Raw genomic sequence first — 55,319 nt, forward strand, 5'->3', positions numbered from 1 at the left:
CCGCTGTCCAGGGTGCCGTCGGGGTTGTAGCGCACGATCGCGAAGTCGGGGCCGGTGCCCTCGCCGTAGAAGCTTCCGAGGACGACCAGCTTGCCGTCGTCCTGTACGGCGAGACCGTGCCCGTCCTCCGCGGCGGAGATGTCGAGGTTGACCACTTTGCCGTTGCCGCCGAACGAGGGATCGAGGTCGCCGGAGGCGGCGTGCGCGGGACCGGGCGAGGCGAGCAGGAGCGCCAGCGCCGCGGCGGCCGCGGCACCGGCCCGGGCGGGCAGCCGCCGAAGGCGCTGGAGACGGCCGCGAAGAGGGCCGTCAAAAGGGCCCTGGAGAGAACCGGGGAGGAGGGAGAACATGCCCGCACATGCTAGAAGCGACAAAACTGCCTGTATCAGGACACGCTGACCATACGGCCGTACGGGTGCTCTCTCACCCGACATGCCACGGCCAGGCGACCCCGCGCGGGAAATACGCTCATACTTCGGTCCGACTCGACCGCATCGCCGACGCGCGCGGGGTGTGACTACCGGCACCACGCCAAGCGCGGTGGCAACGTCTCGCGGAGGATGCACGGATCGAACGTGCGCGGGGTCGCCCCCGACCACGGTTGAGCAAACCGGTGCCTTACCACTCGGCCAATCCTCCGGGTGGGCGGTCCACGCGAGAGCGACATCGCGTGCTCGAAGCGACCGCCCCGGGCAGTCCCCGTGGCTCCACGGAGGGGTAGCGGATCACTCCGGAGCCGGCCTCGGGCTGCCCTGTCGGGAGCTGGGCGTACTGCCGTGCATGGACATCGCCCACCTCCACTCCCCGTCGGTGACGCCGGGACGATCCCGGCGGACGGTGCACAACCACTCTGCCCGGCCCCGGAGTTGGGCGCCACCGAATAAAGCGAACAGACGGACGACCGCCTCGTCCAGGACGACGTCGTCCCCCACGTCCTCGCCGGTCCGCTCCGGCCGGGGCGGGGCGAAGTCCCCGTCAGTCCGGGACCGTCACTCCTCGCCCGCGAGCGTCAGCGACCGCAGCTTCTGCCCGGCGTACCAGGTGGCCAGCACGGTGACCGCCACCAGCAGCACGGTGGCCGTCGGCAGCGCCACCTCCGAGGTGACCAGGTCCCCGCCGGCGACCTTGTGGGCGACGGCCAGCGACCACTGCTGGACGCTCAGCGTGCGCGCGCCCGGCACCAGGGAGCCGAACAGCGCCTCCCAGACCAGGGCGTAGACCAGCCCGAAGACCACCGCGTGCCGGGAGACGGTGCCCAGCAGCAGGAAGAGCGCCGAGTAGGCGATGGAGGAGACCAGCGCGGCGACCGTGTAGGCGACGGCGATCTGCTGGCCGTTGCCGTTCAGGACCAGACCCGCGATCAGGGTCGGCACCGCCGAGAAGACCATGGTCACGGCGATGGCGACGATCAGCTTGGTGAAGATGATCGTGGGCCGTTTGAGCGGCTTGGACAGCAGGTAGACGACGGAGCCGTCGTCGATCTCCGGGCCGATCGCGCCGGTGCCCGCGATGACACCGATGATCGGCACCATGGTGGCGAGCGCGAAGCCGCCGAGGACGTCCGAGGCGGTCTGGTCGTCGGCTCCGGTCAGGGCGCGGACGGCAACGGAGATCACGATCAGCAGCAGCGGCAGCGCGCCGAGGATGAGGGCCCGGCGGCGGCCGAGCAGGGCCCGGTAGGTGAGCCGGGCGACGGTGGGGTCGTACATCTTCGGCCTCCTACGCCGCGACCAGGTACGAGAAGACGGACTCCAGGGACTCGTCGGACGGCGAGACCGTGAGGAGCCGGATGCCGTGGTCCCTGGCGACCTTCGGCAGCAGGGCGGTGAAGCGGCCGAAGTCGACGGCCTGGATGCGCAGCGCGCCCTCGGTCACGTCGACCTCGATGCCGGCCGTGGACGGGTCGGCGATCAGCGCCGCCGCGAGGGTGCGGTCGTCGCTGGAGCGGACCAGATAGCGGTGCGGGCGGTCGGTCATCAGGCGGCGGATCCGGCGGAAGTCGCCGCTGGCCGCGTGCCGTCCGGCGACGACGACCTCGATGTGCCGGGCGAGCTGCTCGACCTCCTCCAGGATGTGCGAGGAGAACAGCACCGTGCGGCCCTCGTCGCCCATCCTGCGCAGCAGGTCCATCAGCTGCATGCGCTGGCGCGGGTCCATGCCGTTGAACGGCTCGTCGAGCAGGAGCAGTGACGGGTCGTGGACCAGGGCGCTCGCCATCTTCACGCGCTGCCGCATCCCCTTGGAGTACGTGGAGATCTTCCGGTCCTGCGCGTACTCCATCTCGACCGTGGCGAGGGCGCGCTGCGCGGCCTTGTCGCCGAGGCCGTGCAGTTCGGCGTTGGCGACGACGAACTCGCGGCCGGTGAGGAAGTCGTACATCGCCTCCCGCTCGGGGACGATGCCGATGTGCCGGTAGATGGCCTCGTTGCGCCAAACCGGCTGTCCGTCGAGGGTGACCGTGCCGGTGGAGGGGGCGAGGAAGCCGCCCATCATGTTGATCAGGGTGGACTTTCCGGCGCCGTTGGGGCCGAGCAGGCCGGTGACGCCGGGGCCGATGGTCATGGTGATGTCGTTGACGGCGACCACGTTGCCGAACCAGCGCGAGACGTGGTCGATGCTGAGCGTGGTCACAGTCCCACCTTCTTGTAGCGGCGGTTCAGCAGGCCGTAGCAGGCGGCGGTCAGGCCGAGGACGAACAGGACGTGGACGACGCCCTCGCCGCCCGACGGGCCGACCCCGCCGGGGAAGGCGGAGCTGCCGCCGAGGAACGCGGACTGCACGCCGTCGATCAGTGTGATCGGCGAGAACAGGCCGATCCACGGGATGGCGCCGGTGCTGTCCTGGGTGTAGGCGATGGCCTGGAGGGTGGAGACCGCGCCGTAGGAGATGGTGAGGACGGCGATCACGGCGGCGATGCCGAAGCCGCGGCGCGGGGTGAACGCGGCGATGACCAGGCCGATGCCGGCGAAGAGCAGCGAGAGCAGGGCCACGGAGACCAGTCCCTGAGCGAATTCCTTGGTCTGATGGGCGAAGCCCATCTTGGACAGCAGCGCGCCCACGTACATCACGAGCAGCGGGGCGGCGGTGAGGACGAACAGCGCCGAGGCGAGGGCCGCGAACTTGGCGCGGACGTAGTCGGCGGTCTCGATGGGCCGGGAGAAGTACAGCGGTACGGTCTTGAAGCGCAGGTCGCGGGAGACCGCCTGGGGTGCCTGCGAGGCGACGTACAGGCTGATCACGGCCTGCATGATGATCGCGTACCGGGTGTAGGACACCGGCAGTTCGTGGGCCTTGGTGGCGACGGCGACGGCCACCATGATGGCGGCGGGCACGCACATCACCGCGAACAGCAGCATGGGCAGCACCTTGGACTTCACCGAGCGGCCGAGGCCGTAGGCGCCGCGCAGGGACTGCGAGTACAGCGAGCGGCGGGCGTAGGCGCGGCCGAGGCGGGGGCCGTCGTAGCCGCGGTAGCCGATGTCGTGGATGCGGGACTGGTCGGCGCCGGCCACCGCCGGCGTGGGCTGGTCAACCGCCATGGCCGACGGCCTCCTTCCGCTGTTCGTCGTGGCTGGTGAACACCTCGGAGATGTGGTGCCGGCGCTGTTCCATGCGCACCAGGCCGAGGCCGAGGTCGGCGACCACGTCCCGGACGAGGTCGTAGGTCTCCTCGCCCGTGGCGGTCAGCAGCAGGATGTGTCCGGCGCCGGGCAGGCCGCCGGCCTCGGCGTGCGTGTCCACCCCGCGCGCGTGGAGCGCGTCACGGACCGCGCGGGTGCCGTCCGGGTGGGTGTCGCTGTCGGTGACCTCGATGGCGAGGGTGGTCGTGGTCTGGGTGAAGTCGGTGGTGGAGCTGGAGCGCAGGAGCTTGCCGCCGTCGATGACGACGACGTGGTCGCAGGTGCGTTCCAGTTCGCCCAGCAGGTGGGAGGTGACCAGGACCGAGATGCCGAAGTCGGTGTGGATGCGGCGGATCAGGCCGAGCATCTCGTCGCGGCCGACCGGGTCGAGGCCGTTGGTCGGCTCGTCGAGGAAGACCAGCTGGGGGTCGTGCACCAGCGCCTGGGCGAGCTTGACCCGCTGCTTCATGCCGGTCGAGTAACCGCCGATGGGGCGGTACCGCTCCTCGTACAGCCCGACATGGCGCAGGGTGTCGGCGGTGCGCTCGCGGGCGGCGGCGGGCGGCAGGCCGGACATGCGGGCCATGTGGACGACGAACTCGGTGGCCGAGACGTCCGGCGGCAGGCAGTCGTGCTCCGGCATGTACCCGACGCGCTCGCGGATGGCGGCGCCCTTGGTGGCGACGTCGAGGCCGAGCACCTCGGCGCGGCCCTCCGTGGCGGGGGACAGCCCCAGCAGGATCTTGATCAGGGTGGACTTGCCGGCGCCGTTGGCCCCGACGAGTCCGGTCACACCGGGTCCGATGTCCACGGACAGCCGGTCGAGGGCGGTCACCCGGGGGAACCGCTTGCTCAGGCTTTCGGTCGCGATCACAGTCACGCCTTCGAAGGTAGTGATCCGGACCACGTCCGTCGTCAGACCGGAGAGCCGTCTTCGGATCAGACTCCAGGTGTAGGGGTTCCGTGAGGGACGCCCTCCTTGAGAGGTACGGGCACCCCTATTGACGCTGGGTCTAACAAATGCGAGATTCGGCGGTGTCAAGTTACGGGCACGTACCGCGATGGTGGGGCGAGGTGGCATGGCGACGACGTCGACCAGGGAGCGCTCGGCGGAGCTGCGGGGTTTCCGGACCGTACAGCGCCTCGCCTACGAGTGCGCGGAGGCGGTCGCGGCCCGCCTGGAGCCGGGGGTGACCGAGCGCGAGGCGGCGCGGATGCAGCGGGAGTGGCTGCGCGAGCGCGGGGTGCGGGACTGGTTCCACCTCCCGTTCGCCTGGTTCGGGGACCGCACCGCGTTCGCCGGCTTCCGCATCCCGCTGCAGTTCTTCCCGACCGACCGCGCCCTGGAGCCCGGGATGCCGTTCATCCTGGACATGGCGCCGGTGTACGAGGGGTACACGGCGGACATCGGCTACTCGGGCTCGCTGGGCGTGAACCCGGTGCAGGACCGGCTGATGGCCGACCTGGAGGCGCACCGCGAGCTGATCCTGCGCGAGGTGCGCGAGCGGCGCCCGCTGCGGGAGATCTACCAGGACGTGGACCGGCTCATGGTCCGCCAGGGCTACGCCAACCGGCACCGCGCCTACCCCTTCGGGGTGATCGCCCACAAGGTGGACCGGGTGAAGCAGCGCCGCTGGTCACCGCACCTGTTCGGGTTCGGCACGCAGTCCCTGAAGGGCCTGGCCGCCGACGCGCTGCACGGCCACCGCGAGGGCTGGTCGCCGCTGTGGTCGCCGTACCGCTTCTCGGACCATCCGCCGCAGCCGGGCCTGTGGGCGGTCGAACCGCACCTCGGTTTCCGGGGGACGGGCGCGAAGTTCGAGGAGATCCTGGTGGTCACCGACTCCCGGGATCCCGAGGAGAGCGCGTTCTGGCTGGACGACGATCTGCCGCACGTGCGGCGCTGGGCGGAGGAGAAGTGACCTTGGAGGGTGCACGCGAGCGCTGGGTGCGCACGGGCGGGGTCGAGCTGTGCGTGGCCGAGCTGGGCGACCCGGAACAGCCGACGGTGGTACTGGTGCACGGCTACCCAGACAGCAAGGAGGTCTGGTCGGAGGTGGCCGTCCGGCTCGCCGACCGCTTCCACGTCGTCCTCTACGACGTCCGGGGCCACGGCCGCTCCACGGCGCCCCGGCCGCTGCGCGGCGGCTTCACCCTGGCCAAGCTCACGGACGACTTCCTGGCCGTGGTCGACGCGGTCAGCCCGGACCGGCCGGTGCACCTCGTCGGGCACGACTGGGGCTCGGTGCAGTCCTGGGAGTTCGTCACGGTGGCCCGCACGGAGGGCCGCATCGCCTCCTTCACCTCCATCTCCGGTCCGTCCCTCGACCACTTCGGGCACTGGATCAACGCGCGCGTGAAGCGTCCGACGCCCCGCCGGGTGGGCCAGCTCCTCGGCCAGGGCGCCAAGTCCTGGTACGTCTACCTGCTGCACACGCCGGTCCTGCCCGAGCTGGCCTGGCGCGGGCCGCTCGGCAAGCGCTGGCCGAAGATCCTGGAGCGGGCCGAGCGGGTCCCGGCCGGCGACTACCCGACCGCCTCGCTCGCCTCCGACGCGGCCCACGGCGCCTGGCTGTACCGGGACAACGTCCGCGCCCGGCTGCGCAGGCCGCGCCCGGACGCGTACGCACACGCGCCCGTGCAGCTCATCACGCCCCAGGGCGACGCGTTCCTCTCCGAGCGGCTCTACGACGACCTGGACCGCTGGGTGCCGCGGCTGACCCGCCGCACCCTCCCGGCGAAGCACTGGATCCCGCGCACCCGGCCCGACCAGGTCGCCGCGTGGATCGAGGAGTTCGTGACATCCGTGGCGGGCGGCCGTCCCGCACCGGCCGCCACCGGCCGCCATGCCGAGCGGTTCGGCGGGCAGCTGGTGCTGGTCACCGGCGCGGGCAGCGGCATCGGCCGGGCGACGGCGTTCGCCTTCGCCGAGGCCGGCGCGCGAGTGATCGCCGTCGACCGCGACGCCGAGGCCGCGGCCCGCACCGCCGAGCTGTCCCGGCTGACCGGCGCGGCCGAGGCCTGGGCCGAGCCGGCCGACGTCTCCGACGAGCAGGCCATGGAGAAGCTCGCGGAGAAGGTCCACCGCGAGTACGGCGTCCTGGACGTGCTGGTCAACAACGCGGGCATCGGTCTGTCGGGTTCCTTCTTCGCCACGACGACCGACGACTGGCGCACGGTGCTGGACGTCAACCTGTGGGGGGTCATCCACGGCTGCCGGCTCTTCGGGGCGCGCATGGCCGAGCGCGGCCAGGGCGGCCACATCGTCAACATCGCCTCGGCCGCCGCCTACCAGCCCTCGCGCGCGCTGCCCGCCTACAGCACCTCCAAGGCGGCCGTGCTGATGCTCTCCGAGTGCCTGCGCGCCGAACTGGCCGCCCAGGGCATCGGCGTCACGGCCGTCTGCCCGGGCTTCGTCAACACCAGCATCACCTCCACGGCCCGCTTCACCGGCGTCGACGAAGCGGAACAACGCCGCCGCCGGCAGCGCTCCGCCCGCCTGTACGGCCTGCGCAACTACCCGCCGGAGAAGGTGGCCGACGCCGTCCTGGACGCGGTGGCCCGCAACAGGGCGGTGGTGCCGGTGACTCCGGAGGCGAAGGGTGCACATCTGCTGTCCCGTTTCGCGCCGGGGCTGCTCAGGAGGATCGCACGGGTCGAGCCCAGGCTGTGAGCGTTGTCCACAACTTCGCCAATTCCCCTGTGGATAAACGCACTTGGTTGTGGATCAAACCTCCGAACGAAAACAACCTGCGTGATCCGCGTCTCTCCCGCACGCTGGACCCATGGACGAACGCCGCACCGTGAAGGTGTCCAAGTACCTCTCCAGACACCTGCGCCACCAGCCCGAGAGGATCGGGCTCACACTGGACCCGGGCGGCTGGGTGGAGATCGGCACACTGATCGCCGCGGCCGCCGCCCATGGGTTCCGGTTCACGCGCGAGGAGCTGGACCACGTGGTCGCCGCGAACGACAAGCAGCGTTTCGCCGTCGAGAACGGCAGGATCCGCGCCAGCCAGGGGCACAGCATCGAGGTCGACCTCGGCCTGCCCCCGGCGACCCCGCCGCCGTACCTCTACCACGGCACGGTCGCCCGCCACCTGGACGCCATCCGCGCGGAGGGCCTACGGCCCATGAACCGGCACGACGTGCACCTCTCCGCCGACCGGGAGACCGCCACCCGTGTCGGCGCCCGCCGGGGCCGGCCCGTGGTGCTGGCCGTGGACTCCGGCGCGATGCACCGTGACGGCCATGTGTTCCACGTCAGCGCCAACGGCGTCTGGCTGACCGCGGCCGTGCCTCCGCGCTACCTGCGCTTTCCCGGGCCGCACCGGGCGTCCCGCGGTCCGGCCGCCGCGCCGGGCGCTCCGTGCTCGGAGGGGCGCACACGGTGACCGTTTCGTACGTTGTCAGCGGGGCCGCTTACTCTCGGATCCATGAGTCTGCGTCTGAGCACCGTGATCCTGCCGTACCGCCGCTGGCACGAGGGCGGCCGCGCGGCCTGGGTACGCGCCGAGCAGCTCGGCTTCCACACCGCGTACACCTACGACCACCTGTCCTGGCGCAGCTTCCGTGACGGCCCCTGGTTCGGCGCGGTCCCCACGCTGACGGCGGCCGCGGCGGCCACCGACCGGCTCCGCCTCGGCACACTGGTCACCTCCCCGAACTTCCGCCACCCGGTGACCCTCGCCAAGGAACTGATCTCCCTGGACGACATCTCCGGCGGCCGGATCACCCTCGGCATCGGCGCGGGCGGCACCGGTTTCGACGCCACCGCCCTCGGCCAGGAGCCCTGGACCCCGCGCGAGCGCGCCGACCGGTTCGCCGAGTTCGTGCCCCTGCTCGACCGGCTGCTCACCGAGGACGCGGTGTCGTACGAGGGCCGCTTCTACTCGGCGCACGAGGCCCGGAACATACCCGGCTGTGCGCAGCGCCCCCGGCTGCCGTTCGCGGTGGCGGCCACCGGCCCGCGCGGCCTGAAGCTCGCCGCGCGCTACGGCCAGGCGTGGGTGACCACCGGCGACCCGAAGCTGTACGAGACCGGCACGCCCGAGCAGTCCGTCGCGGCCCTGCGCGGGCAGCTCGGCAAGCTGTCCGAGGCGTGCGAGGCCGCCGGGCGGGACGTGGCCGAGCTGGACAAGGTCCTGCTCACCGGCTTCACCCCGGACCGCGGCCGGCCGCTCGCCTCCCTGGACGCCTTCGTGGACTTCGCCGGCCGCCACCGGGAGCTGGGCTTCACCGAGATCGCGATCCACTGGCCCATCCCGGACTCCGACTTCGCCACGGACGAGAAGGTCTTCGAGCGAATCGCCATGGAGGCCCTCGCCCAGCTGGACTGACCGTCCCGGGCGTCACCCGGGCCGCAACGTCATCTGCGTCTCATCTGTGCGGAGTCCCGCACGGCCGTGCGGGCATATGCGCGAGAATGGCGCGGTGACCTCAGCGACCAGACAGCCCGGGCCCCCTGCCGCCGCCACACCCGCGCGGCTGATCGCCACCGACCTCGACGGAACCCTGCTGCGCGACGACAAGTCGGTCTCCCCGCGGACCGTCGCCGCGCTGGCCGCCGCCGAGGAGGCCGGGATCGAGGTCTTCTTCGTCACCGGCCGGCCGGCCCGCTGGATGGACGTGGTCAGCGACCACGTCCACGGCCACGGCCTGGCGATCTGCGGCAACGGTGCCGCCGTGGTCGACCTGCACGGCGGTCCGGGCGCCCACCGGTTCGTGAAGGTCCGCGAACTGGCCCGGGAGAACGCCCTGAACGCCGTACGGCTGCTGCGCGAGGCGGCACCCGGCACGGTGTTCGCGGTCGAGCAGACCTACGGCTTCCACCAGGAGCCGGACTATCCCAAGCTGCACATGGAGATACCCGACCACCTGCTGCCCGCCGAGGAGTTGCTCGCACCCGACGGCCCGGACGCCGACCAGCCCGTGCTGAAGATCCTCGCCTACCACCCCTCCCTCGACCCCGACGCCTTCCTCACCCTCGCCCGGCTGGCCGTCGGCGAGCACGCCAACGTCACCCGCTCCAGCCCCAGCGCCCTGCTGGAACTCAGCGGCCCCGGCGTCTCCAAGGCCAGCACCCTCGCCCTGTGCTGCGCCGAGCGCGGCATCTCGAACGAGGAGGTCGTGGCCTTCGGGGACATGCCCAACGACGTCGAGATGCTGACCTGGGCGGGTCGGTCCTACGCGATGGGCAACGCCCATCCGGACGTCATCGCCGCCGCGTCGGGCCGCACGGTCGCCAACAACGACGACGGTGTCGCGGTGGTGATCGAGCACCTGCTCGCCCAGCGCGCGGGCTAGCACCCGGTATCCGGCCCGGCGGGCGTCGCGCGCGGCGCCGGTATCCGGCCCGGCGGGCGTCGCGCGCGGCGGGAGGCTTCAGCCGACCGTCACCAGCGACTCCGCCTCGGCCTCCCGGCGCGCCATCTCCCGCAGCGGTCCGTCCTCGGCGATCAGCCGCTCGTACGGCCCCCGCTGGACCACCCGGCCCGCATCGAGCACGACCACCTCGTCCACCGCGTCGAGCCCCGCCATCCGGTGGGTGATCAGCAGCGTGGTACGACCCTCCGTGGCGGCCAGCAGATCGGCGGTCAGCGCGTCGGCCGTCGCCAGGTCCAGGTGCTCGGCGGGCTCGTCCAGGACCAGCACGGGGAAGCCGGCCAGCAGCGCGCGGGCCAGCGCCAGCCGCTGCCGCTGCCCGCCGGCCAGCCGCGCCCCGTGCTCGCCGACGAGCGTGTCCAGGCCGTCGGGCAGCGAATCCACCCAGTCCAGCAGCCGGGCCTCGGCCAGCACTCCGCGCAGCTCCGCCTCGGTGGCGTCCTTCCTGGCCAGCAGCAGGTTCTCGCGCACCGAGCTGTCGAAGAGATACGCGTCCTGCGCGCACAGCCCGACGAGCCGCCGTACGTCGTCACCGGCCAGCGCGCCCGCGTCCACACCGGCGAGCGTGTACGAGCCCCCCTCCGCGTCGAGGAACCGCAGCAGCACCTGTGCGAGCGTCGTCTTGCCGGAACCGGACGCCCCCACCACCGCGACCCGGCGGCCCCGCTCCAGCGTCAGATCCACACCGCCGAGCGCGTCCTGCCGCTGCCCCGGATACCGCACGACCAGGTCCTTGACGACCAGCGGGAACGGCGAGGCGGGTGCCTGTCGGGGCGAGGCCGGCTCGCGTACGGGCTCCGGGGCGTCCAGGACCTCGTACACCCGCTCGGCGCTGCGCCGCACCCGCTGCCGGTACCGCACGGCGAGCGGCAGGCCCAGTACGGCCTCGAAGGCGGCCAGCGGGGTCAGGACGACCACGGCCATCGCCACGCCGCTCAGCCGGCCGGACGCCACCGCCTGAGCCCCGAACACCGCGGTGGCCGTGACGGTCAGCCCGGAGACCAGCGCGGTCAGCCCGTCACCGAGCCCGGTGACGGCGGCGGCCCGCGCGGCGATCCGGGTGAGGGTGCCGTCGGCCCGCCGGGCAGCTTCCGTACGGGCCGGCAACGCACCGGCGACGGTCAGCTCGGCGGTGCCGGTGAGCAGGTCGGTCACCCGGGTCGCGAGCACTCCCCGGGCGGGCGCCAGCCGCCGCTCGGTCCGCCGGGCCACGGCCGCGGTCAGCGCGGGGACACCGACGCCGGCCGCGAGCAGTCCCACCGCGAGGGCGGCGCCGGCCTCGGGCAGCAGCCAGGCGGTGAAGCCGACGGAGGCGGCGGAGACGGTGAGGGCGACTCCGGCGGGCAGCAGCCAGCGCAGCCAGTAGTCCTGGAACGCGTCCACGTCCGCGACCAGCCGGGTCAGCAGATCACCGCGCCGGGCACCGCGCAGCCCCGCGGGAGCCAGCCGCTCCAGCCGCCGGTACACCGCCACCCGCGTATCGGCCAGCATCCGCAGCACGGCGTCATGCGACACCAGCCGCTCGGCATACCGGAACATGGCCCGCCCGATCCCGAAGGCCCGGGTCGCGGTCACGGCCACCATCAGATACAGCACCGGCGGCTGCTGTGAGGCCCGCGAGATGAGCCACCCGGAGGTCGCCATCAACCCGACAGCACACCCGAGCGCCAGACTCCCGAGCCCCAACGCCCCACCGAGCCGCCCCCACCAACGCCCACCATCTCCCCGAACCCTGCCCAGCACACCGCCCTTCGGCGCGACCGGGTCACCTTCCGACCCACCGAGTCGTGAAGCTGCCGCCTGACCGTCCAGCCCACCGAGCCTCGGCCCGGCAGGGTCACCTTCCAACCCACCGAGCCGGAGCCCAGCCGGGTCACCTTCCAGCCGACCGCGCCGTGAAGCTGCCGGCTCGCCTTCCAGCCGACCGAGTCGGGTGGCGGGTGGGCGAGGTCGGGGGTCCAGGGGGCGGAGCCCCCTGGACGGCCCACTGCACACCGGGTGCCCCACCAGCTCGGCCCCGCTCAGCCCGGCTCCACCCCCCTCGGCCCCACCCAGCCGTACCACCCTGTCCGCCACCCCCAACAACGCCGGCCGATGCACCACGAGCACCACGGTCCGCCCCACCGCAAGCCTCCGCACCGCAGCCACGACGTCCCCCTCCGTCGCCCCGTCCAACGCAGCCGTCGGCTCATCCAGCACCAGCACAGGCCGGTCCGCGAGAAACGCCCGAGCCAGCGCAAGCCGCTGCCGCTGCCCCGCCGAAAGCCCCGCCCCGTCCTCCCCGAGCACGGTGTCGACACCCTCCGGCAACGCCTCCACGAACTCCCACGCCCCCGCGTCCCGCAGAGCCCGGCGCACCGCACCGTCGTCGGCCTCGGGCCGGGCCAGCCGCACGTTCTCCGCGATGGTCCCGGCGTACAGATGCGGCCTCTGCGGCACCCACGCGACCCGCGACCGCCACTCCGCCAGGTCGAGCCCGGCGAGATCGGCACCCCCGATCCGCACCCGCCCCTCGGTGGGCCGGACGAACCCCAGCAACACGCCCAGCAGCGTCGACTTGCCCACCCCGCTCGGCCCGACCAGCGCCACGGTCTCCCCGGGCTCCACGGTGAACGACACACCGGACACCGCATCCGAAGACCGCCCCGGATACCGAACGCCGACCCCCTCGAACGCCACGGCTCCCGCAGGCACCGCACCAGTACCCGACCCCGGCAGCGGCGTCTCCAGCACGGTGAAGATCTCCTCCGCCGCGGCCAGCCCCTCCGCCGCCGCGTGGTACTGCGCCCCCACCTGCCGCAACGGCAGATACGCCTCGGGCGCCAGCACGAGGATCACCAACCCGTCGTACAGGTCCATCTCCCCGTGCACGAGCCGCATCCCGATCGTCACGGCGACCAGCGCCACGGACAGCGTGGCGAGCAGCTCCAGCGCGAAGGAGGAGAGGAAGGCGATCCGCAGCGTCCGCAGAGTGGCCTGCCGGTACTCGCCGGTGATCCGCCGGATGGACGCGGCCTGCGCCTTGGCCCGGCCGAACACCTTCAGCGTCGGCAGCCCCGCGACCACGTCCAGAAAGTGACCGGACAGCCGCGACAACAGCCGCCACTGACGGTCCATCCGGGACTGGGTCGCCCACCCGATCAGCATCATGAAGAGAGGAATCAGCGGCAGGGTGCCGACGATGATCGCCGCCGACACCCAGTCCTCGGTGACGATCCGCGCCAGCACCGCCACCGGCACGACCACGGCGAGCCCCAACTGCGGCAGGTAGCGCGAGAAGTAGTCGTCCAGGGCGTCCACCCCGCGCGTGGCCAGGGTGACCAGCGAGCCGGTCCGCTGCCCGCTCAGCCACCCAGGACCGAGCGCCCCCGCCCGGTCGAGGAGCCGCCCGCGCAGCTCCGACTTCACGGCCGCACTCGCGCGATGGGCCGCGAGTTCGGTGAGCCACGCGACAACCGACCGCCCGACCGCCACGGCGGCCAACAGCACTAGGGGAGTGCGCAGTTCACCGGCGGACTGCCCGTGCCGGAAGGCTCCGACGACGATCTCGGCGACGAGCATCGCCTGGGCGACGACCAGCCCCGCACCCACGGCGCCCAGCCCGACGACCGCCCCCAGGAAGAGGCGGGTGGCGCGGGCATACCGCAGAAGCCGTGGATCGATTGGTTTCACGTGAAACACGCCCTTCGGTCAAAGACGCCCTTGGGCCCAGAGGGTGTGTTTCACGTGAAACACGCCCTCTGCGGACTCAGTGCGCGGCGCCGGCAGCAGCGTCGGGAGCGAGGTGCTGCGTGCCGATCCGCTTACGGAACACCCAGTAGGTCCAGCCCTGGTAGAGCAGGACGATCGGGGTGGCGATCGCCGCCAACCACGTCATGATCTTCAGGGTGTACGGGCTCGACGAGGCGTTGGTGACCGTCAGGCTCCAGTCCTCGTTCAGGGTGGACGGCATGACGTTCGGGAAGAGCGTCAGGAAGAGCATCGCCACGGCGGCCACGATGGTGACCCCGGACAACGCGAACGCCCAGCCCTCCCGCCCGAACTGGTTGGCCACGAGAGCGGCCACCAGGGCGACGACGGCCACGATCAGGGCGACCAGGCTCTTGCCGTCCCCGCTGTCGGCCTGCGTCCACAGCAGGAAGGCGAGCGCCACGACAGCCGTGACCAGGCCGACCCACCGGGCCAGCTTCCGTGCCCGTACCCGGATGTCCCCGACGGTCTTGAGCGCGGCGAACACCGCCCCGTGGAAGGTGAACAGCGTGAGCGTCACCAGACCGCCGAGCAGGGCGTAGGGGTTGAGCAGGTCCCCGACACTGCCGACGTACTCGAAGTGCTGGTCGATCTTCACACCGCGCACGATGTTCCCGAAGGCCACGCCCCACAGGAACGCCGGGAGCAGCGAGGTCCAGAAGATCGCCGTCTCCCAGTTGCGCTGCCAGGCCTCCTCGGGCCGCTTGGCCCGGTACTCGAAGGCGACACCCCGGACGATCAGACAGACCAGGATGACCAGCAGCGGCAGGTAGAAGCCGGAGAAGAGGGTGGCGTACCACTCCGGGAACGCGGCGAAGGTCGCGCCGCCCGCGGTGAGCAGCCACACCTCGTTGCCGTCCCAGACCGGGCCGATGGTGTTGATCAGCACCCGGCGCTCGGGCCGGTCGCGGGCCAGCAGCTTGGTGAGGATGCCGACCCCGAAATCGAAGCCCTCCAGGAAGAAGTAGCCGGTCCACAGGACGGCGATCAGGACGAACCAGACGTCGTGAAGTTCCATGGCTGTTCCCTCGGCCTAGTAGGAGAAGGCCATCGGCTTGTCGGCGTCACGGGTGCCGCCGCCGATCTTCGTGGGCGGGTTGAGGTCGGCCTCGGTCAGCTCGGGCGGGCCGGCCTTGACGTACTTCACGAGCAGCTTGACCTCGACCACGGCGAGGATCGCGTACAGCGCGGTGAAGACGGCCATCGAGGTGAGCACCTCGCCCTGGGAGACACCGGGGGAGACCGCGTCCCGGGTCTGCAGCACGCCGTAGACGACCCAGGGCTGGCGGCCCATCTCGGTGAAGATCCAGCCCCAGGAGTTGGCGATCAGCGGGAAGGCCAGGGTCCAGGTCGCGATGCGCCAGTACCAGGGGGTGAGCTTCGGGCTGAGCGCCTTGTTCCTGAACAGCACCAGGTGCGGCACCTCGTCGTCGCCGACCCTGAGATGCTGCGCCAGCATGAACTTCTTCCGCGTCAGCCAGAGCCCGGCCAGCCCGATGGCGAAGGAGGCCATGCCGAAGCCGATCATCCAGCGGAAGCCCCAGAAGGTGACCGGGATGTTGGGCCGGTAATCTCCGGGCCCGAACTTCTCCTGCTCGGCCTTGTTGACGTCGTTGATGCCCGGCACGTACGAGGTGAAGCTGTCGTCGGCCAGGAAGGACAGCAGACCCGGGATCTCGACGGCCACGGTGTTGTGGCCCTTCTCCACGTCGCCGTAGGCGAAGATCGAGAACGGGGCCGGCTTCTGGCCGTCCCACAGCGCCTCGGCGGCGGCCATCTTCATCGGCTGCTGCTTGAACATCACCTTGCCGAGCACGTCACCGCTGACCGCGGTGAGCAGACCGGCGATGACCACGGTGACCAGACCGAGCCGCAGCGAGGTCTTCATCTCGCGGATGTGCTTCTTGCGTGCCAGGTGGTAGGCGGCGATGCCCACCATGAACGCACCGCCGGTCAGGAAGGCCGCGGAGAGGGTGTGGAAGGCCTGGGTGAGAGCGGTGTTCTGGGTCAGCACGGCCCAGAAGTCGGTCAGCTCGGCCCGCCCCTTCGCCTTGTCGATCCGGTAGCCGACAGGGTGCTGCATCCAGGAGTTCGCCGCGAGGATGAAGTACGCCGACAGGATCGTGCCGATCGAGACCATCCAGATGCAGGCCAGGTGGATCTTCTTGGGCAGCTTGTCCCAGCCGAAAATCCACAGGCCGATGAAGGTGGACTCGAAGAAGAACGCGATCAGCGCCTCGAAGGCGAGCGGGGCACCGAAGATGTCGCCGACGAAGCGCGAGTAGTCGGACCAGTTCATGCCGAACTGGAACTCCTGCACGATGCCGGTGACCACACCCATCGCGATGTTGATCAGGAAGAGCTTGCCCCAGAACTTCGTCGCCCTGAGGTACTTCTCCTTCTCCGTGCGCACCCAGGCCGTCTGCAGCCCGGCCGTGAGAGCGGCCAGGGAGATCGTCAGAGGGACGAACAGGAAGTGGTAGACGGTGGTGATGCCGAACTGCCAGCGCGCCAGTGTCTCCGGCGCCAAAGCCAGGTCCACGTCGTCACTCTCCTTACTACGCCGTGGTACAGCGGCGGTTTGCCCCCTTTGTTGCACGCATACAGGAGCAAACGGGACGCGCTTGTGAACGCGTTCACATTCACAAGCCATTATGACGCACTGATTTTCGACGGTGGAAGGGGGGTCCCCCCTTCGCCTTCGCGTCAAGACCTTGGCAGCGACTTCAACATCTTGTTGAATTGCGCGCCATGCAGATACGCATTTCCTGGCCCGCGGGCAACATCACCGCGACCCTCGACGCAAGCACCCCGACGACTCAGGCCCTCGCCAAGGCGCTGCCCCTCGCTTCGACCGCGCACACATGGGGTGAGGAGGTGTATTTCGACACAGGCGTCTCTGTTTCACGTGAAACGGACGCCCGGCAGGTGGTGGAACCGGGCACGGTGGCCTTCTGGACGGACGGCGACGCCCTCGCCCTCCCCTACGGCCCCACGCCGATCTCGCGAGGCGACGAGTGCCGCCTCGCAAGTCCGTGCAATGTCCTCGGCAGCCTGGACGGGGACGCCGGTCTCCTGGCGACCGTACGAGCCGGCGACCCCATCCGGGTGGAACTGATCGAGGAGTAGAGCTGCCGCCGAGCTAGATCTCCTTGCGGAAGGCCTCCGCCACCTTCAGGAAGATGTCGTTCGCCTCGGCCTCGCCGACCGTCACCCGCACACCCTCGCCCGGGAACGGCCGGACCACCACCCCGTGCTCCTCACAGGCCTGCGCGAACGGGACCGTACGCTCCCCCAGCCGCAGCCACACGAAGTTGGCCTGCGTCTCCGGCACCGTCCAGCCCTGGGCCCGCAGCGCGTCGACCACGCGCGTACGCTCGCACACCAGCGAGCCCACCCGGCCCAGCAGCTCGTCCTCGGCCCGCAGGGAGGCGACCGCCGCTTCCTGCGCGAGCTGGCTCACCCCGAACGGCACCGCCGTCTTGCGCAGCGCCGCCGCCACCGGCTCATGGGCGATCGCGAAACCGACGCGCAGCCCGGCCAGCCCGTACGCCTTGGAGAAGGTCCGCAGGACGCAGACGTTGGGCCGCTCCCGGTACAGCTCGACACCGTCGGGCACCTCGGGGTCGCGGATGAACTCCCGGTAGGCCTCGTCCAGCACGACCAGCACATCGCCGGGCACCCGGTCGAGGAACCGTTCCAGCTCGGCCCGCCGCACCACCGTGCCGGTCGGGTTGTTGGGGTTGCACACGAAGATCAGCCGCGTCCGGTCGGTGATCGCGTCCGCCATCGCGTCCAGGTCGTGCACGTCCCCCGGCGTCAGCGGCACCCGGACCGACGTGGCGCCGCTGATCTGCGTGATGATCGGGTACGCCTCGAACGACCGCCATGCGTAGATCACCTCGTCGCCGGGGCCGCTGGTGGCCTGGATCAGCTGCTGGGCGACGCCCACCGAGCCGGTGCCGGTGGCCAGGTGGGCAAGCGGCACACCGAAGCGCTCGGACAGCTCGTTCATCAGCCCGGTGCAGGCCATGTCCGGGTAGCGGTTGAAGTCGCAGGCCGCCGCGGTCACGCTCTCCAGCACGCCGGGCAGCGGCGGGTACGGGTTCTCGTTGGAGGACAGCTTGTAGGCGACCGGTCCGCCGGCCGCGGCCGGCTTGCCCGGCTTGTAGGTGGGGATCCCCTCCAGCTCGGCGCGCAGCTTGGGGCTCGTCTCGCTCACCGCAGTCCTCCTCGCGACCACCGGCGGCCCGTCGACACCACCGGCTTCCAATACTCCTCACCTTAAGAGGATTCGGCCCCGCTGCGTACAGATGTGAAGCACCCAGGAGTGCGGAGGCCGCCCCCGGGAAGCGGTGGATCTCACGTCTCCCACCGGCATCAAGGGCATCACCGCACGAAGGCGTACGTTTCGGGGGGCGCGCCGTACATATATCTATGCGCCGGTGGCTTGCGCCGTGGCGCGCGTCCCTCGTGAAGGTGAGTTGAGACCTCTTCGAGACATCGGGCACTTGGCAGGCCCATCGGCGCCGACAAGTCACGTCTTACTATTGGATCGCTCAACTTCCTGGGTTTCCAAGGCAGTTGAGCCCCTATGACCATGCAGAAACGTGCCTGTCAATGCGCGCATATGCGTCCGCACTACCCCACCACATGAGCCCTACTATCGGCTCGCCATGACAGCAGCAGGGAAGCACCAGGTGAGCCGCGCGGAAACCTCACGGCGAGGCAGCCGGCCGGGCCGGGCGGGCATCAGAGACGTAGCCGCCGCCGCCGGGGTCTCCATCACGACCGTGTCCGACGCCCTGAACGGCAAGGGCAGGCTCCCGGATGCCACCCGGCGCCATGTCCGCGAGGTCGCCGACCGGCTCGGGTACCGCCCCTCGGCCGCCGCCCGCACCCTCCGTACCGGCAAGTCGGGCCTGATCGGCCTGACCGTGACGACGTACGGGGATGAACCTTTCACCTTCACCGAGTTCGCGTACTTCGCCGAGATGGCCCGGGCCGCCACCTCGGCCGCGCTCGCCCGCGGCTACGCCCTGGTCATCCTGCCCGCGACCTCCCGCCATGACGTCTGGTCCAACGTCGCCCTGGACGGCACGGTCGTCATCGACCCCTCCGACCAGGACCCGGTCGTCAGCGAACTGGTCCGGCAGGGACTGCCGGTCGTCTCCGACGGCCGCCCGGCCGGCTCGCTCCCGGTCACCGCATGGGTCGACAACGACCACGAGGCCGCCGTACTCGGCATCCTCGACCACCTCGCCGACGCCGGCGCCCGCCGCATCGGCCTGCTCACGGGCACCTCGACGGACACCTACACCCACCTGTCGACCACCGCCTATCTGCGCTGGTGCGAACGGGTCGGCCAGGATCCGGTCTACGAGGCCTATCCGGCGCACGACCCGTGCGCCGGCGCCGTCGCCGCCGACCGGCTGCTCGCCCGCCCCGACCGGCCCGACGCGGTCTACGGCCTGTTCGACCCCAACGGCACCGACCTGCTCGCCGCCGCCCGGCGCTACGGCCTGCGCGTCCCCGACGACCTGCTGCTGGTCTGCTGCAGCGAGTCCACCATGTACGCCAGCACCGAGCCGCCCATCACCACGCTCTCCCTGAAGCCCCGCCGTATCGGCACCGCCGTCGTCCAGCTGCTCATCGACGCCATCGAGGGCGTCGAGTCCGACCAGCCGGTCGAGCAGGTGATACCGACCGAGCTGATCGTGCGCACCTCCTCCCAGCGGCGGCCCCCGCGCACGACGGTCAGCCCGCCGCGGACACCGGACGACAAGTAGCGCGGTCCACCGCACCGGCCGGATCAGGGCCCGGCCGGTGCGGTGCGGGACCGGCCGGCGCGACGCGAGGAGGATCCGGGGGGCGGGCCCGGCCGGTCGGGCGCGGGCAGGCCGGGAAACCGGTCGGCCGAGTCTCCGAGCGGCCGACAGCCGGTCGAACACCTGCCCAAACGGGGCGAAAGCCGCGATGAACCGGAGTCTTGTTCCGATTCACCACCCCTGGGTCATCACACGGCGCGACGCGCATTCCTATGATGGGCCCACGACACCGCGGACCGCTGCGACCAGGCAGTCCGAAGCGGTGCAGATGCGGCGCGATGGTGGAGGGGTCTGATGACTCAGGGGGCCGGTCAGGGACCCGAGGCGGAGCGGACGGCGACTCTGCGCGACTTCCGGGTACCCGCGTACGTCCATGAGACCGGTCCGTACGTCCGCAGCATCCACCCGGGCGACGTCGTACCGCCCGCCGACGAGGCGTACCCCGAGGGCTACACCCCCACCCAGCGCGACCTGCCCGTCATCAATCGCGGCGACACCCTCCAGGTCCCCGTCGAGCCCGCCCCCGCCGCCCCGGCCCCGCAGCCCGCGGCCGGGCCCGGGCCCCTCTACGTCGTGGGTGATGTGCACGGCTACCTGGACGAGCTGGTCGCCGCCCTGCAGGAGCAGGGCCTGATCGACGCCTCGGGCCAGTGGTGCGCCGGCACCACCCGGCTGTGGTTCCTCGGCGACTTCACCGACCGCGGCCCGGACGGCATCGGCGTCATCGACCTGGTCATGCGGCTGTCCGCCGAGGCCGCCGCGGCGGGTGGCTACTGCAAGGCCCTCATGGGCAACCACGAGCTGCTGCTCCTCGGCGCCAAGCGGTTCGGCGACACGCCCGTCAACTCCGGCGCGGGCACCGCCACCTTCCAGGCGGCCTGGCTGCTCAACGGCGGCCAGAAGACCGACATGGACCGCCTCCAGGACCACCACCTGCAGTGGATGGCCCGCCTCGACGCCGTCGAGGAGGTCGACGGCTATCTGCTGCTCCACTCCGACACCACCGCCTACCTCGACTACGGCGACTCCATCGAGGCGGTCAACGACACCGTCCGCGAGACCCTGACGCGCAACGACGCCGACGAGGTCTGGGATCTGTTCCGCAAGTTCACCAAACGCTTCTCCTTCCGCGACGAGGGCGGCGCCGACGCCGTGCGCTCCCTCCTCGATACGTACGGCGGCACCCGGGTCGTTCACGGACACAGCCCCATTCCCTACCTCCTCGGCGAGGTCGGCTCCGAGGACGGCGAGGAGGGCACCGGCCCGGTCGTCGAGGGACCGCACGTCTACGCCGACGGACTGGCCATCGCCATGGACGGCGGAGTGACCATGGCCGGAAAGCTGCTGGTCCAGCAACTTCCCCTGGACAGCTGACCGTTTGCCCGGGCAGGCGTCCCCCGCTGCGTCCGCGCAGGCGGGGACGCAATTTCCGGCAATCCCCTGTCACCGTGTGCCGTCACGGCTCTACCATCGGCTTATCCGTAGCAGGCTCCCCTCCGTTTCTGCCCGACGGCTCGCCGCCATGCGAGCCCCAAGCCCTACGGAGCATCGGGGGATGCACATGAACAGCGTTCCGCAGCACCTGCAGAGCGAGGACCGCCAGGAATTCGAGCGGCTCCTCGATGAGGCGCTGCGCTCCGCACCGCACCGACCGGAACTGGCCGCTGTCGGCCAGCGGCTCAACCTCGAACAACTGCGCACCATGGCACTCAACGCCTCCGCTCTGATCACGACAGCCGCGGCGGCCGAGTACCAGCACTACGTCACACTCCGCGACGAACTGCGCCACCCGGCGCCGTACGCACCGCGCGCCTCCGACAACTCCGATGACGAAAGCCCCGGTTCGGCCGCCGAAGGCCTCACCGACGCCCTCGGGGGTGCCGCGGAGAGCACCGGAGCGGGCGCCATCGCGGTCGTCGCCGTCCTGGCTCCCGTCCTCTCCGGGACCGCCGCGGTGATCTTCCTGCTCGTCGGCTACATCCTGAGGATGCTGGACCCGGGCCACACCCTCGCCCGGACCCTGCTCACCACCGGCTGGGTCTTCGGAGCCATGACCGCGGCGGCGATCCTCATCGCCGCCGTCGGCCTGCTGCTCACCGCCCTGCGCAACAGCACCTCGGCGGACGCCCGGACACGGGATACGGCCCACGAGGAGCTGGACAGGGCCCGCGAGGCATGGCGGGGTGCCCTGCTGGAGCGCGGCATCCTGCCCTTCCTCCAGGAGGCGCTCGCCGAGCCCGGCCCGGCCGCCGCACACCACCCGGCCCCGTCCGCACCGACCGGCCGCATACCGCGCCTGGGCTACGACCGCCCCGGTTTCAGCAGCCCCGACGACGGCACCGCGTCCGGCCGCCCGAGCTACACCAGCCCCGACTACACGAGCCCGGACTTCGGCGGCCCGGAGCACCAGCCCGAGTAGCCCCGTCCCCGGGACCGAGCGGCCAACCGGTGTGGTACCCCCACCCGGTCAGCCGCCAGCCCGTCCGCCCCGCGCCGCACCAGCCGCCATCGGGTCGGCCGGCGCGGCGAGTTCACCGCGGGTCGTTCATTCGGCGATCGGGAGATACACCCGGTTCCCGGCCGCCGCGAACTCCTTCGACTTCTGGGCCATGCCCTCCTCGATCTCGACCCGGCTGCCCCCGTGCTCACGCCGGATGTCCTGCGAGATCTTCATGCTGCAGAACTTCGGGCCGCACATGGAGCAGAAGTGGGCCGTCTTGGCGGGCTCGGCCGGCAGGGTCTCGTCGTGGAACTCCCGTGCCGTCTCCGGGTCCAGTGCGAGGTTGAACTGGTCCTCCCAGCGGAACTCGAAGCGGGCGTCGGACAGTGCGTCGTCCCACTCCTGCGCACCGGGGTGCCCCTTGGCGAGGTCCGCCGCGTGCGCCGCGATCTTGTAGGTGATGACGCCCGTCTTGACGTCGTCCCGGTTGGGCAGGCCCAGGTGTTCCTTGGGCGTGACGTAGCAGAGCATCGCCGTGCCCCACCAGGCGATCATCGCGGCACCGATGCCGGAGGTGATGTGGTCGTACGCCGGCGCGACGTCCGTGGTCAGCGGGCCGAGCGTATAGAACGGAGCTTCATCACAGATCTCCTGCTGAAGGTCGATGTTCTCCTTGATCTTGTGCATCGGGACGTGACCGGGGCCCTCGATCATCGTCTGTACGTTGAAACGCTTGGCGATCCGGTTGAGTTCCCCGAGCGTCCGCAACTCCGCGAACTGCGCCTCGTCATTGGCGTCCGCGATCGACCCCGGCCGCAGGCCGTCGCCCAGCGAGTACGTGACGTCGTAGGCGGCGAGGATCTCGCACAGTTCCTCGAAGTTCTCGTACAGGAACGATTCCTTGTGGTGCGCCAGGCACCACGCGGCCATGATGGAGCCGCCGCGCGAGACGATGCCGGTCTTGCGGTTGGCGGTGAGCGGGACGTACGGCAGCCGGACGCCCGCGTGGACGGTCATGTAGTCCACGCCCTGCTCGGCCTGCTCGATGACGGTGTCCTTGTAGATCTCCCAGGTCAGTTCCTCGGCCTTGCCGTCGACCTTCTCCAGGGCCTGGTAGAGCGGCACCGTGCCGATGGGGACGGGGGAGTTGCGCAGGACCCACTCACGGGTGGTGTGGATGTTGCGGCCGGTGGACAGGTCCATGACCGTGTCGGCGCCCCAGCGGGTCGCCCAGGTCATCTTCTCGACCTCCTCCTCGATGGAGGACGTCACCGCGGAGTTGCCGATGTTGGCGTTGACCTTCACCAGGAACCGCTTGCCGATGATCATCGGCTCGATCTCCGGGTGGTTGACGTTGGCCGGCAGCACGGCCCGGCCCGCCGCGATCTCCTCGCGGACCACCTCGGGTGAGACGTTCTCCCGAAGAGCCACGAACTCCATCTCCGGCGTGATCTCGCCCCGGCGGGCGTACGCGAGCTGCGTCACCGCCTGGCCGTTGCGGCCCCGCCGCGGCTGCCGCGGACGTCCGGGGAAGACCGCGTCCAGATTGCGCAGCCCGCCGCGCGGCGAGGTGTGCTTGATCCCGTCGTCCTCGGGACGGACCGGACGGCCCGCGTACTCCTCGGTGTCGCCGCGGGCGACGATCCAGTTCTCCCGCAGCGGCGGCAGGCCCCGGCGGACGTCCGTGTCGACGAGTGGATCGGTGTACGGGCCCGATGTGTCGTACAGCGTGACCGACTGCCCGTTGGTGAGATGCACCTGACGGACCGGCACGCGCAGGTCGGGGCGCGACCCCTCGACGTACGCCTTGTGCCAGCCGATGGACTTCCCGGCCTCCTGCGACTTCTCGCTCTGAACGGAGGCAGGCGTGCGTGCGTCCTTGTTGGTCATGAGACCTACTCCCTACGCCGGCATTACCCGGTAACAGGTTCGGCGGTCGACGCAGCGGTTTCCGTCTGGCGAGGCTTCCCGTGGAACATCGGTTGTTCCACGTGAAACATCGCGTGTACGGAGGTCAGCGCCCTCTCAGCCCGGTGCTCCGAGCTCCCGCGTGTGCAAAGGTGCCTCCACGCTAGCGTCATTTGTGGCGCGGTGAACAGTGGGCCCCCACCGTTCTTGCGATGATCGGGCGGTGACCAGGATGGAGCAGTACCCCAACCAGCCACCCGAACCGCACCGCCGGGACGGCTCGGCGCACGGCGCCGGACACGGCCACGACGCCCATGAAGGCGGCCGAGCTGCCGCTCCTGACCCCGGTCGCTCGCACGGCCACGGTCATCCAGACGCCCACGGTCATCCAGGCGGCCACGGTCACTCGAACGGGCCTGGCGATCCGAACGGGCCTGGTCACTCGCACGGCCACAGCCACAGCCACGGGCCCGCCGCCCCCGTGTCCAAGCACCTGCGCAAGGTCATCGCGGCGGTCCTGGTCCCCTTCACCGCGGCGGTCCTGGTCGGGCTCGTGGTGCTCTGGCCCGGACAGGCTCCGTCGCACAAGCGCACGGGCGTCGGCTTCGACCGGCAGACCCAGCAGGCCACGGTCACCCGGGTCGTCGAGGTCAGCTGCAAGTCGGTGAACGCCTCCGGCAGCACCCCGACCGGCGACACGTCCACCGCCGAGGGCTCCTCCGCGCAGCAACAGGCCGACGGCACCTGCAAGAAGGCGACCGTCCGGGTCGACACCGGCAAGGACAGGGGCCGTACGTTCACCGAGATCGTGCAGCCGGACCAGTCGCGGCAGCTGCGTCAGGGCGAGAAGGTCGTGGTCGCCTACGAGCCCTCGGCCCCCAAGGAACTGCAGTACGCGGTGACCGACCTGAACCGGAAGTTCCCCATGGCGCTGCTCGCGGGCATCTTCGCGGTGGCCGTCGTGGTGGTGGGCCGGCTGCGCGGTGTCATGGCGCTGATCGCCCTGGCTGTGAGCTTCCTGGTGCTGACGCTGTTCATCCTGCCGGCGATCCTGCAGGGGTCGAACCCGCTGGTGGTGGCCGTGGTCGGAGCGAGCGCCATCATGCTGGTCGCCCTCTACATGTGCCACGGCCTGTCGGCCCGCACATCGGTGGCCGTGCTCGGCACGCTGATCTCCCTCTCGCTGATCGGTGTGCTCGGCTCGCTGTTCATCGGCTGGGCCGCGCTGACCGGCAACACGGACGACAACACCGGCCTGATCCACGGCCTGTATCCGTCGATCGACATGAGTGGTCTGCTGCTGGCCGGCGTCATCATCGGTTCGCTCGGTGTCCTGGACGACGTGACGGTGACACAGACGTCGGCCGTCTGGGAGCTGCACGAGGCCAACCCGTCGATGGGCTGGCGCGGCCTGTACCGGGCGGGCATCCGCATCGGCCGCGACCACATCGCGTCCGTGGTCAACACCCTGGTACTCGCCTACGCCGGTGCCGCGCTGCCGTTGCTGCTGCTGTTCTCGATCGCGCAGAGCAGCGTGGGGACCGTAGCCAACAGTGAGCTGGTGGCGGAGGAGATCGTGCGCACGCTGGTGGGCTCGATCGGTCTGGTCGCCTCGGTGCCGGTCACCACGGCGCTGGCCGCACTGGTCGTATCGGCCGACCGGCCCGGCCCGGACGCCCGGGTGCCCGCCGGTGCTCAGCCCGCGCCGGCCCGGGGTGGCCGGGGCCGGCGCCGTAAGCGGTGAGCGCGGCCCGGGTTGGCTCCCGCGGTACGGCGAGCCCGGGCGTCCTCTGCAGAAGCGTTCCTGCGCCGTTCCGTGCGGCATGGCGGAGCGCCCGCCGCCCCATGCCCTGACGCTTCAGCCGGCGCTCTGTTCCTCGGCCAGGATGCGGTCCAGGGCCTCGTCCAGATGGGCGTCGAAATCGGCCAGCGCCCCCTCCTGTCCGAGCGGGACGAGCTTGTCCGTGCGATCGAGGAAGGCCACGAGCGGGGGCGCCGACGAACGGAACAGTGCCTGGTCGCCGCCCACCTGAAGCCGGATCAGCACCTCACCCAGTACGTCGGTATCGGCGGGGGCGATGTGCACATCCCCCTCCCCGCACGGGCGGCCGACCCCGTCGATCAGCAGCTCCCGCCCGAAGGCCCAGGTCACCGGCGCATCACCGGGCAGATGAAAAGTGAGCCGCACGGCGTAGGGATCACAGGTCTCGTAGCGCAACTCCACTGGGATGCGGAAGGACAGCTCCTCCGACACGAGAAAGCTCATCATGACTTCTGCCTGTACGGACTCGCGCATCGCCTACCCCGTCATATGACATCGACTGGCCGGGAATGATCCCTCTAACCGTGGACAAATCTTGCTGAAAGTACACGACAGATCACAAGGAGTAAGTTTTCAGATACTGATAGAGAGGGTGAGTGACCCCAGATGCCGCCCGATCTCCGCCTGCAGCCGGTGTGCGGCGGGCAGCAGCCGGTCGGCCTGGTGGGCGGGGAGGGAGATGGCCATGGTGGCCGCGGTGGTGCCGACCGTGATCGGGATAGCCGCGCAGACCGTGCCGACCGCGTACTCCTGGCGCTCCACCACCGGTTCCATGCGCCGTGTCCTGGCCAGCCGCCGCAACAGGGCGTCGTTGTCCCGCACGGTGTACGGCGTGAGGGGCTGCACGGGATAGCGGGCGAGGTGGTCGCGCCGCGCGTCCTCGTCCAGCTGGGAGAGCAGGCACTGCCCGATGGCGTGCGCATGGCCGGTCTCGCGGAAGTCCGCCCACTCCTCCACCGCGGGCGTCTGACGGGAGGCTGAGACGCACATGACCTCGATCTCGCCGTCCCGGTACATCGCGTAGTACACCGGCACACCGATGGAATCGCGCCAGTGCGCGAGCGTGTCCGCCACCGTGCTGCGACGTTTCTGCTGCGCCCCGCTGCGGCCCAGCCGCTCCGCGGCCTCCCCGAGGAAGAACAGCCCCTTCTCCCGGCGCAGATAGCCCTCGTGCACCAGGGTGCGCAGCAGGTGGTACGCCGTGGGGAGCGCGAGGCCGGTCTCGCGGGCGAGTTGTTTGGCGGGGGCGCCGTACGCATGGGCGGCGACGGTCTCCAGCAAGCGCATGGCGCGCTGGACGGATCCGATGAGCGTGGCGGTGGGCGCGTCGGTGGCGGGCGGTCCCGGCCGGGCGGCGCCGGGCGGTGGCGCGGAGAGGCCCGCGGCGCGCGGGACGCCGGTGACGTCCGCCGCGTGCGGCTGGCCGGGAACAGCCGGCGGGGCCGCGCGCTGGACGGGGGGTGCGCAGGGACGCGGTGGGGCGGGGGGTGCGTGGGGTACTGCGGGTGCGGTGTCAACCGTGGCCAAGGGTCACTCCCGAAGCGCGAGGGGGGAGCCCGTGCGGAGAAGAGCACGGCGGGGTCTGCGTCACCCACGGGGCCAGGCCCCGCGGGGGGTTCCGGACTCTAACCGCCCGCCACCGCGCACAGATGCGGTCCTGGCGAAACTTCCCTCCCGCGAGGGAACCGGTACTCCGTCACGGGTGACCGGCTCCCGGGGTGCCTCACCAGTCGCTGCGGGAGGAGGAGTTCCCCATGAACTTGCGCACGACGTAGATCAGTCCGCCGACCAGGGCGACGAAGACCAGCACCTTGAACAGCAGGCCGATCACGAAACCGACCACGCTCGCTATCAGGCCGCCGAACACGACCAGGGCGATGACCGGCACCGCGACCCACTTCACCCACCACGGCAGCCCCGCGAAGATCTCTCGCATCGCCCTCGTCCTTTGCGTCTCGTGCGTTGTCGGTATGACGCACTCGATGCTAGGGCCGGGCAGGGCTCCGCGGGGGCCTCGCATCCCCTGTCTCCCCCTGACCCGTCCCCTAGGGAACCCCGGGGTCCGGGCTCACGCCTCGGGCGGAGAGAACACCACGAGCACCCTGAGGTCCTCGCTGATGTGGTGGAACTTGTGGGCGACTCCGGCGGGCACGTACACGACGCTGCCCCGCGCCACCTGGGTCGTCTCCAGGCCGACCGTGATCGAGGCCCGGCCGCTGACCACGAAGTACACCTCGTCCTGGCCGTGCGGCTTCTGCGGGTCGTGCTCGCCCGCGTTCAGGGCGTACAGGCCGACCGACATGTTCCGCTCGCGCAAGAACTGCAGGTAGGCGCCCTCGTTGGCGGCGCGTTCCGCCTCCAGTTCGTCCAGCCGGAATGCCTTCATCGCCGCTGCCGCCCTCGCCTCACTGCTCGCTGTTCCGCTGCTCGCCGCCGTACCGCTCGCCGCCCGTACAGCCAGGGTCCGTCCGGTCTGCCACGATCAGACACATGAAGAATTTCGTAGTCAAGACGATCGCCAACGCGGGCGCCCTGGCGGTCGCGGTATGGCTGCTCGACAAGATCACCCTCACCGGTGACAGCACCGCCAAGAAGGCCGGCACGCTGATCGTCGTCGCGTTGATCTTCGGCTTGGTCAACTGGCTGGTCAAGCCGATCGTGAAGGTGCTCACCTTCCCGCTCTTCATCCTGACGCTGGGCCTGATCACCCTGGTGGTGAACGCCCTGATGCTGCTGCTGACCTCCTGGGTGTGCGGCAAGCTCGACCTGAGTTTCCATGTGGAGGGTTTCTGGACGGCCGTTCTCGGCGGTCTGATCATCTCTGTCGTCTCCTGGGCGCTGCACGTCGTCCTGCCTGACGAGGACTGACCGCTTCATGACCTATCGCGTCTGTTTCGTGTGCACCGGCAACATCTGCCGCTCCCCGATGGCCGAATCCGTCTTCCGCGCGCGCGTGGCGGAGGCCGGTCTTGAGGACCTGGTGGCGGCCGACAGCGCCGGTACCGGCGGCTGGCACGAGGGCGAGCCCGCCGACCCGCGCACGGTCTCGGTCCTGGAGGAGCACGGCTACGACAGCGAGCACACGGCCCGCCAGTTCCTGCCGTCGTGGTTCGCCCGCCTCGACCTCGTGATCGCCCTCGACACCGGCCATCTCAAGGCCCTGCGCCGCCTCGCGCCCACCGAGGAGGACGCGGGCAAGATCCGTCTGCTCCGTTCCTTCGACCCCGCCGCCGGCGACGACCTCGACGTACCGGACCCGTACTACGGGGGGCGGGACGGCTTCGAGGAGTGCCTTGAGATGGTGAAGGCGGCGAGCACCGGCCTGCTCGCCGCCGTACGGGAAGAACTGGAAGGACGGGCCGCATGAGCGACGCCACGAAGGACGAGGGCCGCACCGGCGACGGCACGCGCGCGGTACGGGCGGGGCTGCCCGAGCCGGTCAAGCACGCGCCGACCCTGCCCGGACCGGTGTTCGCGGCACACTTCCACCTGCCCGGCGAGGCGACGGGCTCGTACCTGTACGGCCGGGACGACAACCCGACCTGGACGCTGCTGGAGCGGGCTGTCAGCGAGCTGGAGGCGCCCGGGCGGGAGGACGCCGAGACGCTGGTCTTCGCCTCCGGCATGGCGGCGATCTCCGCCGTGCTGTTCTCGCAGCTGCGCGCCGGGGACGCGGTCGTGCTGCCGTCCGACGGCTACCAGGTGCTGCCGATGGTCGGCGCCCAGCTGGAGGCGTACGGCATCGAGGTGCGCACCGCGCCGACCGGCGGTGACGCCCAGCTGGAGGTGCTCGACGGGGCGCGGCTGCTGTGGATCGAGTCCCCGTCGAACCCCGGGCTCGACGTGTGCGACATCCGGCGGCTGGCGGAGGCGGCACACGCGCGTGGCGCCCTGGTGGCCGTCGACAACACCCTGGCCACCCCGCTCGGGCAGCGTCCGCTGGAGCTGGGCGCCGACTTCTCCGTGGCGAGCGGCACCAAGCAGCTCACCGGGCATGGCGATGTTCTGCTGGGCTACGTCACCGGCCGCGACGCCGAGGCGATGGCCGCCGTACGCCGCTGGCGCAAGATCGTCGGTGCGATCTCCGGGCCCATGGAGGCCTGGCTCGCGCACCGGTCCATCGCCACGCTCCAGCTGCGCGTCGACCGGCAGAACGCCACGGCCCTCGCGGTCGCGGAGGCGCTGCGACAGCGGCCCGAGGTCTCCGACCTGCGCTACCCGGGCCTGCCCGACGATCCCTCGCACAAGATCGCGGCGCAGCAGATGCGCCGCTTCGGCTGTGTCGTCTCCTTCACCCTGCCCACGCGCGCGCGTGCCGAGCGCTTCCTCGCGGCCCTGCGGCTGGTGGAGGACGCGACGAGCTTCGGCGGGGTACGGTCCACCGCCGAGCGTCGTCGCCGCTGGGGCGGGGACGACGTCCCGGAGGGCTTCATCCGCATGTCCGTCGGCGCGGAGGATCCCGAGGACCTGGTGGCCGACGTACTGCGTGCCCTGGACGAGTCCGCCGGGTGAGCACGACGCGTCCGCGCGGCGAGCCGTCCGGACGGTCCGAGCCTCCCCCCTCGTGGCTCGGACCGTCTGCGGCTTTCATGGGGGAAAGACCGCGCGAACAAGGCTAGTTGACTCTGCGTCAGTGTCCAATCACGCTAGCGACAGAGACCTATCGACTTATTTATAGTTGGTGCCTGCCTGGGGCCGGAGGGGGGCAGCGACAGGGGAGGCATGCCATGGATCTGGCCTTGCTGCGGACCTTCGTCACCGTCCACAGGGCCGGCTCCTTCACCCGCGCCGCCGCACTGCTCGGCCTCTCCCAGCCCGCCGTCACCTCGCAGATCCGCACGCTGGAGCGCCAGCTGGGCAGACCCCTCTTTCTCCGTCAGGCGCGCGGGGTGACCCCGACGACCATCGGCGACGAACTCGCGCACAAGGCCGCGCCGCACCTCGACGCCCTGGTGGAGATAGCCGGGAGCGGGCTGGACGACGAGTCCTCGGCCCGGACGCTGCACCTGGCCGGGCCTCCCGAGTTCACCGCCGAACGTGCTCTGCCCGCGCTCACCGGGCTGACCGGCGACGACGGCCAGGGCTTCGCGCTGCGGGCCTCGTTCGGGACGGCCGAGGAGGTACTCGAAGGGCTGGCCTGCGGCCACCACGATCTCGCCATCAGCACGGACCGGCCGCGCGGGGCCCTGCTCACCGCCACTCCGCTGTGCGACGAGGAGCATGTGCTGGTCGCGGCTCCCCGCTGGGCGGAGCGGATCGGCCCGGATGCCCTGCGGTGCAAGGGCGCCTCCGTCCTGGAACACCTGCCCGTCGTCGAGGTCCACGAGTCGCTGCCGTTCGTCTCGCGCTACTGGGCCTCCGTCTTCGACTGCCGCCCTGCCGCCACCGGCACGGTCATCGTTCCCGATCTACGGGCCGTGCTCTCCTGTGCGATCGCGGGGGCCGGACTCGCCGTCCTGCCCCGCTACCTGTGCGCCCCGGATCTGGAGCGGGGCACGATCGTCACCCTGCACGAGCCGGCGGTGCCGCCGCTGCGCACGTATTTCCTGGTGGTGCGGACCGGCACGCTCGCTCTGCCTCCTGTCGCGCGGGCCCACGAGTGGCTCCGGCGCGCTGCCACGGACTGGTGCTGACACCAACCGGCCGGGGGCGTACGCACTGCGGTCATGTCGTGGCGCTTTGCGATGTTTCACGTGGAACCAGCCGGGCCACATTTCTCCCATGACCGTCCGACCCGTGGTCAAGCGCACCGCCCGTGCCGTTCTGCTGGACGGTGACGACCTGATCCTGATCAAGCGCACCAAGCCCGGTGTCGATCCCTACTGGGTCACGCCCGGTGGCGGAGTCGAACCCGGAGACTCGACCGTCGTGGACGCCCTGCACCGGGAGGTGTACGAGGAACTCGGCGCCAAGATCACCGATGTGGTGCCGTGCTTCGTGGACACGGTGGAGCACATCGGTGAGGACGGCGGGGCCACTGGTGTGAAGGTGCAGCACTTCTTCGTCTGCCGTCTGGAGTCCATGGACCCGTCCCTGCGCCACGGCCCCGAGGTGGACGAGCCGGCCGGTGAGTACGAGATCGTCCGCGTCCCGTTCACCCGTGTCGGCATCGCCTCCGTCCACCTCGTCCCACTGTCCCTGCGCCACTATCTGGACGGGAACATCGAGGGGGTGCGTGCCATGCACGCCCCCGATCTCGGGTAGGCGCGGTCAGCCGGCGCCGACGAGCAGTACCTCCACCGCGTCGCGCCGTAGATGAGGGCCGGTGCGCCCGGAGACGTCCTCTCTCCGGATTACCGGGCCGGTCCGACCAGTTCATAGGCATCCCACAGGTCGCGGCCCGTGTAGGAGTGGGTCGCGAGTCCGGTCAGGTGGGCATCGGCGTTGACGGCCACGGACACCGGAACGACAGCGAACAGCTCCTTGTCCGACGACGAGTCGCCGTAGGCCACACAGTCGGCCCGGGTCAGTCCGAACTCCGCGCAGAGGCGGTCCGCGATGATCACCTTGGCCGCGGCACTGAGCACCCCGGACGGATCGACAGGCTCGGTGAACGGTACGGCCGGGAAACGCGATCCATGTGCCGCGTGGGCGCCCCAGTCGAGGAGGAGTTCCACGAAGAAGGAGGGCGAGAGAGACACCACCGCGCAGTACTCGCCCGCGCTTCTGATCTCCGCCCAGACCTCGCGGATCCGGGCCAGCCAGGGAGCCGCCTCGAACGCTGCTCGCACGTGCGTCTCGGTCAGGTCGGCCCAGAGGGCGTAGACCTCGGCCGCGTACTCCGGCGGGCCGATCCGCCCCTCCGCGATCGCGCGGTCCAGTGCCACCGTCTGGGCCTCCAGGCCCAACTGGCGGGAAATCTCCACCGGCGCGGTGGTGCCGTGCAGCAACGTGCCGTCGAGATCGAAGAGATGAAGTCTCGCCATGGCCCTGAGGCTAGTCGGCTGCCGATGTTTCACGTGAAACACCCACAGCTGCCGATCGGCTGTGCGCATGGCCACGAGTTGGCCAAAAGCACGTGCGTCCGCATCGAAACCGGTGGACGGCGGGGGTGCCGGTCGGACAGCCTGACCTGCGTGCCAACTCCTTCCCTCGCCGCTCTGCCCATCCGCCGCCTGACGCTTCGCGATCTGACCGCATGCGCCGACCTGTCCGAAGACCGGGGGTGGCCACGCGAGGAACACAAGTGGAGCCTTCTGCTCTCGGCCGGGAAGGGCTTCGGAATCGACGACCCCGAGGGCGGTCTCATCGCCGCGTGCGTGGTCACGGAGTACGGCGCGTGGGAGCGGCCGGATCTCGGCGCCATCGGCATGGTTCTGGTCGCCGGACGCCACGCCCGGCAGGGCATCGGGCGCCGCCTGATGCGGCATGTCGTGTCGCTCATGGGGACCACCCCGCTGACCCTGCACGCCACGCCGTACGGCCGTCCCCTCTACGAGGAGCTGGGTTTCAAGGTGACGGGCCGGGTGGAGATGCTGATGGGCCGCTTCACGCCCGGTGGCCCGGAATCCACGGTGGTGACGCGTGCCGCCACCGCGGAGGACCTGCCCGCGATCCTGCGTCTGGACGAGGAGGTGTTCGGTACCGACCGCACGCCCCTCATCACCCGGCTGCCCGCCTTCGCCGATCAGCTGCGGGTGGCCGAGGAGGGCGGTCGGCTCATCGGCTACACGGCCGCGTGGCCCAACATGGACACCCATGTCGTCGGCCCGCTGATCGCCCGGGACACGGAGACCGCCAAGGCGCTGATCACCTCGCTGGCGGCCCGTACCGAGCGTCCCCTGCGCACCGACATCGACGTGCGCCATGAGGAGCTGCTGGCCTGGGCGAAGGAGCGAGGGCTGGCCTCCGTCGCCTTCAATGCGGTGATGACCTACGGCATCACCGACCTGCCGGGGGACTGGACCCGGCGGTTCGCACCCCTGACGGTCGCCGCGGGCTGACCCTCGTACGACACAGGCCGGCCCCACCGCTCGGAAGCGGCGGGGCCGGTGTCAGGAGATCCGGGCTGTGGCTCAGGCGAGCGCCTGGACAGCCGCGGCGGCGAAGCCGTGGTCCTGCTCCGGCGTACCGCCACCGACACCGATCGCACCGATCAGTCGGCCGTCGCGGTGGACGGGGATACCGCCCGCGATGAACAGCAGGGGCCGGTCGAGGGCCGTGGGCAGCGTGTGGAAGAGACCGCCGGGCTGGACGGCGTCCACGAGGTCGGCGGTGGGCGCGTTGAGCTGGAGAGCCGTGTAGGCCTTGCGGGTGCTGGTCTCACCGGAGATCAGCACGGCCCGGTCGTCCCGGCGGAAGGCGAGCAGATGGCCGCCGGCGTCCAGGACGGTGACGCTGACGGTGACTCCGGCGTCCTCGGCCGCCCGGCGGGCCGTGGCGACGAGCAGCTCGGCGTCCTCGGTGGTGAGCGGGGTGACGGCGGTGGTGCTCATGGAGCTGTCTCCTTGCATGGTGCTGGGGTGGATGCTGCCGTACCGGGAGGGGGCCCGGTACGGACGTCTGGGGATGTGGTGAGGCGTCCGGGGCGCGGGCGGCTCAGTGGTGGACGGGGGTCCGCTGCCCGGCCGGCGTCCCGGAGGCGACGACGGTGCCGTGCGCACGGTCGCGGCGCTCCAGGGCGGCCGAGAGGAGGGCGAGGACCAGGGCGGCGGTGGCGAGGGCGGCGCCGACCCAGTTGGGGGACGTGTAGCCGAGGCCGGCCGCGATCACCAGGCCGCCGAGCCAGGCGGACAGGGCGTTGCCCAGGTTGAAGGCGCCGATGTTCACGGCCGAGGCGAGCGTCGGGGCGCCGTGCGCCTGGTCGAGGACACGCTTCTGCAGTGGCGGCACGGTGGCGAAGCCCAGCGCACCGATCAGGGTGATGGTCACCGCGGCGGCGATCTTGTTGTGGGCGGTCAGCGTGAAGAGCGCCAGGACGACGGCCAGGGCGCCCAGGGACACGTAGAGCATGGGCATCAGGGCGCGGTCGGCGAACTTGCCGCCGATGAGGTTGCCGCCGACCATGCCGAGGCCGAACAGGACCAGCAGCCAGGTGACCGAGCCGTCGGCGAACCCGGCGATGTGGGTCATCATCGGCGCGATGTAGGTGATGGCCGCGAAGACACCGCCGAAGCCGAGGACGGTCATCGCCATGGCGAGCAGGACCTGGGCGTTCTTGAAAGCGGCCAGCTCGTGGCGCAGGTGCACGCCCTCCGGCCGCGGCAGCTCGGGGACGAGCTGGGCGATACCGGCCAGGCCGATGACGCCGAGGCCGGCGACGACGGCGAAGGTGACGCGCCAGCCGACGCTCTGCCCGATGAACGTGCCGAGCGGGACGCCGACGACGTTGGCGACGGTCAGACCGGTGAACATCATGGCGATGGCGCCGGCCTTCTTGTCGGGTGCGACCAGCTCGGCCGCGACGACGGAGCCGATGCCGAAGAAGGCACCGTGGGCGAGCGAGGCGATCACCCGTCCGACCAGCATGATCGCGAAGGCCGGGGCCACGGCGGAGAGCAGGTTTCCGACGATGAACAGGCCCATCAGCAGCATCAGCATCCGCTTGCGCGGAACCTTGGTGCCGAGCACGGTCATCAGGGGGGCACCGATGACCACGCCGAGCGCGTAGCCGGTCACGAGCAGGCCCGCCGTGGGGATGGAGACCCCGAAGTCGCCCGCGACCTCGGGCAGCAAGCCCATGATCACGAACTCGGTCGTTCCGATTCCGAAGGCCCCGATCGCGAGGGCCAGAAGCGCGAGAGGCATGAAGGGGTACACCTTCCCAAACGATTGCAGGAGCGCTTTGCGTTCGTTCACAATAATTGCAGACGCGGGCTATATGCAAGCGACGACTATTGCGGCGGTGCTCTACCCTGGTGATGCAGCCGCTCCGGGACGGAGGAGAACCCCAATGACAGCGACGGACCCCGCGCTCACCGCCCTCGCCCAGGGCTGGTGCGCCCTCTCTGCGCTGCACGGGAGGATCGAGGCGCACATCGAGCGCGCCCTGCAGGCGAAGCACGATCTGAGCGTGCGCGAGTACTCACTGCTGGACGTGCTCAGCAGGCAGCACGACGGTGAGGGCGGGCATCTGCAGATGAAGCAGGTCGCCGACGCGGTCGTACTGAGCCAGAGCGCCACCACGCGCCTGGTGACCCGGCTGGAGGACCGCGGACTGCTCGAGCGCTATCTGTGCCCCACCGACCGGCGCGGCATCTACACCAACGTCACCGCGGCGGGCCTGCGCCTGCTGGAGGAGGCGCGGCCCACCAACGACGCCGCTCTGCGCGAGGCCCTGGACGACGCCGCCAGGAACCCCGAACTGGCCCCGCTGGTCCGCGTGGTGGAGTCGCTGAACGTGCCCGCATAGGGTGCGCGCATGGGAGATCTTGAAATACGCGCCGCGACCGTCGACGACCTGCCGGAGATCGTCGCCATGCTCGCCGACGATCCGCTCGGTGCCCAGCGCGAGTCCCCCGACGATCTGACGCCGTACCGGACCGCCCTGGAATGCCTCGCCGCCGACCCGAACCAGCATCTCGTCGTCGCCGTGCGCGAAGGCCGCGTGATCGGGACCCTCCAGCTCACGATCATCCCGGGTCTTTCGCACAAGGGGGCCACCCGGGCGCTCATCGAGGCCGTGCGCATCCACGCCGACGAGCGGGGCAGCGGGCTGGGCGGCCGGCTGATCGAGTGGGCGATCGACACCGCCCGGCGGCTCGACTGCCGGATGGTGCAACTGACGTCCGACAAGACGCGCACCGACGCCCACCGCTTCTACGAGCGGCTGGGCTTCACAGCCTCGCACGAGGGCTTCAAGCTGCCCCTTTGACCCTCCGGAAAGAGGCAGGGGGGTGTGTTTCACGTGAAACACACCCCTGCGGCCTACGGGCTAGCCGATGCCCCGCCAGCCCTCCGGGTCCACGCCCCCGGGCACCGCGGACTCGGGCTCGTACGGCTGTCGGGTGAACACGAACGAGCCGAGATCGAGATGGCTCAGGGACCCGTCCTGGCGCCGTACGGGCCGCAGCACCTCACCGGCGTAATAGCCCTCCAGTCCCGTCCAGGTGCCGTCGCCGTTCGCCCGGAACCTGGCCCTGCGGCCGCCGCCCGCCAGGGGTGCCAGCGCGAGAAGGCCGTCGGCGGTCGCGCGCAGGCCGAAGGCATGCGTGCCCCAGTACCACTGGCCCACCAGCTCCAGCACCGTCGGATCGACCTCGGGCAGCGGCCGCCACGGTTCGGGGATCCGTGGCTCCGCCTCCGCGACGATCCGGACCAGATCCGCTCCCACGGCCCCCACCAGCAGGCCGCTGGTGCAGTTGGCGAGTACCACCGCCGCCACGTCGTCTTCCACGCTGATGGTGACGTTCGCCAGAAAGCCCGGCAGGGACCCGGAGTGCCCGACGAGCAGCCGGCCGTCCCGGCGCTGGATCTGCATTCCCAGGCCGTACGCGGCTCCGTCCAGCACGTCCGCGGCCTCTGCGGGCGCCGCCGGGGTGCGCATCTCCCGGACCGACTCCGCGCTCAGGACCCGGTCGTCCCCGCGGACCAGAAACGCGGCGAACCGTGCCAGGTCCCCGGTGGTCGACCAGAGCTGACCGGCCGGCGCCATCCGGCCCAGGTCCTCCAGCGGCTCGGGGAGCATCGCGTCGGCCCACGGGTGCACGGCCCAGCCGCCCGCGTGCGGGGACACCGGCTGTGCGCTCGTCCGGTGCAGTCCCAGCGGCTCCAGGATCTCGCCGTGCAGCACCTCCTCCCAGGGAGCGCCGCGCACCTCCTCCACCAGGGCGCCGAGCACGGTGTAGCCGGGGTTGGAGTAGTGGTGCCGTCGACCGACGGGATGCACCAGGGGCTGTTCCCCGAGCACATCGCTCAACCCGGGCCGCAGGGAACCGGGCGTCCGCTCCCACCAGGGTGACGGAGATTCGGCCGCCAACCCCGCAGTGTGGGCGAGCAGTTCAGCGATCGTCGCCTCCCCCACACCCGTTCCTGGCAGATGCTTCTCCAGCGGATCACCGAGATCGAGCAGACCCTCGTCACGCAGCCGCATCACCAGGACGGCGGTGAAGGTCTTGGTGATGGACCCGATCCGGTACTGCACGGTCTCGTCCGGTCCGTGCCCGTCCACCGAGGTCCGCGCCCCGTGCCAGACCGCCTGCCCGTCCCGTACGACGGCGGCGACCAGGGACGGAGCACGTCCTTCGGTCTGCGCGACGGCGATGCGGTGCAGCAGGGCGCGGCGGGTCCCGGGGAGCAGCGCTTCCTGAGTTGTCGTCATGGGCCCAGTCCACCTGGTACGGAGGCGGGCGTCGAATCCATTTGCCGTGCACAGGCGCCGGGCCCGGCTGTAGGTTCTCGCTTTCGGTGTCATGTGCCGGCGCTGTGACCTGGACGTCCCTCTCCAGTCTCACGACGTGTCGGCAGGCGGCTGTCTCAGATCGGTGTCATTTCCCCAGACTGTCCGGCAGGCTGCACCGCTGCCGAGGGGCGTCACGAACCCGCTTCAACCCCCATCCGTTCCATCCACTCGCGCACGGTTACTGCTCGCTCGATGCGGCTGACGATGTCCTTCTTGGACGCCGTGTCCAAGGTCTCCGGGATCTTGTCGAAGGTGTTGGGAAGGACGTCGAGGAGACCCCAGATCTGTTCGCCGGTGTTGACGGTCAGTAGTTGCTGGCACCTCCACTGCAGCGGCACCTCGGGGCGGTGCGTGAGCCGCTGCACGAGTGTCGGGAACAGGTAGTGCGTCGCCTCTGCGGCGAGGTGCTCTCGTAGCCAGTCGACCGGAAGCCGCTGGCTGAAGCCATGCATGGCGGCCTCCTGGGCCAGGTCCAGGAGCTGAGCGGTGTCGACGGCTCGGACGGTGCGGGGAAGGGTCGGGGTCATGTCGCGATGATGCCAAGAAGCTTCCGCGGGGCCGAGCGGTCAGCAGGGCCGGGATGCGATCTGGCGACGGGCAGGGCCCCAGACTTCCTCGAACTCTTCGCAGGTGAGTCGTTCGGGGTCGTGGCCTTCCCATTCCGAGATGGGCAGCTCGGCTGTGATCCCGAACCTGCTGTCGTACTCATCGAGACGGCCCGCGTCGCGGGCCCGCTGCCACTCGGCGAGGGATGCGGCTGCGATCGGGACCAGCTGAGACCCTTCCAGTTCGACCTGCCGGATCACCCAGCCGTCGGCGTCGACCTCGAAGTAAAACCAGGTGTCTTCCTCGTCCCAGTAACAGCGCATCCATGTCTTCACGAGCCCATGATGGCGGCGGTCTGCGCGCCAGCCGCTGCGGTGTCCAATTCCTGTGGATCGTCATCTGGACTACTGGGATGCTCCTGCTGTGACCACGACGACGAGCGAACTGCAGACCGGCGCCGGATGGGACGGCCCCTATTACCGTGTCCTCGCCGAAGGGTTCGAGGCTCTGTTCCTCCCGAGCCCTGACGAGGTGCTCGATGAGGTCTGCAATGTGGATGTCGAGGTTCACCTTCCCGATGGCTCTCGCTGGAGTGCGACGATCTTCACCCTCGCCGAGGTGGATCGGCTGATGAGGAAGTGGGAGGGGACCGGAGAAGCGGCAGGGGGCCGGTGCTTCTGGTGCTCGGACGGGCTGATCGTTCGCGACCCTGGCATCCAAGGCATGGCGGGTGTGATCGCCAAGCTGCTTGCGTCGGGAGAGTTCGACGGAGCCTTTCATCGCCTTTCCGCCCCGGTGAACTTCGGATTTCATGACCCCGCACCATCTTGAGACCTGCGAATCGCCCTGAGCACTCTCCTCCCCAAGGGAGTCAGTGTCATGGGTCGGCCGCGTTCGGCTCTGACCAGCAGTGGTCCGCCGAGCTCTCGTTCGATCCGGTTGATCTGCGCGAGGGTGAACGTGTAGAGCCCGATCACCCATACGAGTGAGCGACTTGACCTGCCAGTCTCAGATTCGTGTCAGATGTGCCATCGCTTGGCCATCGCTCGTGAGATTTGGCCACGAAATCTGAGACCCTACAGCCCGGCGGATCAGGTCTGGGCCATGTCCACGAAGCGGGAGTAGTGGCCCTGGAACGCCACCGTGATGGTGGCCGTCGGACCGTTTCGGTGCTTGGCGACGATCAGGTCGGCCTCACCCGCGCGCGGGGACTCCTTCTCGTAGGCGTCCTCGCGGTGCAGCAGGATGACCATGTCGGCGTCCTGCTCGATGGAGCCGGACTCACGCAGGTCGGAGACCATCGGCTTCTTGTCGGTGCGCTGCTCGGGGCCACGGTTGAGCTGGGAGAGCGCGATGACCGGAATCTCGAGCTCCTTCGCGAGCAGCTTGAGGTTACGGGACATGTCCGAGACCTCCTGCTGACGGCTCTCGGCGCGCTTGGAACCACCGGACTGCATCAGCTGGAGGTAGTCGATGACGACCAGCTTCAGGTCGTTGCGCTGCTTGAGGCGCCGGCACTTGGCCCGGATCTCCATCATCGACAGGTTCGGGGAGTCATCGATGTAGAGCGGCGCGGCCGACACGTCCGGCATCCGGCGGGCGAGCCGCGTCCAGTCCTCGTCGGTCATCGTGCCGGACCGCATGTGATGCAGGGCGACCCGGGCCTCAGCGGACAGCAGACGCATCGCGATCTCGTTGCGGCCCATTTCGAGCGAGAAGATGACGCTCGGGAGGTTGTGCTTGATGGAGGCGGCCCGCGCGAAGTCCAGGGCGAGGGTCGACTTACCCATGGCAGGACGGGCCGCGATGACGATCATCTGGCCCGGGTGGAGGCCGTTCGTCAGCGAGTCGAAGTCGGTGAACCCGGTGGGCACGCCCGTCATCTCGCCGCTGCGCGAGCCGATCGCCTCGATCTCGTCGAGGGCGCCTTCCATGATGTCGCCGAGCGGGAGGTAGTCCTCGCTGGTGCGCTGCTCGGTGACCGCGTAGATCTCGGCCTGGGCGCGGTTGACGATCTCGTCCACGTCCCCGTCGGCCGCATATCCCATCTGCGTGATGCGCGTGCCGGCTTCGACCAGGCGGCGCAGGACGGCCCGCTCGTGGACGATCTCCGCGTAGTACTCGGCGTTGGCCGCCGTCGGCACGGTCTGGACGAGGCTGTGCAGATACGCGGCGCCGCCGACCTTGTTGATCTCGCCGCGCTTGGTGAGTTCGGCGGCGATGGTGATCGGGTCGGCCGGCTCGCCCTTGGCGTAGACGTCCAGGATGGCCTGGTAGATCGTCTCGTGCGCGGGCTTGTAGAAGTCGTGGCCCTTGAGGATCTCCACGACGTCAGCGATGGCGTCCTTCGACAGCAGCATGCCGCCGAGGACCGACTGCTCGGCGTCCAGGTCCTGGGGCGGCACCCGCTCGAAGGACGAACCTCCGCCGTCCCAGGCGCTGTTGTCCCGGCCCCGGTCGTGCTGCTCGTCACGACCCCGGCCGCCGTCACCGCGCCGACGGGAGGCCGGCAGACGATCACTGGGTCCGCTGTCGGCCCACGGATCGTCCAAGGGCTCGGAAATGCTCACCGAGCCACCTCCTCCCGTCCGCACGGCGGACCTCGCCGTGGCCTCTTTTGTACGGCACGACACTGACAACTGAGACGCCCAGCTCCGGTTCTTGCGACGTCGGATTTGTGACGATTCCCCGCCCGGAAGAAGGATGCTTGCCGGACCGGGGGAAGGAGCGGGCGCCGGACAACCGTAGGCCCGTCGGCACCGTCAGCCAATCTGGTTATCCACAGGCCATGTGGACGACCGGCCCGATGCTGTGGAGAACTCGGCGAAACCTGTGCACGACCCGGTGGAAAGCCCTGTGAACAAGCCCTCGATCCCCTCGCCAACAAGGCGCTGACCTGCATGTTTATGATCCACCGGCTGTGCAGAGAAAAAACTTCCCCAGTCGGGCCAAGATCGCTTCGAACGGTGCCCGAAAGGACACGGCCCGAGACGAAAAGTAAGGAGCACTGTGCGGTTGCATCACTTACCTGTGGACGATTAGATTGATGCTCATGACACAGGCTCCAGAGATCCCCAAGGCCACCCGGCGGCAGCACGACCGAGAAATCGTCGCGCTGGCCGTCCCGGCCTTCGGCGCGCTCGTCGCCGAGCCTCTCTTCGTCATGGCGGACAGCGCGATCGTCGGCCATCTCGGGACCGCTCAGCTCGCCGGTCTCGGCGTCGCCTCGGCGCTGCTCACCACCGCCGTGAGCGTCTTCGTCTTCCTCGCCTACGCCACCACGGCCGCCGTGGCCCGCCGCGTCGGCGCTGGTGATCTTCCGGCGGCCATCCGCCAGGGCATGGACGGCATCTGGCTGGCGCTGCTGCTCGGCCTCGCCGTCATCGCCGTCGTCCTGCCCCTGGCCCCCGGCATCGTGGACCTCTTCGGCGCCTCCACGACCGCGAGCCCCTACGCCACCACGTATCTGCGGATCTCCGCACTGGGTATCCCCGCCATGCTCATCGTCCTGGCGGCGACCGGAGTGCTGCGCGGCCTGCAGGACACCAGGACCCCGCTCTACGTCGCCGTCGCCGGCTTCATCGCCAACGCCGTCCTCAACGCGGGCCTCGTCTACGGCGCCGGGCTCGGCATCGCCGGTTCGGCCTGGGGCACGGTCATCGCGCAGTGTGGCATGGCAGCCGTCTATCTCACCGTCGTCGTGCGCGGGGCCCGTCGGCACGGTGCCTCCCTCCGGCCCGACGCCGCCGGCATCCGGGCCTCGGCCCAGGCCGGTGTCCCGCTCCTGGTCCGCACGCTCTCCCTCCGAGCGATCCTGATGATCGCCACCGCGGTCGCCGCACATCTCGGTGACGCCGACATCGCCGCACACCAGATCGTCCTGTCGCTGTGGAGCCTGCTCGCCTTCGCGCTCGATGCGATAGCGATCGCGGGTCAGGCCATCATCGGCCGCTGTCTCGGCGCGGACGACGCCCAGGGGGCACGCCAGGCCTGCCGTCGCATGATCCAGTGGGGCATCGCGACCGGGGTCGTACTGGGCCTGATCGTGGTGGCCGCTCGGCCGCTCTTCCTGCCGCTGTTCACCAGTGACTCCGGGGTGAAGGACGCCGCGTTGCCCGCCCTGCTGCTCGTGGCACTCTCGCAGCCCGTCTGCGGGATCGTCTTCGTCCTGGACGGGGTCCTGATGGGCGCGGGCGACGGCCCCTATCTGGCCTGGGCCATGGTCGTCACCCTGGCGGTGTTCGCTCCCGTGGCCCTGCTCGTCCCCACGCTCGGCGGCGGGCTCACCGCACTCTGGGCGGCGATGACGCTGATGATGACGATCCGCCTGCTGACCCTCTGGCTTCGGGCCCGCTCGGGCCGCTGGATCGTGACGGGCGCGAGCCGCTGACCGTTTCCCGGACCCGCTGACCGTTTCACGTGAAACATGCCTCCAGGGAAGGCGCCTTCACATGGAGCGTGCAGGGGAAAGGGGCCGCACCCCGAAGGATGCGGCCCCTTTCACTGGCTCAAGCGAGCGCAGCGATCACGCGGCGATCAGGCCGCGACGACCTCGATGTTGACCTTGGCGGCAACCTCGGGGTGCAGACGCACGGACGTCTCGTGGGCGCCCAGGGTCTTGATCGGAGCGGACAGCTCGATGCGGCGCTTGTCGACCTCGGGGCCACCGGAAGCCTTGATCGCGGACGCGATGTCGGCCGGGGTGACGGAACCGAAGAGACGGCCGGAGTCGCCGGAGCGGACGGCCAGGCGGACCTTGACGCCCTCGAGCTGGGCCTTCACCTGGTTGGCCTGCTCGATGGTCTGGATCTCGTGGATCTTGCGAGCACGACGGATCTGCTCGACGTCCTTCTCGCCACCCTTGGTCCAGCGGATAGCGAACTTCCGCGGGATCAGGTAGTTGCGAGCGTAACCGTCCTTGACGTCGACGACGTCGCCCGCGGCACCGAGGCCGGAGACCTCGTGGGTGAGGATGATCTTCATGAGTCGGTCACCCTCCCTTATCGCGCGGTGGACGTGTAGGGCAGCAGCGCCATCTCACGGCTGTTCTTGACGGCCGTGGCGACGTCACGCTGGTGCTGCGTGCAGTTGCCGGTCACGCGGCGGGCACGGATCTTGCCGCGGTCGGAAATGAACTTCCGCAGCATGTTCGTGTCCTTGTAGTCCACGTACGTGACCTTGTCCTTACAGAAAGCGCAGACCTTCTTCTTCGGCTTGCGCACAGGCGGCTTCGCCATGGTGTTTCTCCTGTGTGATCAAGAAGTTGGGGTACGACCCGCCCTCGACCCGGACCGGCCCGGAGGGCCTGGCCCGAAGGCTTAGAAGGGGGGTTCGTCCGAGTAGCCGCCACCGCCGCCGGAGCCGCCGCCCCAGCCGCCGCCACCCTGGTTGCCACCGGCGGGAGCGCCGGTCGCCCACGGGTCGTCGGCCGGAGCGCCGCCGCCCTGCTGGCCGCCACCGGGGCCTGCGCCCCAGCCGCCGCCACCCTGGCCGCCACCGCCGCCGTAACCACCCTGGCCACCGCGAGCGCCACCGGCGGTCTTGGTGACCTTGGCCGTGGCGTTGCGCAGGCTGGGGCCGACTTCCTCGACGTCCAGCTCGTAGACCGTGCGCTTGACGCCCTCGCGGTCCTCGTAGGACCGCTGCTTCAGCCGGCCCTGCACGATGACGCGCATGCCTCGCTGGAGCGACTCGGCGACGTTCTCCGCCGCCTGGCGCCAGACCGAGCAGGTCAGGAAGAGGCTCTCGCCGTCCTTCCACTCGTTCGTCTGGCGGTCGAAGGTGCGGGGGGTGGACGCGACACGGAACTTCGCGACCGCCGCACCGGACGGGGTGAAGCGCAGCTCGGGGTCGTCGACAAGATTGCCGATGACCGTGATGACGGTCTCGCCTGCCATGGGGGAACCTCTCGGCGGGTTTGCTGCTCTGGCTGCTTGGTTGCTGCTACTCGAATCCCGAGATCAGCTGAGCGGGAGCGCTCAGTGCATCTCGGGGCGGAGGACCTTGGTCCGGAGGACCGACTCGTTCAGGTTCATCTGGCGGTCGAGCTCCTTGACGACCGCAGGCTCGGCCTGCAGGTCGATGACCGAGTAGATGCCCTCGGGCTTCTTCTTGATCTCGTAGGCGAGACGACGACGGCCCCAGGTGTCGACCTTCTCAACCTTGCCGCCGCCGTCACGGACGACGGACAGGAAGTTCTCGATCAGCGGGGAGACAGCGCGCTCCTCGAGATCGGGGTCGAGGATGACCATCACCTCGTAGTGACGCATGTGGAACCCACCTCCTTTGGACTCAGCGGCCACGGTCGTTCCGTGGCAGGAGGGTTGTGATGCGTACGCAACGGTATCGGCCGCCACTGACAATCGGGGTTCCCTCAGGGAGCCGGGCAGTGTGACCTGGGCAGGTCTGGGCAGACACCAGTGCAGACGGTACAGACTACCCGCACACCCGCTTCCGGTTGAAATCCGGCCGCCGAGGCCCACAATCTGTACACATCGGGTGTGTACGGCGCTACGATGCGCCGCCTTCCGCAGGAGGTGCCCATGGCACAGGCATTGCGACCCAACACCGCCGGTTCCCTCTTCGCCACGGACGGCAAGCCCCATCCACTGCAGGACGCCCTGATGGTGATCACATTCGCCCTGGGCCTGCTGTCCTTCATCACGTCCTTCTTCCACAGCCTTCACCTGCTGAGTTCCTGGGCGGGCCTGGTGGCGCTGGCCACCGGCATCTACGGACAGTGGATCTCGGAGACCACGAGGGAGCGGTTCTTCCTGATCCTGGGTCTCGGTGCCGCAGGAGTCGGTTTCCTGATCGGCATGGCGCACGGCGGCCTGTTCGGGGGGCTGATCAGCTGACCCGCCGGGTTCAAGAGCCGTAGGCCCAGTCGGGGCGCTCGCACGGCGCAGTAGGCTTCGGCGCGAGAGCCGGAGCCCCTGTACCCATGGGGACACACCAGCCCGAGGAGCGCCCCGAATGAGCCTGACCCTGAGGACCATCAGTCGCGAGCAGCATCTGGCATTCATCCAGAGCCTGCCGGCGGCGAGCCACATGCAGGTCCCGGCCTGGGCAGATGTGAAGGCGGAGTGGCGCTCGGAGAACCTCGGCTGGTTCGACAGGAGCGGCCAGCTGGTCGGCGTGGGCCTGGTCCTCTACCGCCAGCTGCCCAAGATCAAGCGCTACCTCGCCTATCTGCCCGAGGGCCCGGTCATCAACTGGTACGCGCCGAACCTGGACGACTGGATCCAGCCGATGCTGGCGCACCTGAAGCAGCAGGGTGCCTTCTCGGTGAAGATGGGCCCGCCGGTGATCATCCGCCGCTGGAACGCGGACACCATCAAGAGGGGCATCCAGGACCCGGACGTCAAGCGTCTGCGCGACCTGGAGGCCGACTTCATCGAGCCGCGCGCCTTCGAGGTGGCCGACAAGCTGCGCCGTATGGGCTGGCAGCAGGGCGAGGACGGCGGCGCCGGCTTCGGCGACGTGCAGCCCCGTTACGTCTACCAGGTGCCGCTGGCGAACCGCTCCCTGGAAGAGGTCCACAAGAACTTCAACCAGTTGTGGCGCCGCAACATCAAGAAGGCCGAGAAGGCCGGCGTCGAGGTCGTCCAGGGCGGCTACCAGGACCTGCCCGAGTGGCAGCGGCTGTACGAGATCACGGCCGTCCGTGACCACTTCCGGCCCCGCCCGCTGTCGTACTTCCAGCGCATGTGGACGGCCCTCAACACCGAGGACCCCAACCGCATGCGGCTGTACTTCGCCCGCCACAACGGCGTGAACCTGTCCGCGGCGACGATGCTGATCGTCGGCGGACACGTCTGGTACTCCTACGGCGCCTCCGACAACATCGGCCGCGAGGTCCGGCCCTCGAACGCGATGCAGTGGCGGATGCTGCGCGACGCCTACGCGATGGGCGCCACCGTCTACGACCTGCGCGGTATCTCCGACTCGCTGGACGAGACCGACCACCTCTTCGGCCTGATCCAGTTCAAGGTCGGCACGGGCGGCCAGGCCGCCGAGTACCTCGGCGAGTGGGACTTCCCGCTGAACAAGCTGCTCCACAAGGCGCTCGACATTTACATGTCGCGCCGCTGAGCCGCGCGGGCATTTGATTCCATAGCCTTCACAGCTCACACACCTTCGATCCACCCCAGCCACGAGAAAGGTTCCGGGTCCGGCCATGGCGCTCACGCTCTACGTCGACACCGCGCGCTGGCGGGCGCACCACAAGCACGTGCAGGAGCAGTTCCCGGGACTCGTCCCGGTCTGCAAGGGCAACGGCTACGGCTTCGGGCACGAACGGCTGTCGGAGGAGGCCACGCGGCTCGGTGCGGACCTGCTCGCCGTCGGCACCACCTACGAGGCCGCGCGCATCAAGGACTGGTTCGGCGGTGACCTGCTGGTGCTGACCCCATACCGGCGGGGCGAGGAGCCTGTGCCGCTGCCCGACCGGGTGGTCCGCTCGGTGTCGTCGATCGACGGTGTGTACGGCCTCGTGGGCGCCCGTGTGGTGATCGAGGTGATGTCCTCGATGAAGCGGCACGGCATCAGCGAGCAGGATCTGCCCCAGCTGCACCAGGCCATAGAGAACGTCCGGCTGGAGGGCTTCGCCATCCATCTGCCGCTGGACCGCACCGACGGCTCGGACGCCGTCGAGGAGGTCATCGGCTGGATGGACCGGCTGCGCGCGGCACGGCTGCCGCTGCACACGATGTTCGTCAGCCACCTCAAGGCGGACGAGCTGGCCCGGCTCCAGCAGCAGTTCCCGCAGACCCGGTTCCGCGCCCGCATCGGCACGCGGCTGTGGCTGGGGGACCACGAGGCCACCGAGTACCGCGGTGCCGTTCTGGATGTCACGCGCGTGGCGAAGGGCGACCGGTTCGGCTACCGGCAGCAGAAGGCGGCCTCGGACGGCTTCCTGGTGGTAGTGGCGGGCGGTACGTCGCACGGGGTGGGCCTGGAGGCTCCGAAGGCCCTGCACGGCGTCATGCCGCGCGCCAAGGGCGTCGCACGCGCCGGGCTCGCGACGGTCAACCGGAACCTTTCTCCGTTCGTCTGGGGCGGCAAGCAGCGCTGGTTCGCCGAGCCGCCGCACATGCAGGTGTCGATCCTGTTCGTGCCCGCGGACGCCCCCGAGCCCAAGGTCGGCGACGAGCTGGTGGCCCATCTGCGGCACACCACCACCCAGTTCGACCGTCTCGTGGACCGCTGACCCCGTCCAGGGCGGCCAGGACAACCAGGACAACGAGAAGGCCGTATCCGGAACGCCCGGATACGGCCTTCTGCATGATCTCGTCGACGAGGTGTTCGCTCAGGGCGAACCATCCCGGTGGGACAGCGTTTCGGGCCGCCCCCAGTCGACCTGGGCCCCCTCGAAGTGGGCGGCGTGCCGCGGCGGATGGGCCGCCGCGCCGAGCGCGAACGCGTCCTCCGCTCCGTCGAGCACCCCGCCCGAGGGATCGTCGTCGCCGGACCGGCGCACCACGTCCCGCTCCGGCATGAGGATGTCCCGTACGACGACGGCGCACAGGTACAGGGTGCCCGCCAGGTGCAGCACGATCGCCCAGTGGTAGCCCTGCGTCGGCAGGCCCTTGTGGGCGTCTCCGCTGGTCGTGTAGGCGAGGTACATCCAGATGCCCAGGAAGTACGCCACCTCGCACGCCTGCCAGATCAGGAAGTCCCGCCACTTGGGCCGGGCGAGGACCGCCAGCGGCACCAGCCACAGGACGTACTGCGGGGAGTAGACCTTGTTGGTGAGGACGAAGGCGGCCACCATCAGGAACGCCAGTTGGGCGAAGCGAGGGCGACGCGGGGCGGTGAACGCCAGCGCCGCGATGCCGAGGAAGCACAGCACGACCAGCACCATGGCCGCGTTGTTGACGAAGTCGGTGGTGGGCGGGCTGCTGCTGTTCTGCGCCCAGATCAGCCAGAAGGAGCCGAAGTCGACACCGCGCTCCTTGCTGAAGGTGTAGAACTTGGCCCAGCCCTCGCGGATGTGGAAGCCGGTCGCGTCGTGCGTGAGCATCACGGGCAGGTTCACCACGAGCCAGGCGACCACCGCGCCGGCCACGGCCTGGAAGAACTCCCGCCACTTGCCCGCCCGCCAGCACAGGACCAGCAGGGGCCCGAGCAGGACGACGGGATACAGCTTTGCGGCCGTGGCGAGCCCCAGGAGGACGCCGAAAGCGACGGCCCGGCCCCGCGCCCACATCAGCATCGCGGCGGCCGTCAGCGCCACCGCCAGCAGGTCCCAGTTGATGGTCGCGGTCAGCGCCAGGGCGGGGGCCAGGGCGACCAGCAGGCCGTCCCAGGGGCGCCGGCGGTGGGTGCGAGCCACGCATACGGCGATGACGGCGGCGCACACCATCAGCATCCCGGCGTTGACGAACCAGTACCACCGCTCCTGGTGCTGGATGCTCCCGCTGTGCGGGGTCAGCCAGGACGCCACCTCCATGAACACGCCGGTCAGCACCGGGTATTCGAGGTAGTCCATGTCGCCCGGGAGCTTGTCGAAGTACGGCACGAGATGGTCGGCGAACCCGCGGCCCTGATAGAGGTGCGGAATGTCCGAATAGCAGGCGTGCGTGTACTGGCTGCTCGCGCCGAAGAACCAGGCACTGTCATAGCAGGGCGCCTTCTGGACCAGGCCGAGGGCGAACATGCCGATCGACACGAGCGCCACGACCCGTACCGGGGTCCACCAGGAGGTCCCCAACAGGGCGCGCCGCCCCATGGGACCGCCGATCAGCTCACTGCCGGCGGCGGCGACCTCGTCCTCCCTGGTCGGCTGCACCGTTTCTGCCACGGCGGCCCGCACGGGCTCGGGCTCGTGCCTGCTCGCGGGCGTCATCTCTGCACTGGGCATGGGGCACATCCTGCCGTACCTCTCTGGGAAAACGCCGAGGGCCGCCGCACCGATCAGGTGCGGCGGCCCATGTTTCACGTGAAACACCCCAGGCGGGCGATATGGTCGCCAATCGGTCGGATCACCGGGCTAACCCGTCGGGCCCCCGAAGAAGCCTCCGTTGCCATTTCCTCGGGTGGTGCCGGTTCCGCTGGTGTCCGTGACCGTGGGCGTCGGCGACGTCTCTCCGCCTCCGTCGGTGCCACCGGTGTCCACGCCTCCGTTGCCGTTCCCGTTGCAGTTCGGGTCCCAGCCACCGAACTTGCAGGACTCGCTCGCCGACGGGGACGGCGTGGGGGTCGTCTCGCTCGGCGACGGGCTCGGCGTGTCGCTCGGGGTGGGGCTCGGCGTGATGGTCACGCTCGGGGTCGGCGAGGGGGCCCCCGCCTCGTCCTGGACCTTGCCGATCTCGGTGGCATCCGGGAAGCCGAGGTCGTTCTTGCCCTTGAGCGCGGCCTTCATGTACTCGGTCCACACCAGCGTCGGAATGTCACCACCGTGGATGGAGTCCACACCCGCCGTTCCGTTCATGGACAGCAGCTCGTGGTCCTTGGGGTTCTCGCGGAACATCGCGACCGAGGTCGACAGCTGCTGGGTGTAGCCGACGAACCAGGCCGACTTGTTGCTGTCGGTGGTACCGGTCTTGCCGGCGGCGGTACGCCCCAGGGCCTTGGCGTTCTGACCCGTACCGTTCTGGATCACGTTCTCCAGCGTGTCCGTGACGTTGTTGGCCACGTTCTCCGGCATCGCCTGCGTCACCTTGGGCTTGGTGAAGCCCGGCAGTTCCTCGCCGTCCTTCTTGACGCTCACCACAGAGTACGGATCCGCGTGCTTGCCGGAGGCGGCGAACGTCGCGTAGGCGTCGGCCATGCGGATCGCGCTCGGCGTCGAGGTGCCGATGGCGAAGGACGGGTTGAGCGTGGCGAAGCTCGCGTCGAGGATGCCGGACGCCTTCGCGACGTCCTTGACCCTCGACATCCCCACATCCATGCCGAGCTGCACGAACGGGGTGTTGACCGACTGCTCCATGGCCTTGCGCAGGGTGATGTAGCCCCAGGGCTTGGGACCCTCGTTGCGCTGATAGAAGACCGAGCCGTCCTTCTTCAGGACGGGGGTGCCGTCCTGGTTGAGAATCTTGAGCTTGTCGTTGCCGTTGTACTTGCTCAGCGGGGAGATGCCCTCGCCCTCGGACCTGTAGGTCCCGTACTCCATCGCCGCGGCCAGGACGAACGGCTTCCACGTCGAGCCGACGGGCACGCCGGAGGTGTCGGCGTTGTTGGTGAAGTGCCCGTTCTCGTACCCGTCACCGCCGTAGAGCGCGACGATCGCACCGTCCTTGGGCTTCACCGAGGCGGCACCGAACTGGACGTACTTGTCCTTCTCGCGGTGCTTCGGGTCGAGACGTTCCTTCTGGACCTTCTTCACGGCGGCGCTCAGGGCGTTGACGCTCTTCTTGTCGAAGGTCGTGTAGATCTGGTAGCCGCCCTGGTCGAACTGCGCCTCGGTGATGTCGGAGTGGTTCAGGACGTACTTCTTGGCCGTGTCGACGAGGTAGCTGATCTGGCCGGTCATGCCCTTGGTGGCCTTGCGGCCCTGGGGCTTGGGGTACTCCTTGGTCGCTTCCTGGTACTCCGCGTCGGTGAGGTGCTTGTCCTTGTGCATCTCGCCGAGGATCCAGGCCCAGCGTTCCCTGGAGCGCTTCTCGTTGGCCTGCGCGGTGGCCGACTTGTCGAGGTCGGCGTTGCCGGCCGGGTCGTAGTACGTCGGGCCCTTCAGCAGCGCCGCTAGGAAGGCGCACTGGCTCGGCTTGAGATCGACCGCGTCCACGCCGTAGTAGGTCTGGGCGGCCGCCTGGATGCCGTAGGCACCACGGCCGTAGTACGAGGTGTTCAGATAGCCCTGGAGGATCTGCTTCTTGTCGAGCTTCGTGCCCACCTTTATGGAGATGAACATCTCCTTGAACTTACGGGTGACCGTCTGCTCCTGGCTCAGGTAGGTGTTCTTGACGAACTGCTGGGTGATCGTCGAACCACCCTGCGTCTGGCCACCCCGCGCCATGTTGGCCAGGGCCCGGGCGATACCCATGGGGTCGACACCCGAGTCCTGGTAGAAGCTCTTGTTCTCCGCCGAGATCACGGCCCACTGCATGGCCTCGGGGATCTTGTCGATGGTGACGTTCTGCCGGTTCACCCCGGTGCCCGTGGCCACCATCTGACTGTTGTCGGCCCAGTAGTAGACGTTGTTCTGGGACTTGGCCGCGTCGTTCTCGTTCGGGATCGAGACCATCGCGTAGCCGATACCGACCATCACCACCAGGCTGCCGAAGAAGCCGATGAACAGCCCGCTGACCAGCTTCCAGGACGGTACCCAGCGCCGCCAGCCGTACTTGCCGGCCCTGGGGTAGTCGATGAACCGCTTCTTGCCGGGCGCCGTCGTCGCGCGGCCCTTGCCGCGGCCGGGACCGGTCGGACCGCCCGGACCGCCCCGTCGGCCGCCGGGAGCCGTGTTGTCGGCGGCTCTGCGCCGGCCGCCTTTCTGGGCGGCACGGCGGGCCTCGGCGCGCCCGCCGTAGGGACGCTCCTCACCTCCCGAGCCAGCGGACTCCGGCCCATAGGAACGGGACCCATAGGAGTCGGCAGGAGACCCGGTGGCGCCTCGCGGTGCCGCACGGCGGCCGGAGGACGAGCCGGACTGGCCGCGTCGGGCCGCGGCACGTCCGCCTCCCTGCGGCTGCGGCGGTTTGCGACGGTGCTCGCTCATCGAACGATTACTCCTCGGGCAGGCGCACCCGTGCGCGCCTGGAACGGCGGCTGGTTTCCGGTCCCCCCGAAGTACGGATGTGGTCGGTGCTGCATTCACCCGTACTGCACCAGGGACGACGACGCTCCCCAGGCATCACGCGGTTCCCGGTGGTGTGCATGCCGCACAGACTACGCACCACCAAAACCAGCCGAGCCCCGAAGTTCACCCCAAAACCGGCAACTTGCCTCCTACGAATCGGTGATGTGATCCCGTTCACCATCGCCCCTCTTGTCGCCTGCGGTAGGCCGTTCTATCGTCGTGATGTATCGAGTCGATACATCAGCGCGACATAAAGACGCTGACAGGCACTGCGAGCCTGCGGGAGAGACCTGCGGGACCGAGAGGAGGCGACGATGAGCCGGCGCTCCGGCATCCTCGAGTTCGCCGTGCTCGGCCTGCTCCGCGAGTCCCCGATGCACGGCTACGAGCTGCGCAAACGACTGAACACGTCACTGGGTGTGTTCCGCGCGTTCAGCTACGGAACGCTGTACCCCTGTCTCAAGGCCCTGGTCGCCAACGGCTGGCTGGTCGAGGAGCCCGGGAACACCCACGACGACGCCCTCGCCGCTCCCCTCGCCGGACGCCGCGCCAAGATCGTTTACCGGCTGACCGCGGAAGGCAAGGAGCACTTCGAGGAACTGCTCTCGCAGACCGGTCCCGACGCGTACGAGGACGAACACTTCGCCGCACGGTTCGCCTTCTTCGGGCAGACCTCGCGCGATGTGCGCATGCGCGTCCTGGAGGGCCGGCGCAGCCGCCTGGAGGAGCGCCTGGAGAAGATGCGCGCCTCCCTGGCGCGCACCCGGGAGCGCCTCGACGACTACACGCTTGAGCTCCAGCGCCACGGGATGGAGTCCGTGGAGCGCGAAGTGCGCTGGCTGAACGAGCTCATCGAGAGCGAGCGGGCCGGGCGGGACCTGAGGGGTTCCGCGTCCGGGGGGTCCGCTCAGCAGGACACCACCAATGGATCGACGGGCGGCCTGCCCCGTCCCGGGGAAACCCCCCGGACGGATACGCCCGACGACACCGCCACGTGAGACCCAGTCAGGGCCTCACTCGTACACACAGGGAGCAACCGGAATGGGTTCGGTTCGCGTAGCCATCGTCGGCGTGGGCAACTGCGCCGCGTCGCTGGTGCAGGGAGTCGAGTACTACAAGGACGCCGACCCGGCGTCCAAGGTCCCCGGCCTGATGCACGTGCAGTTCGGTGACTACCACGTGCGCGACATCGAGTTCGTCGCGGCGTTCGACGTCGACGCCAAGAAGGTCGGTCTCGACCTGGCGGACGCCATCGGCGCCTCCGAGAACAACACCATCAAGATCTGCGACGTGCCGAACACCGGCGTGACCGTCCAGCGCGGCCACACCCTCGACGGCCTCGGCAAGTACTACCGCGAGACCATCGAGGAGTCCGCCGAGGCCCCGGTCGACGTCGTCCAGGTCCTCAAGGACAAGCAGGTCGACGTCCTGGTCTGCTACCTGCCCGTCGGCTCCGAGGACGCGGCGAAGTTCTACGCCCAGTGCGCCATCGACGCCAAGGTCGCCTTCGTCAACGCCCTCCCGGTCTTCATCGCCGGCACCAAGGAATGGGCGGACAAGTTCACCGAGGCGGGCGTCCCGATCGTCGGTGACGACATCAAGTCCCAGGTCGGCGCCACCATCACGCACCGCGTCATGGCGAAGCTGTTCGAGGACCGCGGTGTCATCCTCGACCGCACCATGCAGCTGAACGTCGGCGGCAACATGGACTTCAAGAACATGCTCGAGCGCGAGCGCCTGGAGTCCAAGAAGATCTCCAAGACGCAGGCCGTCACCTCCCAGATCCCCGACCGGGACCTCGGCGAGAAGAACGTCCACATCGGCCCGTCCGACTACGTCGCCTGGCTGGACGACCGCAAGTGGGCCTACGTCCGCCTGGAGGGTCGCGCCTTCGGTGACGTCCCGCTGAACCTGGAGTACAAGCTGGAGGTCTGGGACTCCCCGAACTCCGCCGGTGTCATCATCGACGCCCTCCGCGCCGCGAAGATCGCCAAGGACCGCGGCATCGGCGGTCCGATCCTGTCGGCGTCCTCGTACTTCATGAAGTCCCCGCCGGTCCAGTACTTCGACGACGAGGCCCGCGAGAACGTCGAGAAGTTCATCCGCGGCGAGGTCGAGCGCTAAGGGGCCCGGCGCCCCCGCTCGCACGAGAACGCTCCTGCCAGGGCTGTGAAGGTCCCCGGGTTCCGCGACCCGGGGACCTTCCGCATGTGTGAGGGTGTGATCCATGCCCGTCGTCCGTGACCTGCGCGTCCTGCTACGCCTGCGGAACTTCCGGCGTCTGCTGTACGTCCGCCTCCTGTCCCAGGGCGCCGACGGCGTCTACCAGGTCGCACTCGCCGCGTACGTCGTCTTCTCCCCGGAGAAGCAGACCTCGGCCACCGCGATCGCCTCGGCGATGGCGGTCCTCCTGCTCCCCTACTCCCTGGTCGGGCCCTTCGCCGGTGTGCTGCTGGACCGCTGGCGCCGCCGGCAGGTCTTCGTGTACGGCAATCTGCTGCGCGCCCTGCTGGCCGCGGCCACCGCGGTACTGATGATCGGCCACGCCCCCGACTGGCTCTTCTACGCCTCCGCGCTGTGCGTCACCGCCGTGAACCGCTTCGTCCTCGCCGGACTGTCCGCCGCCCTGCCGCGGGTCGTCGACGCCCAGCGCCTCGTGCTGGCCAACTCGCTCTCTCCGACCGCCGGCACCCTCGCGGCGACCGCGGGCGGAGGCCTCGCCTTCGCCGTACGGATCGTCTCCTCGGGCTCCGACGCCGCCGTGGTCCTGTTCGGCGCCTTCCTCTATCTGTGCGCGAGCCTGGCGTCCCTGCGTCTGGCCCCCGGTCTCCTCGGCCCCGACCGGCACCCGGTGCGCCCCCGTCTGGCCGCGGCGCTCGCCGAGACGGCACGCGAGCTGCTCGCGGCCGTCCGGCACCTGGCAGCGCCTCCGCGCAG

General features: G+C 69.9%; 53 protein-coding genes and 1 tRNA gene (2 of these 54 only partly in view). 26 read left to right on the plus strand and 28 right to left on the minus strand.

Going from position 1 to position 55,319, the window contains the following annotated elements; translation table 11 throughout:
* From ACZ4U1_RS20510 to ACZ4U1_RS20535, 6 genes are all read right to left on the minus strand, one after another.
* Positions 1-350, minus strand: the 5' end (the start) of a protein-coding gene (locus ACZ4U1_RS20510) for a delta-60 repeat domain-containing protein (RefSeq protein WP_467904927.1). Its footprint begins 997 nt before the window's first position; the window shows 350 of its 1,347 coding nt (coding positions 1-350); the start codon lies at positions 348-350; the stop codon falls past the left edge of the window.
* Positions 351-554: 204 nt separating this feature from the next.
* A tRNA-Ser gene (locus ACZ4U1_RS20515) sits at positions 555-639 on the minus strand.
* 350 nt (positions 640-989) lie between these two features.
* Positions 990-1,709, minus strand: coding sequence for an ABC transporter permease subunit (locus tag ACZ4U1_RS20520; protein ID WP_467904929.1), 720 nt, complete (start codon positions 1,707-1,709; stop codon positions 990-992).
* A gap of 10 nt (positions 1,710-1,719) precedes the next feature.
* Entirely contained in the window at positions 1,720-2,631 is a 912-nt protein-coding gene (locus ACZ4U1_RS20525) for an ABC transporter ATP-binding protein (protein ID WP_467904931.1), read from the minus strand.
* Positions 2,628-3,539, minus strand: a complete 912-nt coding sequence (locus tag ACZ4U1_RS20530; protein WP_467904933.1) for an ABC transporter permease subunit — start codon at positions 3,537-3,539, stop codon at positions 2,628-2,630. The genes ACZ4U1_RS20525 and ACZ4U1_RS20530 overlap by 4 nt, the downstream gene beginning before the upstream one ends.
* Entirely contained in the window at positions 3,529-4,494 is a 966-nt protein-coding gene (locus ACZ4U1_RS20535) for an ABC transporter ATP-binding protein (protein WP_467905287.1), read from the minus strand. Before ACZ4U1_RS20535 ends, ACZ4U1_RS20530 begins: the two co-directional genes overlap by 11 nt.
* Before the next feature lie 205 nt (positions 4,495-4,699).
* Between ACZ4U1_RS20535 and ACZ4U1_RS20540 the strand changes: the two genes are divergently transcribed.
* The 5 genes from ACZ4U1_RS20540 (at position 4,700) to ACZ4U1_RS20560 (ending at position 9,926) form a co-directional block, all read left to right on the plus strand.
* The gene (locus tag ACZ4U1_RS20540) at positions 4,700-5,542 is read left to right on the plus strand and encodes a M24 family metallopeptidase (RefSeq protein WP_467904934.1); all 843 of its coding nucleotides are present in this window, start codon (positions 4,700-4,702) and stop codon (positions 5,540-5,542) included.
* Positions 5,539-7,293 carry an SDR family oxidoreductase gene (locus tag ACZ4U1_RS20545; RefSeq protein ID WP_467904936.1) on the plus strand — a complete coding sequence of 585 codons (1,755 nt, stop codon included), beginning with the start codon at positions 5,539-5,541 and terminating at the stop codon, positions 7,291-7,293. The genes ACZ4U1_RS20540 and ACZ4U1_RS20545 overlap by 4 nt, the downstream gene beginning before the upstream one ends.
* A gap of 112 nt (positions 7,294-7,405) precedes the next feature.
* The gene (locus tag ACZ4U1_RS20550) at positions 7,406-8,014 is read left to right on the plus strand and encodes an RNA 2'-phosphotransferase (RefSeq protein WP_467904938.1); all 609 of its coding nucleotides are present in this window, start codon (positions 7,406-7,408) and stop codon (positions 8,012-8,014) included.
* Positions 8,015-8,056: 42 nt separating this feature from the next.
* Positions 8,057-8,959 carry an LLM class flavin-dependent oxidoreductase gene (locus ACZ4U1_RS20555; RefSeq protein ID WP_467904940.1) on the plus strand — a complete coding sequence of 301 codons (903 nt, stop codon included), beginning with the start codon at positions 8,057-8,059 and terminating at the stop codon, positions 8,957-8,959.
* Between the two features lie 76 nt (positions 8,960-9,035).
* Positions 9,036-9,926, plus strand: coding sequence for a Cof-type HAD-IIB family hydrolase (locus ACZ4U1_RS20560; protein WP_467904941.1), 891 nt, complete (start codon positions 9,036-9,038; stop codon positions 9,924-9,926).
* Between the two features lie 78 nt (positions 9,927-10,004).
* Here the strand turns inward: ACZ4U1_RS20560 and cydD are convergent, their stop codons facing one another.
* The 3 genes from cydD to ACZ4U1_RS20575 all read right to left on the minus strand — a co-directional run bounded on the left by cydD (position 10,005) and on the right by ACZ4U1_RS20575 (position 16,296).
* Positions 10,005-13,676, minus strand: coding sequence for a thiol reductant ABC exporter subunit CydD (gene cydD, locus ACZ4U1_RS20565; RefSeq protein ID WP_467904943.1), 3,672 nt, complete (start codon positions 13,674-13,676; stop codon positions 10,005-10,007).
* 76 nt (positions 13,677-13,752) lie between these two features.
* The gene (gene cydB, locus ACZ4U1_RS20570; protein WP_467904945.1) at positions 13,753-14,772 is read right to left on the minus strand and encodes a cytochrome d ubiquinol oxidase subunit II; all 1,020 of its coding nucleotides are present in this window, start codon (positions 14,770-14,772) and stop codon (positions 13,753-13,755) included.
* Positions 14,773-14,787: 15 nt separating this feature from the next.
* Positions 14,788-16,296: a cytochrome ubiquinol oxidase subunit I gene (locus ACZ4U1_RS20575; protein WP_467904946.1), complete on the minus strand. Its 1,509-nt coding sequence runs from the start codon at positions 16,294-16,296 to the stop codon at positions 14,788-14,790.
* A gap of 209 nt (positions 16,297-16,505) precedes the next feature.
* On the opposite strand from ACZ4U1_RS20575, the gene ACZ4U1_RS20580 reads away from it, so the two are divergent.
* Positions 16,506-16,883, plus strand: a complete 378-nt coding sequence (locus ACZ4U1_RS20580) for a cyclophilin-like fold protein (protein ID WP_467904948.1) — start codon at positions 16,506-16,508, stop codon at positions 16,881-16,883.
* 13 nt (positions 16,884-16,896) lie between these two features.
* Here ACZ4U1_RS20580 and hisC read toward each other — a convergent pair whose 3' ends face one another.
* Positions 16,897-17,976: a histidinol-phosphate transaminase gene (gene hisC / locus ACZ4U1_RS20585; RefSeq protein WP_467904950.1), complete on the minus strand. Its 1,080-nt coding sequence runs from the start codon at positions 17,974-17,976 to the stop codon at positions 16,897-16,899.
* A gap of 454 nt (positions 17,977-18,430) precedes the next feature.
* Here hisC and ACZ4U1_RS20590 point away from each other — a divergent pair, with 454 nt between their 5' ends.
* The 3 genes from ACZ4U1_RS20590 (at position 18,431) to ACZ4U1_RS20600 (ending at position 22,001) form a co-directional block, all read left to right on the plus strand.
* On the plus strand, positions 18,431-19,543 hold the full coding sequence (locus ACZ4U1_RS20590; RefSeq protein WP_388320683.1) for a LacI family DNA-binding transcriptional regulator: 1,113 nt from the start codon (positions 18,431-18,433) through the stop codon (positions 19,541-19,543).
* Between the two features lie 333 nt (positions 19,544-19,876).
* Positions 19,877-20,956, plus strand: coding sequence for a metallophosphoesterase (locus ACZ4U1_RS20595; RefSeq protein ID WP_467904952.1), 1,080 nt, complete (start codon positions 19,877-19,879; stop codon positions 20,954-20,956).
* A 181-nt stretch (positions 20,957-21,137) separates the two neighbouring features.
* Positions 21,138-22,001 (plus strand): hypothetical protein, encoded by an 864-nt coding sequence (locus ACZ4U1_RS20600; protein WP_467904953.1) that lies wholly within the window; start codon positions 21,138-21,140, stop codon positions 21,999-22,001.
* A gap of 126 nt (positions 22,002-22,127) precedes the next feature.
* On the opposite strand, the gene thiC is transcribed toward ACZ4U1_RS20600, so the two are convergent.
* Entirely contained in the window at positions 22,128-23,912 is a 1,785-nt protein-coding gene (gene thiC / locus ACZ4U1_RS20605) for a phosphomethylpyrimidine synthase ThiC (protein WP_467904954.1), read from the minus strand.
* A 250-nt stretch (positions 23,913-24,162) separates the two neighbouring features.
* Here thiC and ACZ4U1_RS20610 point away from each other — a divergent pair, with 250 nt between their 5' ends.
* A complete protein-coding gene (locus ACZ4U1_RS20610; RefSeq protein ID WP_467905288.1) occupies positions 24,163-25,674 on the plus strand; it encodes a YibE/F family protein in 1,512 nt (503 codons plus the stop codon).
* 114 nt (positions 25,675-25,788) lie between these two features.
* Here the strand turns inward: ACZ4U1_RS20610 and ACZ4U1_RS20615 are convergent, their stop codons facing one another.
* The 4 genes from ACZ4U1_RS20615 to ACZ4U1_RS20630 all read right to left on the minus strand — a co-directional run bounded on the left by ACZ4U1_RS20615 (position 25,789) and on the right by ACZ4U1_RS20630 (position 28,138).
* Positions 25,789-26,226: an SsgA family sporulation/cell division regulator gene (locus ACZ4U1_RS20615; RefSeq protein WP_467904956.1), complete on the minus strand. Its 438-nt coding sequence runs from the start codon at positions 26,224-26,226 to the stop codon at positions 25,789-25,791.
* Between the two features lie 99 nt (positions 26,227-26,325).
* Positions 26,326-27,279, minus strand: a complete 954-nt coding sequence (locus ACZ4U1_RS20620) for an IclR family transcriptional regulator (RefSeq protein ID WP_467904958.1) — start codon at positions 27,277-27,279, stop codon at positions 26,326-26,328.
* Positions 27,280-27,475: 196 nt separating this feature from the next.
* Positions 27,476-27,688, minus strand: coding sequence for a DUF5326 family protein (locus ACZ4U1_RS20625; protein WP_397644479.1), 213 nt, complete (start codon positions 27,686-27,688; stop codon positions 27,476-27,478).
* A 132-nt stretch (positions 27,689-27,820) separates the two neighbouring features.
* Complete coding sequence (locus tag ACZ4U1_RS20630) at positions 27,821-28,138, minus strand: cupin domain-containing protein (RefSeq protein WP_208033166.1); 318 nt, start codon at positions 28,136-28,138, stop codon at positions 27,821-27,823.
* 104 nt (positions 28,139-28,242) lie between these two features.
* On the opposite strand from ACZ4U1_RS20630, the gene ACZ4U1_RS20635 reads away from it, so the two are divergent.
* From ACZ4U1_RS20635 to ACZ4U1_RS20655, 5 genes are all read left to right on the plus strand, one after another.
* Positions 28,243-28,620, plus strand: coding sequence for a phage holin family protein (locus ACZ4U1_RS20635; protein ID WP_201822114.1), 378 nt, complete (start codon positions 28,243-28,245; stop codon positions 28,618-28,620).
* Between the two features lie 7 nt (positions 28,621-28,627).
* Positions 28,628-29,119: a low molecular weight protein-tyrosine-phosphatase gene (locus tag ACZ4U1_RS20640; protein ID WP_467904961.1), complete on the plus strand. Its 492-nt coding sequence runs from the start codon at positions 28,628-28,630 to the stop codon at positions 29,117-29,119.
* Entirely contained in the window at positions 29,116-30,264 is a 1,149-nt protein-coding gene (locus ACZ4U1_RS20645) for a cystathionine gamma-lyase (RefSeq protein ID WP_467904962.1), read from the plus strand. The genes ACZ4U1_RS20640 and ACZ4U1_RS20645 overlap by 4 nt, the downstream gene beginning before the upstream one ends.
* 215 nt (positions 30,265-30,479) lie before the next feature.
* Positions 30,480-31,385, plus strand: a complete 906-nt coding sequence (locus ACZ4U1_RS20650; protein ID WP_467904964.1) for a LysR family transcriptional regulator — start codon at positions 30,480-30,482, stop codon at positions 31,383-31,385.
* A gap of 88 nt (positions 31,386-31,473) precedes the next feature.
* The gene (locus tag ACZ4U1_RS20655) at positions 31,474-31,956 is read left to right on the plus strand and encodes an NUDIX hydrolase (RefSeq protein WP_059250007.1); all 483 of its coding nucleotides are present in this window, start codon (positions 31,474-31,476) and stop codon (positions 31,954-31,956) included.
* Between the two features lie 89 nt (positions 31,957-32,045).
* Here the strand turns inward: ACZ4U1_RS20655 and ACZ4U1_RS20660 are convergent, their stop codons facing one another.
* Positions 32,046-32,678, minus strand: coding sequence for an HAD family hydrolase (locus ACZ4U1_RS20660; protein ID WP_467904966.1), 633 nt, complete (start codon positions 32,676-32,678; stop codon positions 32,046-32,048).
* 150 nt (positions 32,679-32,828) lie between these two features.
* Here ACZ4U1_RS20660 and ACZ4U1_RS20665 point away from each other — a divergent pair, with 150 nt between their 5' ends.
* Positions 32,829-33,695, plus strand: a complete 867-nt coding sequence (locus tag ACZ4U1_RS20665; protein WP_467904968.1) for a GNAT family N-acetyltransferase — start codon at positions 32,829-32,831, stop codon at positions 33,693-33,695.
* 72 nt (positions 33,696-33,767) lie between these two features.
* On the opposite strand, the gene ACZ4U1_RS20670 is transcribed toward ACZ4U1_RS20665, so the two are convergent.
* Together ACZ4U1_RS20670 and ACZ4U1_RS20675 are read right to left on the minus strand one after the other, a co-directional pair.
* Positions 33,768-34,187 carry a GlcG/HbpS family heme-binding protein gene (locus tag ACZ4U1_RS20670; RefSeq protein WP_467904969.1) on the minus strand — a complete coding sequence of 140 codons (420 nt, stop codon included), beginning with the start codon at positions 34,185-34,187 and terminating at the stop codon, positions 33,768-33,770.
* A 103-nt stretch (positions 34,188-34,290) separates the two neighbouring features.
* Positions 34,291-35,499, minus strand: a complete 1,209-nt coding sequence (locus ACZ4U1_RS20675) for an MFS transporter (RefSeq protein WP_467904971.1) — start codon at positions 35,497-35,499, stop codon at positions 34,291-34,293.
* Between the two features lie 145 nt (positions 35,500-35,644).
* On the opposite strand from ACZ4U1_RS20675, the gene ACZ4U1_RS20680 reads away from it, so the two are divergent.
* Both ACZ4U1_RS20680 and ACZ4U1_RS20685 read left to right on the plus strand, forming a co-directional pair.
* Positions 35,645-36,103: a MarR family winged helix-turn-helix transcriptional regulator gene (locus tag ACZ4U1_RS20680; protein ID WP_467904972.1), complete on the plus strand. Its 459-nt coding sequence runs from the start codon at positions 35,645-35,647 to the stop codon at positions 36,101-36,103.
* A 9-nt stretch (positions 36,104-36,112) separates the two neighbouring features.
* A complete protein-coding gene (locus tag ACZ4U1_RS20685; protein ID WP_467904974.1) occupies positions 36,113-36,565 on the plus strand; it encodes a GNAT family N-acetyltransferase in 453 nt (150 codons plus the stop codon).
* Between the two features lie 60 nt (positions 36,566-36,625).
* Here the strand turns inward: ACZ4U1_RS20685 and ACZ4U1_RS20690 are convergent, their stop codons facing one another.
* From ACZ4U1_RS20690 to ACZ4U1_RS20700, 3 genes are all read right to left on the minus strand, one after another.
* The gene (locus ACZ4U1_RS20690; RefSeq protein ID WP_467904976.1) at positions 36,626-38,011 is read right to left on the minus strand and encodes a serine hydrolase domain-containing protein; all 1,386 of its coding nucleotides are present in this window, start codon (positions 38,009-38,011) and stop codon (positions 36,626-36,628) included.
* A gap of 212 nt (positions 38,012-38,223) precedes the next feature.
* Complete coding sequence (locus ACZ4U1_RS20695) at positions 38,224-38,619, minus strand: hypothetical protein (protein ID WP_467904978.1); 396 nt, start codon at positions 38,617-38,619, stop codon at positions 38,224-38,226.
* 39 nt (positions 38,620-38,658) lie between these two features.
* A complete protein-coding gene (locus ACZ4U1_RS20700; RefSeq protein WP_467905290.1) occupies positions 38,659-38,961 on the minus strand; it encodes a hypothetical protein in 303 nt (100 codons plus the stop codon).
* Between the two features lie 100 nt (positions 38,962-39,061).
* On the opposite strand from ACZ4U1_RS20700, the gene ACZ4U1_RS20705 reads away from it, so the two are divergent.
* On the plus strand, positions 39,062-39,469 hold the full coding sequence (locus ACZ4U1_RS20705) for a hypothetical protein (protein ID WP_467904979.1): 408 nt from the start codon (positions 39,062-39,064) through the stop codon (positions 39,467-39,469).
* Between the two features lie 260 nt (positions 39,470-39,729).
* Here the strand turns inward: ACZ4U1_RS20705 and dnaB are convergent, their stop codons facing one another.
* Positions 39,730-41,208, minus strand: coding sequence for a replicative DNA helicase (dnaB, locus tag ACZ4U1_RS20710; RefSeq protein ID WP_467904980.1), 1,479 nt, complete (start codon positions 41,206-41,208; stop codon positions 39,730-39,732).
* Positions 41,209-41,690: 482 nt separating this feature from the next.
* Between dnaB and ACZ4U1_RS20715 the strand changes: the two genes are divergently transcribed.
* Positions 41,691-43,028, plus strand: coding sequence for an MATE family efflux transporter (locus tag ACZ4U1_RS20715; protein ID WP_467904981.1), 1,338 nt, complete (start codon positions 41,691-41,693; stop codon positions 43,026-43,028).
* A gap of 146 nt (positions 43,029-43,174) precedes the next feature.
* On the opposite strand, the gene rplI is transcribed toward ACZ4U1_RS20715, so the two are convergent.
* The 4 genes from rplI to rpsF all read right to left on the minus strand — a co-directional run bounded on the left by rplI (position 43,175) and on the right by rpsF (position 44,907).
* Positions 43,175-43,621 carry a 50S ribosomal protein L9 gene (gene rplI / locus ACZ4U1_RS20720; protein ID WP_189296665.1) on the minus strand — a complete coding sequence of 149 codons (447 nt, stop codon included), beginning with the start codon at positions 43,619-43,621 and terminating at the stop codon, positions 43,175-43,177.
* A 17-nt stretch (positions 43,622-43,638) separates the two neighbouring features.
* Positions 43,639-43,875 (minus strand): 30S ribosomal protein S18, encoded by a 237-nt coding sequence (gene rpsR / locus ACZ4U1_RS20725; RefSeq protein ID WP_003949403.1) that lies wholly within the window; start codon positions 43,873-43,875, stop codon positions 43,639-43,641.
* 81 nt (positions 43,876-43,956) lie between these two features.
* Entirely contained in the window at positions 43,957-44,535 is a 579-nt protein-coding gene (locus ACZ4U1_RS20730; protein ID WP_467904983.1) for a single-stranded DNA-binding protein, read from the minus strand.
* A gap of 81 nt (positions 44,536-44,616) precedes the next feature.
* Positions 44,617-44,907 (minus strand): 30S ribosomal protein S6, encoded by a 291-nt coding sequence (gene rpsF / locus ACZ4U1_RS20735; RefSeq protein WP_043502363.1) that lies wholly within the window; start codon positions 44,905-44,907, stop codon positions 44,617-44,619.
* A 273-nt stretch (positions 44,908-45,180) separates the two neighbouring features.
* On the opposite strand from rpsF, the gene ACZ4U1_RS20740 reads away from it, so the two are divergent.
* From ACZ4U1_RS20740 to ACZ4U1_RS20750, 3 genes are all read left to right on the plus strand, one after another.
* Positions 45,181-45,495: a hypothetical protein gene (locus ACZ4U1_RS20740; protein ID WP_467904985.1), complete on the plus strand. Its 315-nt coding sequence runs from the start codon at positions 45,181-45,183 to the stop codon at positions 45,493-45,495.
* Between the two features lie 118 nt (positions 45,496-45,613).
* Positions 45,614-46,732 (plus strand): lipid II:glycine glycyltransferase FemX, encoded by a 1,119-nt coding sequence (locus tag ACZ4U1_RS20745; RefSeq protein ID WP_356146857.1) that lies wholly within the window; start codon positions 45,614-45,616, stop codon positions 46,730-46,732.
* 85 nt (positions 46,733-46,817) lie between these two features.
* Entirely contained in the window at positions 46,818-47,849 is a 1,032-nt protein-coding gene (locus tag ACZ4U1_RS20750; RefSeq protein WP_467904987.1) for an alanine racemase, read from the plus strand.
* Between the two features lie 99 nt (positions 47,850-47,948).
* Here ACZ4U1_RS20750 and ACZ4U1_RS20755 read toward each other — a convergent pair whose 3' ends face one another.
* Together ACZ4U1_RS20755 and ACZ4U1_RS20760 are read right to left on the minus strand one after the other, a co-directional pair.
* Positions 47,949-49,502, minus strand: coding sequence for a glycosyltransferase family 87 protein (locus ACZ4U1_RS20755; protein ID WP_467904988.1), 1,554 nt, complete (start codon positions 49,500-49,502; stop codon positions 47,949-47,951).
* Positions 49,503-49,631: 129 nt separating this feature from the next.
* On the minus strand, positions 49,632-52,301 hold the full coding sequence (locus ACZ4U1_RS20760) for a transglycosylase domain-containing protein (protein WP_467904989.1): 2,670 nt from the start codon (positions 52,299-52,301) through the stop codon (positions 49,632-49,634).
* Between the two features lie 395 nt (positions 52,302-52,696).
* On the opposite strand from ACZ4U1_RS20760, the gene ACZ4U1_RS20765 reads away from it, so the two are divergent.
* The 3 genes from ACZ4U1_RS20765 to ACZ4U1_RS20775 form a co-directional block, all read left to right on the plus strand.
* Positions 52,697-53,380 carry a PadR family transcriptional regulator gene (locus ACZ4U1_RS20765; RefSeq protein WP_467904991.1) on the plus strand — a complete coding sequence of 228 codons (684 nt, stop codon included), beginning with the start codon at positions 52,697-52,699 and terminating at the stop codon, positions 53,378-53,380.
* Between the two features lie 43 nt (positions 53,381-53,423).
* On the plus strand, positions 53,424-54,506 hold the full coding sequence (locus ACZ4U1_RS20770) for an inositol-3-phosphate synthase (RefSeq protein WP_467904993.1): 1,083 nt from the start codon (positions 53,424-53,426) through the stop codon (positions 54,504-54,506).
* A gap of 103 nt (positions 54,507-54,609) precedes the next feature.
* Positions 54,610-55,319 carry the 5' portion of an MFS transporter gene (locus tag ACZ4U1_RS20775; RefSeq protein ID WP_467904995.1) on the plus strand. 553 nt of this gene lie beyond the right edge of the window, so 710 of the gene's 1,263 nt are visible here — the first part of the coding sequence; the start codon lies at positions 54,610-54,612; its stop codon lies beyond the right edge, outside the window.

Source organism: Streptomyces sp. NPDC028928 (assembly GCF_055564915.1).

Coding starts and splice junctions, on each gene's coding strand:
- ACZ4U1_RS20745 (WP_356146857.1), top strand. CDS start 45,614: ATGAGCCTGACCCTGAGGACCATCAGTCGCGAGCAGCATCTGGCATTC.
- ACZ4U1_RS20715 (WP_467904981.1), top strand. CDS start 41,691: ATGACACAGGCTCCAGAGATCCCCAAGGCCACCCGGCGGCAGCACGAC.
- thiC (WP_467904954.1), bottom strand. CDS start 23,912: ATGACCAACAAGGACGCACGCACGCCTGCCTCCGTTCAGAGCGAGAAG.
- ACZ4U1_RS20610 (WP_467905288.1), top strand. CDS start 24,163: ATGGAGCAGTACCCCAACCAGCCACCCGAACCGCACCGCCGGGACGGC.
- ACZ4U1_RS20595 (WP_467904952.1), top strand. CDS start 19,877: ATGACTCAGGGGGCCGGTCAGGGACCCGAGGCGGAGCGGACGGCGACT.
- ACZ4U1_RS20750 (WP_467904987.1), top strand. CDS start 46,818: ATGGCGCTCACGCTCTACGTCGACACCGCGCGCTGGCGGGCGCACCAC.
- ACZ4U1_RS20690 (WP_467904976.1), bottom strand. CDS start 38,011: ATGACGACAACTCAGGAAGCGCTGCTCCCCGGGACCCGCCGCGCCCTG.
- ACZ4U1_RS20650 (WP_467904964.1), top strand. CDS start 30,480: ATGGATCTGGCCTTGCTGCGGACCTTCGTCACCGTCCACAGGGCCGGC.
- ACZ4U1_RS20640 (WP_467904961.1), top strand. CDS start 28,628: ATGACCTATCGCGTCTGTTTCGTGTGCACCGGCAACATCTGCCGCTCC.
- ACZ4U1_RS20730 (WP_467904983.1), bottom strand. CDS start 44,535: ATGGCAGGCGAGACCGTCATCACGGTCATCGGCAATCTTGTCGACGAC.
- rplI (WP_189296665.1), bottom strand. CDS start 43,621: ATGAAGATCATCCTCACCCACGAGGTCTCCGGCCTCGGTGCCGCGGGC.
- ACZ4U1_RS20770 (WP_467904993.1), top strand. CDS start 53,424: ATGGGTTCGGTTCGCGTAGCCATCGTCGGCGTGGGCAACTGCGCCGCG.
- ACZ4U1_RS20590 (WP_388320683.1), top strand. CDS start 18,431: ATGACAGCAGCAGGGAAGCACCAGGTGAGCCGCGCGGAAACCTCACGG.
- ACZ4U1_RS20670 (WP_467904969.1), bottom strand. CDS start 34,187: ATGAGCACCACCGCCGTCACCCCGCTCACCACCGAGGACGCCGAGCTG.
- ACZ4U1_RS20755 (WP_467904988.1), bottom strand. CDS start 49,502: ATGCCCAGTGCAGAGATGACGCCCGCGAGCAGGCACGAGCCCGAGCCC.
- ACZ4U1_RS20660 (WP_467904966.1), bottom strand. CDS start 32,678: ATGGCGAGACTTCATCTCTTCGATCTCGACGGCACGTTGCTGCACGGC.
- ACZ4U1_RS20615 (WP_467904956.1), bottom strand. CDS start 26,226: ATGCGCGAGTCCGTACAGGCAGAAGTCATGATGAGCTTTCTCGTGTCG.
- ACZ4U1_RS20740 (WP_467904985.1), top strand. CDS start 45,181: ATGGCACAGGCATTGCGACCCAACACCGCCGGTTCCCTCTTCGCCACG.
- ACZ4U1_RS20695 (WP_467904978.1), bottom strand. CDS start 38,619: ATGACCCCGACCCTTCCCCGCACCGTCCGAGCCGTCGACACCGCTCAG.
- ACZ4U1_RS20680 (WP_467904972.1), top strand. CDS start 35,645: ATGACAGCGACGGACCCCGCGCTCACCGCCCTCGCCCAGGGCTGGTGC.
- ACZ4U1_RS20655 (WP_059250007.1), top strand. CDS start 31,474: ATGACCGTCCGACCCGTGGTCAAGCGCACCGCCCGTGCCGTTCTGCTG.
- ACZ4U1_RS20635 (WP_201822114.1), top strand. CDS start 28,243: ATGAAGAATTTCGTAGTCAAGACGATCGCCAACGCGGGCGCCCTGGCG.
- ACZ4U1_RS20530 (WP_467904933.1), bottom strand. CDS start 3,539: ATGGCGGTTGACCAGCCCACGCCGGCGGTGGCCGGCGCCGACCAGTCC.
- rpsF (WP_043502363.1), bottom strand. CDS start 44,907: ATGCGTCACTACGAGGTGATGGTCATCCTCGACCCCGATCTCGAGGAG.
- ACZ4U1_RS20625 (WP_397644479.1), bottom strand. CDS start 27,688: ATGCGAGAGATCTTCGCGGGGCTGCCGTGGTGGGTGAAGTGGGTCGCG.
- ACZ4U1_RS20560 (WP_467904941.1), top strand. CDS start 9,036: ATGCGCGAGAATGGCGCGGTGACCTCAGCGACCAGACAGCCCGGGCCC.
- ACZ4U1_RS20645 (WP_467904962.1), top strand. CDS start 29,116: ATGAGCGACGCCACGAAGGACGAGGGCCGCACCGGCGACGGCACGCGC.
- rpsR (WP_003949403.1), bottom strand. CDS start 43,875: ATGGCGAAGCCGCCTGTGCGCAAGCCGAAGAAGAAGGTCTGCGCTTTC.
- ACZ4U1_RS20685 (WP_467904974.1), top strand. CDS start 36,113: ATGGGAGATCTTGAAATACGCGCCGCGACCGTCGACGACCTGCCGGAG.
- ACZ4U1_RS20520 (WP_467904929.1), bottom strand. CDS start 1,709: ATGTACGACCCCACCGTCGCCCGGCTCACCTACCGGGCCCTGCTCGGC.
- ACZ4U1_RS20580 (WP_467904948.1), top strand. CDS start 16,506: ATGCAGATACGCATTTCCTGGCCCGCGGGCAACATCACCGCGACCCTC.
- ACZ4U1_RS20555 (WP_467904940.1), top strand. CDS start 8,057: ATGAGTCTGCGTCTGAGCACCGTGATCCTGCCGTACCGCCGCTGGCAC.
- ACZ4U1_RS20600 (WP_467904953.1), top strand. CDS start 21,138: ATGCACATGAACAGCGTTCCGCAGCACCTGCAGAGCGAGGACCGCCAG.
- ACZ4U1_RS20765 (WP_467904991.1), top strand. CDS start 52,697: ATGAGCCGGCGCTCCGGCATCCTCGAGTTCGCCGTGCTCGGCCTGCTC.
- cydB (WP_467904945.1), bottom strand. CDS start 14,772: ATGGAACTTCACGACGTCTGGTTCGTCCTGATCGCCGTCCTGTGGACC.
- ACZ4U1_RS20760 (WP_467904989.1), bottom strand. CDS start 52,301: ATGAGCGAGCACCGTCGCAAACCGCCGCAGCCGCAGGGAGGCGGACGT.
- ACZ4U1_RS20550 (WP_467904938.1), top strand. CDS start 7,406: ATGGACGAACGCCGCACCGTGAAGGTGTCCAAGTACCTCTCCAGACAC.
- ACZ4U1_RS20700 (WP_467905290.1), bottom strand. CDS start 38,961: ATGCGCTGTTACTGGGACGAGGAAGACACCTGGTTTTACTTCGAGGTC.
- ACZ4U1_RS20675 (WP_467904971.1), bottom strand. CDS start 35,499: ATGCCTCTCGCGCTTCTGGCCCTCGCGATCGGGGCCTTCGGAATCGGA.
- ACZ4U1_RS20630 (WP_208033166.1), bottom strand. CDS start 28,138: ATGAAGGCATTCCGGCTGGACGAACTGGAGGCGGAACGCGCCGCCAAC.
- ACZ4U1_RS20540 (WP_467904934.1), top strand. CDS start 4,700: ATGGCGACGACGTCGACCAGGGAGCGCTCGGCGGAGCTGCGGGGTTTC.